This window comes from Streptomyces sp. NPDC048142 (assembly GCF_043202835.1).
Classification (GTDB): domain Bacteria; phylum Actinomycetota; class Actinomycetes; order Streptomycetales; family Streptomycetaceae; genus Streptomyces.
In genome coordinates this window covers 1-57,671 of record NZ_JBIDBC010000011.1, presented here as the reverse complement: position 1 = coordinate 57,671, position 57,671 = coordinate 1, and the positions used below count along the sequence as shown (strand labels likewise).

The 57,671-nt window shown below is 70.2% G+C and carries 36 protein-coding genes (1 of these 36 running past the window's edge); 17 read left to right on the top strand and 19 right to left on the bottom strand.

What is annotated here, in order from left to right:
- On the top strand, positions 1–487 hold the 3' portion of the coding sequence (locus tag ACGF2Y_RS16570) for a transglycosylase domain-containing protein (RefSeq protein ID WP_392947403.1). The gene continues 1,745 nt to the left of window position 1, outside the view; the window shows 487 of its 2,232 coding nt (coding positions 1,746–2,232); its start codon lies off the left edge, out of view; the stop codon is at positions 485–487.
- Between the two features lie 140 nt (positions 488–627).
- Here ACGF2Y_RS16570 and ACGF2Y_RS16565 read toward each other — a convergent pair whose 3' ends face one another.
- The 4 genes from ACGF2Y_RS16565 to ACGF2Y_RS16550 all read right to left on the bottom strand — a co-directional run bounded on the left by ACGF2Y_RS16565 (position 628) and on the right by ACGF2Y_RS16550 (position 6,737).
- Positions 628–2,091, bottom strand: a complete 1,464-nt coding sequence (locus ACGF2Y_RS16565; RefSeq protein WP_392947400.1) for a catalase — start codon at positions 2,089–2,091, stop codon at positions 628–630.
- A 161-nt stretch (positions 2,092–2,252) separates the two neighbouring features.
- On the bottom strand, positions 2,253–4,160 hold the full coding sequence (locus ACGF2Y_RS16560; RefSeq protein ID WP_392947397.1) for a SpoIIE family protein phosphatase: 1,908 nt from the start codon (positions 4,158–4,160) through the stop codon (positions 2,253–2,255).
- A gap of 384 nt (positions 4,161–4,544) precedes the next feature.
- Positions 4,545–5,231 (bottom strand): DUF402 domain-containing protein, encoded by a 687-nt coding sequence (locus ACGF2Y_RS16555; RefSeq protein WP_392947758.1) that lies wholly within the window; start codon positions 5,229–5,231, stop codon positions 4,545–4,547.
- Between the two features lie 90 nt (positions 5,232–5,321).
- The gene (locus ACGF2Y_RS16550) at positions 5,322–6,737 is read right to left on the bottom strand and encodes a class II fumarate hydratase (RefSeq protein WP_392947394.1); all 1,416 of its coding nucleotides are present in this window, start codon (positions 6,735–6,737) and stop codon (positions 5,322–5,324) included.
- A gap of 106 nt (positions 6,738–6,843) precedes the next feature.
- On the opposite strand from ACGF2Y_RS16550, the gene ACGF2Y_RS16545 reads away from it, so the two are divergent.
- A complete protein-coding gene (locus tag ACGF2Y_RS16545; protein ID WP_392947392.1) occupies positions 6,844–8,397 on the top strand; it encodes a ricin-type beta-trefoil lectin domain protein in 1,554 nt (517 codons plus the stop codon).
- 146 nt (positions 8,398–8,543) lie between these two features.
- Here the strand turns inward: ACGF2Y_RS16545 and ACGF2Y_RS16540 are convergent, their stop codons facing one another.
- The 7 genes from ACGF2Y_RS16540 to ACGF2Y_RS16510 all read right to left on the bottom strand — a co-directional run bounded on the left by ACGF2Y_RS16540 (position 8,544) and on the right by ACGF2Y_RS16510 (position 24,886).
- Positions 8,544–11,249 (bottom strand): amino acid adenylation domain-containing protein, encoded by a 2,706-nt coding sequence (locus tag ACGF2Y_RS16540; protein ID WP_392947389.1) that lies wholly within the window; start codon positions 11,247–11,249, stop codon positions 8,544–8,546.
- Between the two features lie 45 nt (positions 11,250–11,294).
- On the bottom strand, positions 11,295–12,143 hold the full coding sequence (locus ACGF2Y_RS16535) for a mycofactocin-coupled SDR family oxidoreductase (protein WP_392947386.1): 849 nt from the start codon (positions 12,141–12,143) through the stop codon (positions 11,295–11,297).
- Between the two features lie 53 nt (positions 12,144–12,196).
- Complete coding sequence (locus ACGF2Y_RS16530; protein ID WP_392947383.1) at positions 12,197–12,934, bottom strand: thioesterase II family protein; 738 nt, start codon at positions 12,932–12,934, stop codon at positions 12,197–12,199.
- Between the two features lie 64 nt (positions 12,935–12,998).
- Positions 12,999–14,300, bottom strand: a complete 1,302-nt coding sequence (locus ACGF2Y_RS16525) for a M18 family aminopeptidase (protein WP_392947380.1) — start codon at positions 14,298–14,300, stop codon at positions 12,999–13,001.
- On the bottom strand, positions 14,297–20,263 hold the full coding sequence (locus ACGF2Y_RS16520) for a MupA/Atu3671 family FMN-dependent luciferase-like monooxygenase (RefSeq protein ID WP_392947377.1): 5,967 nt from the start codon (positions 20,261–20,263) through the stop codon (positions 14,297–14,299). Before ACGF2Y_RS16520 ends, ACGF2Y_RS16525 begins: the two co-directional genes overlap by 4 nt.
- The gene (locus tag ACGF2Y_RS16515; RefSeq protein ID WP_392947375.1) at positions 20,260–23,658 is read right to left on the bottom strand and encodes a type I polyketide synthase; all 3,399 of its coding nucleotides are present in this window, start codon (positions 23,656–23,658) and stop codon (positions 20,260–20,262) included. Before ACGF2Y_RS16515 ends, ACGF2Y_RS16520 begins: the two co-directional genes overlap by 4 nt.
- Entirely contained in the window at positions 23,603–24,886 is a 1,284-nt protein-coding gene (locus ACGF2Y_RS16510) for an MFS transporter (RefSeq protein ID WP_392947755.1), read from the bottom strand. The genes ACGF2Y_RS16515 and ACGF2Y_RS16510 overlap by 56 nt, the downstream gene beginning before the upstream one ends.
- 220 nt (positions 24,887–25,106) lie before the next feature.
- On the opposite strand from ACGF2Y_RS16510, the gene ACGF2Y_RS16505 reads away from it, so the two are divergent.
- Complete coding sequence (locus ACGF2Y_RS16505) at positions 25,107–26,108, top strand: LuxR C-terminal-related transcriptional regulator (RefSeq protein ID WP_392947372.1); 1,002 nt, start codon at positions 25,107–25,109, stop codon at positions 26,106–26,108.
- Positions 26,109–26,305: 197 nt separating this feature from the next.
- Here ACGF2Y_RS16505 and ACGF2Y_RS16500 read toward each other — a convergent pair whose 3' ends face one another.
- A complete protein-coding gene (locus tag ACGF2Y_RS16500) occupies positions 26,306–27,976 on the bottom strand; it encodes a fumarate hydratase (protein ID WP_392947370.1) in 1,671 nt (556 codons plus the stop codon).
- 195 nt (positions 27,977–28,171) lie between these two features.
- Here ACGF2Y_RS16500 and ACGF2Y_RS16495 point away from each other — a divergent pair, with 195 nt between their 5' ends.
- A complete protein-coding gene (locus ACGF2Y_RS16495) occupies positions 28,172–28,867 on the top strand; it encodes a DUF1707 domain-containing protein (RefSeq protein ID WP_392947367.1) in 696 nt (231 codons plus the stop codon).
- A 184-nt stretch (positions 28,868–29,051) separates the two neighbouring features.
- Positions 29,052–29,423 (top strand): WhiB family transcriptional regulator, encoded by a 372-nt coding sequence (locus ACGF2Y_RS16490; protein WP_096627193.1) that lies wholly within the window; start codon positions 29,052–29,054, stop codon positions 29,421–29,423.
- A gap of 153 nt (positions 29,424–29,576) precedes the next feature.
- Here the strand turns inward: ACGF2Y_RS16490 and glpX are convergent, their stop codons facing one another.
- On the bottom strand, positions 29,577–30,608 hold the full coding sequence (gene glpX / locus ACGF2Y_RS16485) for a class II fructose-bisphosphatase (protein WP_392947364.1): 1,032 nt from the start codon (positions 30,606–30,608) through the stop codon (positions 29,577–29,579).
- A gap of 158 nt (positions 30,609–30,766) precedes the next feature.
- On the opposite strand from glpX, the gene ACGF2Y_RS16480 reads away from it, so the two are divergent.
- Positions 30,767–31,315 carry a DUF4245 domain-containing protein gene (locus ACGF2Y_RS16480; RefSeq protein WP_392947362.1) on the top strand — a complete coding sequence of 183 codons (549 nt, stop codon included), beginning with the start codon at positions 30,767–30,769 and terminating at the stop codon, positions 31,313–31,315.
- Positions 31,316–31,450: 135 nt separating this feature from the next.
- On the opposite strand, the gene ACGF2Y_RS16475 is transcribed toward ACGF2Y_RS16480, so the two are convergent.
- From ACGF2Y_RS16475 to ACGF2Y_RS16460, 4 genes are all read right to left on the bottom strand, one after another.
- Positions 31,451–32,041: a malonic semialdehyde reductase gene (locus ACGF2Y_RS16475; protein ID WP_392947360.1), complete on the bottom strand. Its 591-nt coding sequence runs from the start codon at positions 32,039–32,041 to the stop codon at positions 31,451–31,453.
- A 335-nt stretch (positions 32,042–32,376) separates the two neighbouring features.
- Positions 32,377–32,622, bottom strand: a complete 246-nt coding sequence (locus ACGF2Y_RS16470) for an exodeoxyribonuclease VII small subunit (RefSeq protein ID WP_392947357.1) — start codon at positions 32,620–32,622, stop codon at positions 32,377–32,379.
- A 183-nt stretch (positions 32,623–32,805) separates the two neighbouring features.
- Entirely contained in the window at positions 32,806–34,017 is a 1,212-nt protein-coding gene (gene xseA, locus ACGF2Y_RS16465) for an exodeoxyribonuclease VII large subunit (RefSeq protein WP_392947354.1), read from the bottom strand.
- A gap of 258 nt (positions 34,018–34,275) precedes the next feature.
- On the bottom strand, positions 34,276–35,748 hold the full coding sequence (locus tag ACGF2Y_RS16460; protein WP_392947352.1) for an APC family permease: 1,473 nt from the start codon (positions 35,746–35,748) through the stop codon (positions 34,276–34,278).
- A gap of 93 nt (positions 35,749–35,841) precedes the next feature.
- Between ACGF2Y_RS16460 and ACGF2Y_RS16455 the strand changes: the two genes are divergently transcribed.
- Positions 35,842–36,882: a 4-hydroxy-3-methylbut-2-enyl diphosphate reductase gene (locus ACGF2Y_RS16455; protein WP_392947349.1), complete on the top strand. Its 1,041-nt coding sequence runs from the start codon at positions 35,842–35,844 to the stop codon at positions 36,880–36,882.
- Positions 36,883–36,920: 38 nt separating this feature from the next.
- Positions 36,921–37,673, top strand: coding sequence for a polyphosphate--glucose phosphotransferase (gene ppgK, locus ACGF2Y_RS16450; protein ID WP_392947348.1), 753 nt, complete (start codon positions 36,921–36,923; stop codon positions 37,671–37,673).
- A 104-nt stretch (positions 37,674–37,777) separates the two neighbouring features.
- On the opposite strand, the gene ACGF2Y_RS16445 is transcribed toward ppgK, so the two are convergent.
- Positions 37,778–38,338, bottom strand: a complete 561-nt coding sequence (locus ACGF2Y_RS16445) for a DUF6542 domain-containing protein (RefSeq protein WP_392947753.1) — start codon at positions 38,336–38,338, stop codon at positions 37,778–37,780.
- A 448-nt stretch (positions 38,339–38,786) separates the two neighbouring features.
- Between ACGF2Y_RS16445 and ychF the strand changes: the two genes are divergently transcribed.
- Together ychF and ACGF2Y_RS16435 are read left to right on the top strand one after the other, a co-directional pair.
- Positions 38,787–39,875, top strand: coding sequence for a redox-regulated ATPase YchF (gene ychF, locus ACGF2Y_RS16440; RefSeq protein ID WP_392947345.1), 1,089 nt, complete (start codon positions 38,787–38,789; stop codon positions 39,873–39,875).
- 311 nt (positions 39,876–40,186) lie between these two features.
- Complete coding sequence (locus ACGF2Y_RS16435) at positions 40,187–42,343, top strand: AIPR family protein (protein WP_392947343.1); 2,157 nt, start codon at positions 40,187–40,189, stop codon at positions 42,341–42,343.
- Between the two features lie 256 nt (positions 42,344–42,599).
- On the opposite strand, the gene ACGF2Y_RS16430 is transcribed toward ACGF2Y_RS16435, so the two are convergent.
- Entirely contained in the window at positions 42,600–43,439 is an 840-nt protein-coding gene (locus tag ACGF2Y_RS16430; RefSeq protein ID WP_392947341.1) for a hypothetical protein, read from the bottom strand.
- Positions 43,440–43,575: 136 nt separating this feature from the next.
- On the opposite strand from ACGF2Y_RS16430, the gene ACGF2Y_RS16425 reads away from it, so the two are divergent.
- From ACGF2Y_RS16425 to ACGF2Y_RS16395, 7 genes are all read left to right on the top strand, one after another.
- Positions 43,576–45,660 carry an N-6 DNA methylase gene (locus tag ACGF2Y_RS16425; protein ID WP_392947338.1) on the top strand — a complete coding sequence of 695 codons (2,085 nt, stop codon included), beginning with the start codon at positions 43,576–43,578 and terminating at the stop codon, positions 45,658–45,660.
- Between the two features lie 121 nt (positions 45,661–45,781).
- Positions 45,782–47,776: an N-6 DNA methylase gene (locus tag ACGF2Y_RS16420; protein ID WP_392947335.1), complete on the top strand. Its 1,995-nt coding sequence runs from the start codon at positions 45,782–45,784 to the stop codon at positions 47,774–47,776.
- Complete coding sequence (locus ACGF2Y_RS16415; RefSeq protein ID WP_392947332.1) at positions 47,773–49,089, top strand: restriction endonuclease subunit S; 1,317 nt, start codon at positions 47,773–47,775, stop codon at positions 49,087–49,089. Before ACGF2Y_RS16420 ends, ACGF2Y_RS16415 begins: the two co-directional genes overlap by 4 nt.
- Positions 49,086–52,298, top strand: coding sequence for a type I restriction endonuclease subunit R (locus ACGF2Y_RS16410; protein ID WP_392947329.1), 3,213 nt, complete (start codon positions 49,086–49,088; stop codon positions 52,296–52,298). Before ACGF2Y_RS16415 ends, ACGF2Y_RS16410 begins: the two co-directional genes overlap by 4 nt.
- A 116-nt stretch (positions 52,299–52,414) precedes the next feature.
- Entirely contained in the window at positions 52,415–54,022 is a 1,608-nt protein-coding gene (locus tag ACGF2Y_RS16405; protein ID WP_392947327.1) for a protein kinase, read from the top strand.
- 17 nt (positions 54,023–54,039) lie between these two features.
- Positions 54,040–56,184: a 3'-5' exonuclease gene (locus ACGF2Y_RS16400; protein WP_392947323.1), complete on the top strand. Its 2,145-nt coding sequence runs from the start codon at positions 54,040–54,042 to the stop codon at positions 56,182–56,184.
- Positions 56,185–56,585: 401 nt separating this feature from the next.
- A complete protein-coding gene (locus ACGF2Y_RS16395; RefSeq protein ID WP_392947320.1) occupies positions 56,586–57,647 on the top strand; it encodes a tyrosine-type recombinase/integrase in 1,062 nt (353 codons plus the stop codon).
- Positions 57,648–57,671 lie beyond the last annotated feature (24 nt).

Genomic DNA, 57,671 nt, shown 5'->3' with positions numbered 1-57,671 from the left:
GGACAACAAGTCGGCCTGGTTCGCCGGGTACACCCCGGAGCTGACCACGGTCGTGGCCCTCTTCGGCGAGGGCGACGGCGGCCGCAAGCAGGTCTCCCTGACCGGTACGGCCAACTCCGGCCGCGCCAGCGGCGGCGGCTTCCCGGCCAGGATCTGGGCCGACTACACCCTCGGCGCCCTCGGCGGCGGGTCCAGCAAGACGTTCGACCTGGAGGATGTGGAGCGCGGCGAGGTCCCCGCCCCGCCGACGCCTTCCGGGACGCCGTCCGAGGACCCGACCCCGTCCGAGGACCCGACCCCGTCGGATCCGCCCTCCGAGGAGCCGAGCGAGACGCCCAGCGCCCCCCCGTCCACGACGCCGCCCCCGCCCAGCAGCAGCCCGCCCGCCCCCAAGCCCCCCACGAGCCCGGCGGAGCCGCCGCTGCCCGGGGAGGACGACGGCCAGCCGGGCGAGCGGCCCGGCACCAACGGGCTGCTCGGACAGTGAGGGCCTGAGCGCACGAGGGCCTGGGCGCCTGAGAGTCTGAGCGCCTGAGTTCACGCGGGTCTGAGCGCCTGAGCGTTTGGGCGCATGAATGAGGGGCGGACCGCACGGTCCGCCCCTCACTCATGTCCGCACCGGCGGGGTCAGCCGCCGTTGACCTTCTTCGCGACCCGGTCGCCGAGGTCCTTGTCGACATTGCGCCAGTACTGCAACGCCCGCTCCAGCACCGGAGGGCTCACGCCGTCCAGCAGATGGCCGGAGATGTTGCCGACGAGCCGCTCGCGCGCCGCGTCGTCCAGGACCTGGCGCACCATGGTGCCCGCCTGACCCCAGTCGTCGTCCTCGCGGTGCGGCTTGTACGCCTCGTGGACCATCTCGCCCGCCGTGGCCCAGCCCGCCGGATCGCCGAACCGTGAGGTGTCGGCCGCCGGCCCGCCGTAGGAGTTCGGGGCGTAGACCGCGCCCGTCCGCGACGGCTCGTAGCGCATCGGACCGTCCTTGGCGTACGAGTTCACACCGTGCCGCGGCCGGTTCGGCGGGAGCTGCGCGTAGTTCGGGCCGATCCGGTAGCGGTGCGTGTCCGGGTACGAGAACAGCCGGCCGAGCAGCATCTTGTCCGGCGAGGGACCGATACCGGGCACCAGGTTCGACGGCTCGAACGACGCCTGCTCGATGTGGACGAAGAAGTCCTCCGGATTCTGGTTCAGCGTCATCCGGCCGACCTCGATCTCCGGGTAGTCGCCGTGCGGCCACACCTTCGTGAGGTCGAACGGGTTGAACCGGTAGTCCGGCGCGTCCTCGAACGGCATGACCTGGACGTACAGCGTCCAGCTCGGGTGATCACCGCGCTCGATCGACTCGAACAGGTCGCGGCGGTGGACGTCGCCGTCGGTCCCGGCCATGGAGTCGGCGTCGGACTGCGTGTAGAAGTCGATGCCCTGGTCCGTCTTGAAGCGGTACTTCACCCAGAACCGCTCGCCGCCCGCGTTCACCCACATATAGGTGTGCGAGCTGTAGCCGTTCATGTGGCGGTACGTCTTCGGGATGCCCCGGTCACCCATCAGCCACGTCACCATGTGCGCGGACTCGGGGGAGAGGGTCCAGAAGTCCCACTGCATGTCGTGATCGCGCAGCCCGCTCTCCGGGCGTCGCTTCTGCGAGCGGATGAAGTCCTGGAACTTCATCGGGTCCCGTACGAAGAAGACCGGCGTGTTGTTGCCGACCATGTCGTAGTTGCCCTGCTCGGTATAGAACTTCAGTGCGAAGCCGCGCGGGTCGCGCCAGGTGTCGGGCGAGCCCTGCTCGCCGGCCACCGTCGAGAAGCGGGCCAGCATGTCGGTCCGGTTGCCCGGCTGGAACAGGTCCGCCTTGGTGAACTGGCTGACGTCGTTGGTCACGACGAAGGTCCCGTACGCTCCCGATCCCTTGGCGTGCACCACCCGTTCGGGGACCCGTTCCCGGTTGAACTGGGCCATCTTCTCGATCAGGTAGTGGTCCTGGAGCAGGATCGGGCCGTCCGGTCCGACGGTGAGCGAGTGTTCGTCGCTCTCCACCGGGATCCCGGCGTTGTTCGTGGTGTACGGAAGCTGCGGGGTTTTCTCGGTCACGAGCGTCCTCCCGTCGGGTCATGAGGAGTGCGTTCAGGTCGCTTCGCTACGAATGCAGTCAACTCCGACGTATCGGGGTCGGCAACATTTCGCCACGGTCCGTCACCGTGGGGCTCTCCCTCTGCCACCTCTGCCGCCCCTGCTCCCCGGGGCCGGCGCTCCTATTGCCCCGGGGTCGCCATTTCGAACCAGACGACCTTGCCCGTCGAAAGACGCGTCGCCCCCCACCGCCGGGCCAGCCGGTTGACCAGGAACAGCCCGCGCCCGCCCTCGTCCGTGTCCCGCGCCCGGCGCTGCCGGGGCAGCTGCGGGGAGTCGTCGCCGACCTCGCAGCGCAGGATGTCGGTCCGCAGCAGCCGCAGCGTCACCGGCCGCTCCGCATAGCGCACGGCATTGGTGACGACCTCGCTGACCAGCAGCTCCACCTCGTCGGCCAGGTCGTCCAGACCCCAGCGGCTCAGTGCCCGCCGGGCCAGCCGGCGGGCCCGGCCCGGAGCCGCGTCCTCCGGTTCCAGGTACCAGTACGCCACATCGCTCGGCGCGATCCCGTCGAAGCGGGCGGCGAGCAGCGCGATGTCGTCGTCCCGGTCACCCGGGCCGAGCATGTCCAGCACGTCGTCGCACAGGGCCTCCAGCGGCGGTGCGTGGTCCGGGCCGGTGAGCTGCGCGGTCGCCGCGAGGCGCTCCCGCAGCTGCTCGATGCCCGTCCACACGTCCCGCAGCCGCGACTCCACCAGACCGTCGGTGTAGAGGAGCAGCGTGGCTCCGGCCGGGGCGTCCAGCTCGACGGCCTCGAAGTCGACGCCGCCCACCCCGATCGGGGCGCCCGGCGGCACCACCAGCACCTCGGCCCGCCCGCCCAGATGCAGCAGCACGGGCGGCGGGTGCCCGGCGTTGGCGATGGTGATCCGGTGCGCGACCGGGTCGTACACCGCGTACAGGCAGGTCGCCATGCGGTCGCTGCCCAGACGCTGCGCCTGCTCGTCCAGGTGGTGCAGCACCTCCTGCGGCGGCAGGTCGAGCTGCGCCAGGGTCTGCGCCGTCGTCCGGAGCTGGCCCATGATCGCCGCGGAGGTCATGGAGTGGCCCATCACATCGCCGACGGCCAGCGCGACCCGGCTGCCGGGCAGCGGGATCGCGTCGTACCAGTCGCCGCCGACCCGGGCCGTCTCGGCCGCCGGGAGGTAGCGCGAGGCGAGCCGGACGCCGGTGGGCTGGGGGAGTGAGTCGGGCAGCATCGTGCGCTGCAGCTCGTCGGCGATGTAGGCCTCGCGCCCGTACAGCACGGCCTTGTCGATGCCGAGCGCGGTGTGCGTCGCCAGCTGCGCCGCGACCAGCAGGTCACTGGCCTCGAACGGGACGCGCTCGGTGCCGCGCACGAAGACCGCCGCCCCGATGACCCGGCGCCGGCCGCGCAGCGGGGCGAGGATCGCCCGGTGTCCGGTGGGGACGGACCGGCCGGGGCCGAGCAGCTCCGGCAGGGCCGCCCGCGCCGCCGCGGAGTCGCCGAAGACCGGCCGGACCCCGCGCAGCACCTCGGCCAGCGCGCCGCCCGCCCGCACCTCGCACAGCTCGGCGGCGGGCATCAGGTCGGCCTGCGGGTCCAGGACCAGCGGACGCAGCCGCTCCGTCTCGGAACCGGCCGCCGCCTCGCCGCCCTCCTCGTCGCTGACGCGCAGCCGGTCGCTGCGCCGCAGCCGCAGCACGAACGGGCTCACCGGACGCTCGTCGCCCACCGGCAGCGGGTCGCGCAGATAGACCAGGATCGCGTCGGAGAACGTCGGCACGCTGGCCCGGCACAGGCCGAGGACGATCTCGTCCAGGTCTATGCCCCGGGCGATCCGCCGGGTCGCCGCGCCGACGAAGCGCAGCCGGTCGCCCTCGCGTCGGGTGGCCGCCTGCGCGTCGGCGACTGCGGCCGCTCCTGGACCCGGGTTCGGCGCGGCGGCCGGAGCCGGTACGGCGGCAGCGGCGGTGGCGGCCGCGGCGTCCTGCTGCCGGGGCCGGGTGCGCTCCTGCCGGGCCGCCAGTGGCTGCCGGCCTTCGTGGGAGGTGGGATGCTCCGTCACGCGTGGGATTCCGTCCGTCCGGGCCGGTTGGATGAGGCAGTCGCCTCGTGGGGCGCTACTGTGCCCCGGCAAGCGCGGGAAGAACAACGGCTGTCACCGGATGCCCCCGATGAAGGGGCCGAAACCGAGCGCCGCGGAGATGGCCGACAGTCGATCCCCCCGGCGGCGGACGCGGCGGGAGGGCAGCGGACAGCGTGCACGTCTCCACCCCCTCGTAGTGGCTCCCGCGACCGAGCGGAACGTCCGGGTCCGTGGCCCGTCACTCCGCACGACCGGTGTGATGACTTGTGGTCAGTTCCGGTGTGCTGCCCGCTGGTTGCGGCGATCCGCCCTCCACGCGGCCGGACCTGCCGACCGGACCGCCCGAAGGGTCTCCCCAGGGTCTCACGACGGCATACGGGCAGGGGTGCGGTCCCAGTCATCCGGCAGCGGCGGCACCTGCCACCGCGGATCGGGCCGCCAGTGCTCCCAGCCGTCCCGGAACGGCGACCCCCACCCCGTGATCACCTCGACCGCCGCGAGGCCCGCCTCCCGGACCCGCCGCGCGGTCCCCCGGTCCATCAGACCGACGTACTGCGCCTGGGCGAACTCGTCCTCGTCGAGCCACTTCCAGCTCCGGTCGGGGTTCACGGAGATGTCGAGAAAGTGATCCTCGGAATCCACCCCTCCGGACCACCGGGTCCGGGGCTCCTCCAGATTCACGTACCAGTTGCGGAACATCCAGCCGCGGTCCCAGAACAGCCACACCGACCACGGGTCCCCGGGCCGGGCCAGCTTCAGCACGCCGGAGCCGAACCAGGTCGAGCGGGCCGTGGTGCGCGGCGCGGTGTAGCGGGTGGCCAGCGGCTCGGCGTGCACCTGGGTGCCGTCGGCCAGCACCGGCCGCACGCATTCGGTGCCGGGCGCCATCCAGACGGCGAGCAGCTCGTCGGTGTCCTGGACGACGGTCACCGGACGGCAGATGTGCACGGGCGGGACACCGGCCGTCCGGTGGGCCCGGCCGTTGTCGCGGTAGCGCCAGAGGATCCGGTCTCCCGGCGCCCAGCGCGCGTACTCTCCCGTACCCGTCATGCCTGTCATGGAGAGATCTTACGGAGCGCTCCCACCGGCCCGCTGCGACTCAGGTCACCCAGAGGGTGTCACCGGGTCCCCGCCCGGTGCTCACGGCCGCGTCATCCGCAGTACGTCCAGCGCCTCGTCGAGCTGCTCCGTCGTCAGGTCACCGCGCTCCACATAGCCCGAGGCCAGGACCGTCTCACGGATCGTCGTCCCGTCCTTGAGGGACTTCTTGGCGACCTTCGCCGCCTCCTCGTAGCCGATGTACTTGTTGAGCGGGGTCACCACGGACGGCGAGGACTCGGCGTAGGCGCGGGCCCGCTCCACATCGGCGGTGATGCCGTCGACCGTACGGTCAGCGAGCAGCCGGGAGGCGCCCGCGAGCAGCCGCACGGACTCCAGCAGGTTCTTCGCGATGACCGGGAGCATCACGTTCAGCTCGAAGTTGCCCGCCGCGCCGGCCGTGGCGACCGTCGCGTCGTTGCCGGTGACCTGTGCCGCGACCATCAGGACCGCTTCGGGGATCACCGGGTTGACCTTGCCCGGCATGATCGACGAGCCGGGCTGGAGGTCGGGCAGCGCGATCTCGGCGAGACCGGTGCGCGGGCCCGACGCCATCCACCGCAGATCGTTGCAGATCTTCGTCAGCGAGACGGCGATGGTCCGCAGCTGGCCCGAGGTCTCCACCAGACCGTCCCGTGCGCCCTGCGCCTCGAAGTGGTCGCGGGCCTCGGTGAGCGGCAGCCCGGTGGCGTCCGCGACCTCCGCGATCACGGCCGCGGAGAAGCCGGGCGGGGTGTTGATGCCGGTGCCCACCGCCGTACCGCCGAGCGGCAGTTCGGCGAGCCGGGGCAGCGATGCGCGCAGCCGCTCCACGCCGTAGCGGATCTGGGCCGCGTAGCCGCCGAACTCCTGTCCGAGGGTGACCGGAGTGGCGTCCATCAGATGCGTACGGCCGGACTTCACGACCTCCGCGAATTCGGCTGATTTCCGACCCAGGGATTCCGCCAGGTGGTCAAGGGCGGGGATCAGGTCGGCGGTGACGGCGGCGGTGGCCGCGATGTGGATGGAGGACGGGAAGACGTCGTTGGACGACTGGGAGGCGTTCACGTGGTCGTTGGGGTGGACCTCGCGGCCGAGGCGCTCGGTGGCGAGGGTGGCGATCACCTCGTTGGCGTTCATGTTCGACGAGGTGCCCGAGCCCGTCTGGAACACGTCGACCGGGAAGTGCTCGTCCCAGCGGCCCGCCGCGACCTCGGCCGCGGCCTCCTGGATCGCGGCGGCGATGTCCGGATCCAGCACCTCCAGTTCGGCGTTGACCTTGGCGGCCGCCCCCTTGATCCGGGCCAGTGCCTCGATGTGCGCCCGCTCAAGCCGCTGCCCCGAGATGGGGAAGTTCTCCACCGCCCGCTGGGTCTGGGCGCGCCACTTGGCGCCCGCGGGGACCCTCACCTCACCCATCGAGTCGTGCTCGGTCCGGAACCCGTTGGTGCCTGACGTGTCGTCCGACGTGTCGTCCATGGTGTTTAAACCTCCTGAGAAAGATGAGCACTTCTCTTGTTCTATGTATTCCCAAGTCGCCTACCGGCCAGTAAATACCGGGGGTAACCACATACCGGGAGGCGCAATGAGGCGCACCAGCACCAGACTTCGAGGGCTCCGAAGCCTTCGCCGGCTCCGCTGTACGGTCGCTGCCACCGTCGCTCTCGCGGCAGCCGTCGGCGGCATGGCCGCCGCCGGACCCGCGGGCGCGACGGAGTCGGGTACCAGCTCTATCGCATCCACCCCTCTTCCGCCCGCACTGGAGGCCGTCCGGGCCGCCGAGGCCACCCAGCTGTACGGGAGCCCCGCCGAGCGGCCGCTCGGCGACCGCAAGACCGGGCTGATCTCGCTCGGCGACAGCGAGATCTCCGGCGAGGGCGTCGGCACCTACGACCCCGGCACCAACGGGCCGGACAACTGGTGCCACCGCTCTCCGGACGCCGCCATCCACCGCACGGGCATCGCGGCGGACGTCACGTACAACGTCGCGTGCTCCGGCGCCTCCACCGGCAACATCAAGATCGGCGGAAACAAGCAGTACGCCGACGAGCTCGTGCAGAGCGACAGCCTCGCGATCAAGGCCCGCAACACCCGGATCAAGATGATCGTCCTGGTCGCCGGGGCCAACGACGACCTCCAGTTCGGCCCCGTCATGACCGACTGCGTGGTGCGCTACATCAGCCTCCAGGGCCCCTGCGAGCCGAAGTACGCGGACGGCTGGCAGGCCCGCGTCGACGCGCTGGTCCCCAAGGTCGAGCAGACCGTCCGCGATCTGCGCACCGTGATGACGGACGCCGGATACGCGAACGGCGACTACCGGCTCGTCGTGATGAGCTACCCGAGCCCGATCGGCCCGGACTTCCGCGACAACCCGAAGTTCCCCGGCAAGCTGATCTGCGGCGGACTCGGCTACGACTCCGACACCGTCTGGGGCCGCAACACCGCGGTGCCCGCCTTCCAGACCGGCGTGCGCAAGGCGGCCGCCGCCACCGGGGCCACCTACCTCGACAGCTCGCGGCTCTTCCACGGCCACGAGGTCTGCACCGAGAGCGCCTGGGCCCGCGGCCTCTACATCGACCTGAGCAAGCCCGGCCTGCCCGACGAGAACTCCGTCCGGCAGTCCTTCCACCCCAACGCGGCCGGCCACCGGGCCTTCGCCTCCTGCCTCACCCAGCTGTACGCGTCCGGGCTGCGCGAGGCGAGCTGCGCCGACCCGGCGAGCACGGGGAACCCGGTCCTGACGGGCACGGCCTGGGACGACCTGTTCACCCCGCTGAAGAACGAGGCGACCGGCACCTGTGTGGACGTGCCCGCCTCGGTCACCCGTAACGGCACCGGGATCGGCGGCTGGGACTGCCACGGCGGGCGCAACCAGAGCTGGTGGTACGACGCCGGTACGGGAACCGCCCGCACCGCGCTCAGCCACGACCGCTGCCTGGACGTGCCGGGCGCGGAGTACGACGCCGGAGCCATTCTCATCGTGTGGGACTGCTCGGGCGCGGCCAACCAGAAGTTCGTCCGGCAGGCGGGCACGATCCGCCCGGCCGCCGCGACCGGCCTGTGCCTGACGCTGGCGGGAGCCAAGGACCCGCTCAGGCTCCAGACGTGCGACGGCAGCGCGGAGCAGCGCTTCGTGTAGTCACGGCGTGCGCGAAGGCGTGTGCGTAAGCCGTACGTGAAGGCGTGCGCGAGGGCGTACGTGACAGGCGTACGTGTAAGGCGTGCGCGAGGGCGTACGTGTAAGGCGTGCGTGGGGGCGGCCGCTGTGGTGCGGTCGCCCCCACGTCATGTCTCCCGGGCCAGTGCCTCGGACAGGGCTCCCAGCGTCGGCGTCAGATACAGCTGACGCAGCGGCACGCCGGGCAGCCCGCGCTCCCGGGCGAGTGTGCCGATCCGGATCGCGTACAGCGAATTGCCGCCCAGGTCCCAGAAGTCGTCGTCCGGGCCGACCGCCTCGACGCCGAGCACTTCCCGCCAGATGGCGGCGAGGACGGCGGCGGGGGCGGTCTCGGGCGCGGCTCCGTGTGCGGCTTCGTGCGCGGCCGGCCCAGGGGGCCGGCGGGTTCCGGGCGCGGGCAGCCGGGCCGGGTCCAGCTTGCCGTTCGCGGTGAGGGGGAGGGCCGGCAGGACGGTCACCGTCGCGGGCACCATGTGCGGGGGAAGCAGCCGGGCGGCCCGCTCCCGTACGGGGCCGGGGTCCTCGCCCGCCCCCGGGGCCGGGACCACGTACGCGTCGATCCGCACGGCCGCCGCGTCCCCGCCCCCGCCGCCGGTCACGGTGACCGCCGCCGCCGACACCGCCGGGTCCTCAAGGAGCACGTGCCGGATCTCGCCCGGCTCGATCCGGAAGCCCCGCACCTTCACCTGGTCGTCGATCCGGCCCAGGTGCTCCAGGGTCCCGTCGGGCAGCAGCCGCCCCAGATCGCCGCTGCGGTAGAGCCGTCCCGCACCGTACGGGTCCGGGACGAAGCGTTCGGCGGTCAGGGCGGGCCGGTTCAGATAGCCGAGCGCCACGCCGGCCCCGCCCACATGGATCTCCCCGGGCGCACCCGGCGGCGCCGGCCGCCCGTGCGCGTCCAGGACCCGGACCGACCAGCCGGGCAGCGGCCGCCCCACCGACCGGGATCCGGCGAGCGCCTCACGACGGGTCACCGTGGCCGCCGTGACATGGACGGTGGTCTCGGTGATCCCGTACAGGTTGACCAGCCGGCAGCGGTCCTCCGGGTGCCGGTCGAACCAGTCCAGCAGCGGACGGGCGTCCAGCGGTTCGCCGCCCAGCACCACCAGCCGGAGGGCAGGTGCGCCGTGCGCGGCCCGGTCGGCCGCCGCGAGCTGGGTGAACGCCGACGGGGTCTGGCTCAGCACGCTCACCCGCTCCCGTACCAGCAGGGCGTGGAAGTCCTCCGGCGAGCGCGTCGTCCAGTGGTCCACGACCACCAGCCGCCCGCCCGTCAGCAGCGCGCCCCAGATCTCCCACACCGAGAAGTCGAACGCCGCCGAGTGGAAGCACGTCCAGGTGTCGTCGGGGGAGAGGCCGAAGTCGTCGCGGACGGCGTCGACCAGGGCCGTGACATTGGCGTGCGGCACGAGGACCCCCTTGGGGCGGCCGGTCGAGCCCGAGGTGTGGATGACGTACGCGGGGGCATCGGCCGGCTGCCGCTCCACGGCGGGGCGGGGCGGGTGGCCGGTGAGGACGGCCGGGTCCGTGACGGTCAGCCGGACCCCCGCGTCCCGCGCGGTGCGCTCCCGCCGGTCCGCCGGATGCTCCGGATCCAGCGGTACGTAGACCGCGTCCGCCTTGAGGGCGGCGAGCATCGCCGCCACCAGGTCGGCCGAGCGGGGCAGACAGAGGCCGACGAGGTCACCGGGGCGGATGCCGTGGGCGTGGAGCCCGTCGGCCAGCACCTCCGCGCGGTCGTGGAGTTCGGCGTACGAGAGGGTGGTGGACCCGGCGGTGAGCGCGGGGGCGTCGGGACGGGCGGCGGCCCAGGCGGCGAAGGCCTCGTCGATGCGGAGGAGGGCCGGGGCCTTGCGCGGTGGCCCGAAGGCCAGTTGCTCCGCCGATTCCGCCGGGCTCAGCGGGTCCAGGGCCGAAAGCGGGGTGCCGGGCGGGCGGTCGAGCAACTGCTTCCGTATCCGTTCCACTTGATGGGCCGGTACGGGGATGGCGTCCGGGCCGGTCGGCAGCGTGGCCGGCCCGTCCCCGTCGCCCGCCACCAGCCCCAGCGCGGGCGGGGCGTCGCTCCCGGCCGGGACGGCCGGCTCGGTGGCGAGCAGGTCCGCGACGGTACGGCCGGGCGACAGGTCCGCCGCGAACACCGCGTACCCGTCGAGCGCCCCCAGCGCGTACGGAGGCCGGTTCCGGGCCGCTACGGGGACGGCGACGCGCACCGAGGCCGCGCCCTCGTACCGCCCGACGGTGAGCGCGAGCGCCGAGGCGAGGCACCGGGTCTCCTTGTCCAGGCGAAGGCCCGGGGGAGGGCTCGGGGGAAGATCCGGGGGAGGGCTCGGGCGCGCCTTCGGGGGAAGCGGTCCGGCGAGCGGCGTCACCGTGTCCGGGGGCAACTCGCCCAGCAGCACCCGGGCGACGATCCGCAACGAGCGGGCGTCCAGGGCGGATCCGTCGGCGGTCAGGACCAGGTCGGGGCCGGGTCCGGGGTCTGGGTCGGGCTCGTGGCCGGGTCCAGGGTCAGGTCCGGAGCCGGGGTCAAGGCCGGGGCCGGGGCCGGGGTTCCCTCCCGTCGCGTCCGCGTACCGCAGCAGCACCGCGCGCAGCCGGTGGCCGGGGGCGACCGGGCGGCGGGCTTCGGCCTCGCGCCGCCGGACGGCGGCGTCGGATCCGGCCGGGGCGGTCACGGTCTCCGTCCACAGCCGGGGGCGGCGCTCCCCGGGCCACCACAGCTCCGCCGCCGTCGTGAGGGCGGCGGCGAGCGCGGTGTCGGTGGTGGCCGTCGGCAGCCGGACCGTCAGGGTGTGATGGGCAGGCGGCACGTGCACAACTCCTCGTTCACGGAAGGGAAACGGCTGCTACGGCTGTCAGCGGGCGGTGAACCCGCCGTCCACGGTGACCACACTGCCGGTCACCTGCCGGGACTCGTCCGAGGCCAGCCAGAGCACCGCGTCCGCCACATCGCCCGGCTCCACCAGCGCGTTCATCGGCTGGTCCCGGACGAAGGCCGTCTCGTGCCCGGCGACCGGCACCTCCAGCGTGCGGGCGATCTCCGCCAGCATCCGGCCCTCCATCGCCTCGTCGTCCCGCACCGAGCCCGGACACACCGCGTTGACCCGGACCTTGCGGGGCGCGTAGTCCAGGGCCACCGCCCTGGTCAGGCCGATCAGCCCGTGCTTGGCCGCGACGTACCCCGCGAAGTGCCGGTAGCCCACAAGTCCCGCCGTCGAGGCGATGTTGACGATCGAGCCGGACCCCTGAGCGACCATCCGGCCGCCCACCGCACGGATCGCCCGCCAGGCGCCGCCCAGGTCCACATCGATCATCAACTGCCACTCGGCCTCGGTGATCTCGTGCGCCGGGCGGCCCGAAGGAGCCGCGATCCCCGCGTTGTTGACCAGCACGTCGATCCGCCCGAAGCGCTCCTCGGCCGCCTCCGCCACCGACTCCAGCGCCGCCAGGTCCCGGACGTCGGCCTGCCGGGTCAGCACGGCGGACCCCGCCTCGCGGCAGAGGAGCCCGGTGTGCGCGAGCTGCGAGGCCGAACCGAGCGGATACGGCACCCCGGGCAGCTCGCCCGCCACGTCCAGCAGCACCAGGTCCGCACCCTCACGGGCGAAGGCCAGCGCACAGGCCCGGCCGAGACCGCGCGCCGCCCCGGTGATCAGCGCCGTCCGCCCCGTGAGCCGGCCCACGCCACCCGCGAGTCGGTCCACGCCACCCGCGAGCCGGGCCCCGCCGACGGCCGCCGGACCCGCCCCGCCGCCCGTCACCGGCCCCTCGCCGCGCGCACCTCGGCGGCCACCAGCTCCAGCAGTGCCTCCGGCCGCTCGGTGAGGTACATATGCCCGCCGGCCGGCTCCGCCACCGTCAGCCTGCCCGTCGTCGCCCGGCCCCACTCGGCCGCCTCCGCCGCCCCGACCAGGGTGTCCTCCCGCCCCCGGACGGATATGACGGGCACGCCCAGGGGCCGGTCCGTGGACGGGACGTACGTCTCGTGGAGCCGGACGTCCGCCCGGAGCGTCGGCAGCAGCAGCTCCCGCATCTCCGGGTTCGCCAGGGCGGGGTGGTCGTACCCGGCGAACGCCCGGACCCGGGCGGCGAACTCCTCGTCCGGCAGCCCGTCCGCCCGGTCCGTGCGCGGCGTCCAGGGGCCGGGCGCACCGCTGACGACGAGCGCGTCCAGCCGGACCGCCCCGCCCGACCGCTCGATCCGGTGCGCCAGTTCGTACGCGAGCACCGCTCCCATGCTGTGCCCGAACAGCATGACCGGGCCGCCGCCGCCCCCGCTCCCTCCGCCGAGAGCCGCCGTCACCTGCGCGTACGCGTCGTCGACGGCCGGGGCCGCCGAGGTGTGGGCGGGCTCGGGGAACCGCTTCTCGCGGCCCGGCAGGGACACCGGGAGGATCCGCAGACCCTCCGGCGCCGCCTTCTGCCAGGGCGTGAAGAAGGAGGGGCCCGCCCCGGCGAAGGGCAGGCAGATGAGGACGGTGTCTTCGTCGGCCACGGTCGTTCCTGTTCTCTTCTTTTCTTCCGGATGCCCTGCCCGTCGGTGAGACCGGGCGGGTCGGTCAGTCCCCGACCATGATCGTGGTGAGGATGGCGGCGAGATAGCCCGGGTCGCGTACCCCGCACAGCTCGCGCGCCGAGTGCATCGACAGGCCCGGCACCCCGACGTCCACCGTGGTGACGCCGAGGCGGGCCGCCGTGAGCGGGCCGATCGACGTACCGCAGGGCATCGCGTTGTTGGAGACGAACGGCTGCCAGGGGGCCCCGGCCCGCTCGGCGGCCGCCGTGAACACCGCGATGCCGGTGGAGTCGGTGGCGTACCGCTGGTTGACGTTCACCTTGACCGTCGGGCCGCCGTTGGGGAGCGGGCGGTGGTCGGGGTCGTGCCGCTCCGCGTAGTTGGGGTGCACCGCGTGCGCCATGTCGGCGGAGACGCAGAACGCGCCCGCCAGCGCCCGCGACCAGTCCTCGTCGCTGCCGCCCCGTGCCGACACCGACCGCGACAGGACCCGCTCCAGCAACGGGCTCTGCGCACCCGTCTCGGAACCGCTGCCGACCTCCTCGTGGTCGAAAGCGGCCAGCACCGGTACGAAGAAGGGCTGCGTGGCCCCCGTCGCCGCGTCCACCAGCGCGGTCACCCCGGCATGCACCGAGACCTGGTTGTCCAGCCGGGGCGCCACCACGAACTCCCGGTCCACGCCCAGGTATCCGGGCGGCTGGATGTCGTGCAGCATCAGGTCCCAGCCCAGCACGTCCGCCGGGTCCTCCCCGGCGGCCGCCGCGACCCGGCGCAGCAGCTCGCCCTCCCGCGGGTCGCCGAGCGCCCAGATCGGCGCGATGTGCCGCTGCCGGTCCAGCGCCACGCCCTCGTTCACCGAACGGTCCAGGTGAATGGCCAACTGGGGGACCCGCAAAAGGGGTTCGTCGATCTGGAAGAGCCGGCTGCGCGGGTCGCCGCCGGAGCCGCGCAGCGCGAGCCGGCCGGAGATGCCCAGGTCCCGGTCGAGCCAGGTGTTCAGCGGGACCCCGCCGTAGATCTCGACCCCGATCTGCCGCCAGCCCGAAGTCCCGCTGTCCGGCGCGGGTTTGATCCGCAGGTTCGGGGAGTCGGTGTGGGTGCCGACGATCCGGAACGGGGTGTGGGCGGGCGCGCCCTCGGGGACGTACCAGGCGATCAGCGCACCGGCCCGGCTGACGAAGCAGCCGCCGGTCGCCCCCGTCCAGTCGTCCGTGCCGCGCAGTTCGCGGAACCCGGCCTTCTCCAGACGCTGGGCCGCACTGGCCACCACGTGGTAGGGGGAGGGGCTGGCGGCGATGAAGGAGAGCAGGTCGTCGGTGTGGCTGCGGTGGGGGGCCGGAGTCATACGGCGTCCGCCTTTCCGGTGTTCGGCAGTGACTGGGAGGGTGACGGTCCGCCGGGCTGGTCGGGCCCGGCGCTGGCGTCCCCGGCAGGGCCTCCGGAGCCTTGGCCCGAAAGTCCCTGCGAGGGGCGTCCCCCGAGGAGTTCCCGCACCGGCCGGTCGGGCCGGGCGCAGAACTCCGCGAGCAGGTCGGTGTACGACGAGAGAAGGTCGTGGGCGGTCGTGTGGTCCCACAGGTCGGTGGAGAATTCCAGGAACGTTCGATAACCCTTCGCGGGGTCCCGGCGCGGCGCAAGCCCGAAGCACAACTCGCTGCGGGAAAGAGGCGGTGCCAGATCGGCCACCTCGACCCGGAGCCCGGGGATCTCGATGTCCGTGTCGACGGAGTTCTGGAACGCCAGCACGTGCGGCACCCGGTCGGGGACGCTGACAGCGCCCGCGTCCCGCATCGCCCGCATGATGCGCGCGGTGGGCAGCACATGCGCCATGGCGCCGAGCGCACCCGCGCCCGTACGGACCGCGAGCTCCGCGCAGGTCTCGTCAAGATTGGCTGGATCCAGTCGTACGCGGACCATCACCGCGGTGGACGTCATCGCCACGAGCGACTCCGAAGCGGTGCCCTCACGGTTGGCGTACGGCACGCTCAACAAGGTGTCCGGCTCCCCCGAAAGCCGGGTCAGGAACACCCCGAGAGCCGCCGCCACCACCGCGAACGGGGTGGTGTGCCGGTCGGCCGCCAGCTTCTCCGCCGCCGCCCGCACCGCGCCCGTGGCGACCCCGCGCACCGTGTCCCCGTGCCCGCTCAGCTTCTGCGGACGCGGCCGGTCCGTCGGTACGGGGACGGCGGACGGCACCCCGTCGAGGTAGTGGGCGCAGAACGCGGCCCGCTCCGCCTCGGCGTCGGGATCGTGGTGCTCCCGCTGCCACCGGGCGTACCCGGGCGCCTGCATCGCCGGATCGGGCAGGCCGTGCGGGACGCCCGCGGCGGCCGCCGTGTACAGCGCCGCGATCTCCGCGAGCAGGACCGAAAGCGACCAGCCGTCGGCGCAGACGTGGTGCACGACGAACATCAGCTCCCAGCGGTCCTCCTCGACCCGCAGCAGCCGCACCCGGGGCCGCAGGGACCGCCCCAGCTCGAAGGGGGTCGCCGCGTCCGCCCGGCACAGGGCGTCCGCCCGGGGGCGCCGCTCACCGGCCGGCAGCCCGGTCAGATCCTCCACCGGCAACGCCACCGGCTCCGCCGCCAGCACCTCCTGCCACCACGGCCCGTCCGGCGCGCCCTCCTGAACGAACCGGGTCCGCAGCGCGTCGTGCCGGGCGATCACCTCGGACACGGCGGAGCGCAGGGCCGACGGATCCAGCGCCCCGGTGAACGTGATCCGCGTCGGCACGTTCCACACGGCGGGGTCGGGCACGACGTGATGCCCGGCGATCATCCGGGCCTGCTGGTCGCTGACGGGGGCGCGGTCGACGACGACGAAGGCCGCGACATCCGTCGCCGGGTCCACGGGTGCTTCCGCCGCCGGGCCGCCCGCCAGCTGCTCGGTCATGGCCCGCAGGGTGGCGTCGGCGAAGAAGTCCGCCAGCGGGTAGTCGACGCCGAGCGTGTCCCGGACCCGGTTCACGAGGCGGATCGCGGCGATCGAATTGCCGCCCAGGTCGAAGAAGTTGCGGTCGGCGGGGAAGCCGCGCAGGCCGAGGACGGACTCCCAGACCTCGCGGAGTCGTGCGGCGGTGTCCACTGCGGGTCCCCCGGCGGTGGACACCGCGGGTCCTCCGGCGGGTCCCCCGGCGGCGCCTCCGTCGGGAGCGGGCATCGCCGCGTCCTGGGCGGCCGTCACGGTGTCCGGCGCGGCCGTGCTCTCCGCGCCCGGATCCGTCTTCGTGTCGGCCTGCTCGTCCAGTTGCGCGGGATGGTCCTCGGCCGTCATCGCGTCGACCTGCTCGTCCAGCTCCGCGAGATACCCCGCGGCCGTCGCCGCGTCGAACAGGTCCGCGTCGTAGCGCAGCCGCAGCCGCAGGCTCCCGTCCTGACCGTGGGTGGCCATCAGCGCCAGCTCCAGCGGCGCCGACTCCGTCCCGGCCGCCACCTCCTGCGCGCGCAGTCCTGGCAGGTCGATTCCGGCCAGCGCCGCGCGGTCCAGATCGACCGAAACCGTCACCAGCGGGCGCGGATTCCCCGGGTCCGGGTGGACGGCGGCCAGCAGCGCGTCCAGGTCCACCCCACGGTGCTCGTCCGCCGCGAACAGCGCCCGGCCGGTCGCCCGTACGGCCTCCGCCGGCGACGTCGCGTCCGTGGCGGACAGCGGCAACGGCAGCAGCGCCACATGGAAGCCGACCGTGTCCGCCGCCTCCGGCCGCCGCCGCCCGAACGTCGTGCCCAGCAGGAACGCGTCCTGCCCCGACCGCCGCCGCAGCACCAGCTGCCAGGCCGTGCACAGGGTGGCGAACAGGGTCACGCCCTGCTGCCCGCTCCACTCCCGCAGCCCCTCCGCCCGCCTCCGGCCCACGGTCCGGGCCACCGCCCCGCCGCGCCCCGCCACCCGGCGGCCACGCGGCCGGTCCGTCGGCAGGGCCAGCACCGGCGGCCGGTCGCCCAGCCGCTCGCGCCACCAGTCCAGGTCACCCGCGTCGCACGCGGGCTCGGGAGCCCCGACGGTCGTCCCGGCGGGACGCTCGAAGACCGGCGGGCGTCCGGCGCGGGCCGCCGTGTACAGCTCCCGGAGGTCCCCGGCGAGCAGGGCGGCCGAGTGCGCGTCCGTGATGATGTGGTGCATACCGAGGACCAGGACGTGATCGTCCTCGGCCAGCCGGAGCAGCCGGGGCGTGAACAGCGGTCCCCCGGCCAGGTCGTAGGCCCGGCCGCTCTCCTCGGAGAGCAGCGCCCCGATCGCCTGTTCGGTGTCCTGCCCTCCGGCGTCGGTGACCGTCAACGGGATCCGGAGCCCTTCCCGGACGGACTGCACCACCTCGGTCCCGTGATCGCCGCCCGTCCGGGTCCGGAACACCGTCCGGAGCCCCGCGTGCCGCTCGACCAGCCCGTCGACCGCCGCCCGCAGCGCCGTCACGTCCAGCGGCCCGCGCAGCCGTACGGCCTGCGTCTCGTTGTACGCCGCCGGGTTCCCGATCAACTGCGCGGCCAGCCATAGCCGCCGCTGCGCCGGGGTGGCGGGCGCGACGACGTCCTGATGCGGGGCGTCCCGATCCCGGGTGTCCTGCCCCCGGGCGTCCTGATGCGAGGCGTCCCGCTCCCCGGTGTCCTGGCCCCGGGCCTCCCGCTCCTGCGTCCGGCGGCGCAGCAGGTCCAGGCGCTCCAGCCCCGACCGCAGCCGCTCCCGGTCCATCCCGAAGTCCACCAGCGCGGCGATCTCGTCCACGCCCGCGCCGTGCAGCGCGTCGACGAACGGGGCGACGCTTTCCGGCGTACCGATCAGGGCCCGCTGGTCGCAGTAGCGGTCGTAGGCCCGGCGGAACAGATAGTCCAGGTCCTCGTCGCTCGCCGCCGCCACGTCCTCGCGCCGCTGCCCCGCCGCGGTGGCCGCCGAGCGCATCAGCAGCGAGGACCGCAGATACCGCACCATCGGCTCCCGCGCCTCGGCCCGCGCGGTGGCGTGGTCGTCGCCGAGATACGTGTGCACCAGCACCGTCACCCGCCCGGCCGCCGGGTCGAGCCCGCACGCCGCACGCGTACGCCGGTAGTACGCGACGTTCGCGGCCAGCTCCTCCACCGTCTGGCCCATCAGGTTGGTGACGACACCCAGCCCGCGCCGGGCCGCCTCCTCGTACGACGCGCGCTGTCCGGAGGTGGCCAGGAAGAACGGCGGCTCCTCCTGCACCGGGCGCGGCCGGATCCGGATCTCCGCCTCCGCGCCCTCGCCCGTGCGCCGCCGCACCGCCTCCCCGCGCCACAGCCGGCGCACCTCGTCCAGGTGGTCGAAGGCGATCCGCCGCCGGTCCGCGAACCGGTCCGGGTGCAGGGCGAAGTCCCGGGCGTGCCAGCCGGTGGCGCAGCCGATGCCGACCCGGCCGCCGGAGAGGTTGTCGACCACCGACCACTCCTCGGCGACCCGCACCGGATCGTGCAGCGGCAGGACGACCGAGCCCGCGTTGATCCGGACGCGCCGGGTCTCCCGGGCCATGGCGGAGGCGAGTACGGAGGGGTTCGGGAAGATCCCGCCGAAGGAGTCGAAGTGCCGCTCGGGCAGCCAGACGGAGGAGAAGCCGTGCTCGTCGGCGAAGCGCGCGGCCTCGAAGACGGTGTCGTACGCCTGCGGAGTGCCGGTTCCCGTGCCGGTGCCGGTCCCGGTCCCCGCGTCAGTCCCCGTGTTGGTTCCGGTGCCGGGCTCGGTGGTCTCCGGGTAGTCACCGAAGAAGTAGAGGCCAAAGTCGGGTGCGGGGCGCGGGACTTCGGCCCGTCGCACAGCGGACGGGCGGGCGGAGCGGGGGAAGAACCCGCCGTCGCGCAGCTCGCGCAACGAGCCCTCCACCGCCTCCGCGACCCGGTTCACGTCCTCCTCCGTGTGGGCGGTGGAGAGGTAGAAGCTGCGCCACTCCCATACGTACACACCGCGCAGTTGGAGGTGGTGGTAGAGCAACTCCAGGTCGGCGCGGTGCCTGAACCGGAACATCGACCCGAAGTGGGCCAGCTCCAGGGGGAATTCCTCGTCGCGGAAGAAGGTGTTGAGCCGGTCGGCGAGTGCCTGGGTGCGGGCGTTCAGTCCGCTCTGGAGCCCGGGGCCCCGCTCGGTGAGGTGGGTGAGCACCGCGCGGGCCGCCGCCATCGACAGCGGGTGCTGCATGTACGTGCCGCCGATGAACGTGGTCTCGCGCGAGGGCCCGCCGGGCTCCCCGTACCGCCAGAACCCGCCGTCCACCCCGTCGAGCAGATCCGCCCGCCCCGCCACCGCGCCGATCGGGAAGCCGGCCCCGAGCGCCTTGCCGTACGTGGCGAGGTCCGGCGCCACCCCGAAGTGCTCCTGCGCGCCGCGCGGGTGGGGGCGGAGTCCGGTCAGCATCTCGTCGAAGAGCAGCACGATGCCGCGGCGCGCGGTGAGTTCGCGCAGCGAGCGTACGAACTCCACTGGCCGCAGGCCCGGGTTGCGGCACTGCACGGGCTCGACGAGCACGGCGGCGATCGTGTCCCCGAGGGCGCCGATCGTCTCCAGCGCCTCATCGCTCCCGTACTCCAGCACGATCAGCTCCGCCACCGCGCTGGCCGGGATGCCCCGCGCCACGGGCACGGCATGCTGACCGGGACCGCCGGGGCGGCCGAGGACGGAGTCGATGTGCCCGTGGTACGAGCCCCGGAACATGACCACCTTGTCGCGCCCGGTCGCGGCGCGCGCCAGCCGGATGGCCGCGGAGTTCGCCTCCGTACCGGACGAGGCGAAGGCGACCCGCTCCATGCCGGTCAGCGAGGCGAGCAGGGCGGCGGCCTCCCCGGTGTCGGGGGACCGGGGGCCGAAGCGCAGCCCGTCGGAGAGATGGCGGCGCACGGCCTCGGTGACGGGCTCCGCCTCATGGCCGAGGAGCAGGGCGCCGAAGCCCATGGTGATGTCGGTGTACGCGTTGCCGTCCACGTCGGTGAGGCGGGAGCCGTGCGCGGAGCGGGCCGCGACCGGGTAGAGCATCTCCTTGGTGGCGTTCCGGAACCCCACGACGGCCCGGCTGTCGGCGAGCACCGAACGGTGCTGCTGGGCCAGCTCCTTGGAGGTACGGGTCCGCTCGGTGAAGCGCCGGACCAGGGAGGCGGTGTGGGCCCGCTGGGCCTCGTCGGCCCCCGGCCCGGCCATCCCGCCCGCCGCGTCGACGACGAGACGGGGGCCGTGCGCGGTCGTCCCGGCGGCGGGGCCCGAGCCTTCCGCCGGGCTGTGACCGCGGGCCGCCGCGAGCTGGTCGGTGAGCCTGCGGGACAGCTCCGCCGCTCGGGCCACGGCGTCGGCGGACGCACGCGTGGTCGCGCTCATCGGGTCTGCGCCCCGGTACGGGCGGTCAGCAGCGCGACGGCATCGGAGAGCTGGGTGAGCATCGCGGCCTGGATCTCGGCCAGTTGCCGTATCTGTTCGGACAGGGCGGCGACCTCGGCCCGGGTGGCGGCCTCGGACAGGGCGGCGACCTCGGCCCGGGTGGCGTACGCGGCCTCGTCGTCGGCGGAGGCGGGCGTGGGGGCGGCGGTCGCGGGCTCGTCGACGACGGACTCGGGCGCGGGCGGGGGCTCGGGTGCGTGGGCGGGCGCCGGCTCCACGGATATCGCGGGAGCCCTCCGCCCGGCTATCAGCGCGGCCGTCAGCCGGGGCGTGCCCGCGTCCTCCAGGATCTCCCGCATGCTGATCGCCGCGCCGAACTCGGCCTCCAACTGCCGCACCATCCCGATGAGCTGGAGCGAGTCCGCGCCGAGGCCGACGAAGGTGCGGTCGGCCGCGACCTCGTCGGGCCGGTACCCGAGATGGCGCGCGGTCAGCTCCAGCACCCTGTCCAGTACGGCCTGTTCGGTCATGCGGTCCTCCGTGGAGCGTGGGGATGGGTGAGCGGCCCTGCCGTGCGGGGCGGGCAACTCCGTGAGCGGTGTGAGCGGGGTGGCCGGCACCGGGGGTGTGTACGCGGCCGGACCCTTCCAGTGGGAGCGGCGCTGGAAGGGGTACGTGGGCAGCCGGACGCGCCGGCCGCCGCAGCCGTCGAGCAGCGCGGCCCAGTCCACCCCGGCCCCGGCGCAGTGCAGCGCGGCCACCGCACGCTCCCACTGCCGCGTGGGTACGCAGACCGCGTCCGGCAGCGACCGGCGGACCATCCCCGTCAGCACGGCCGACGGCCCCAGCTCCAGCAGCAGCGGGGATCCGGCCTGCGGGGATCCGTTCGGCGGCGAACCGTCCTGAGCCGAACCGGCCTGCGGCGAACCGTTCTGAGGGGCCCCGGCCAGCCGGTCCAGGACGGCGGCGAAGTCGGCCGTGCGGCGGGCCTGCGCGACCAGGTACGCGGCGTCCGGCCGCCACCCCGCGGGCCGGACCGTACCGTCGATGCCGTCGACGAACTCCGTGTGCAGCGGCTGCGGTTCGGCCTTGTCGGCCAGCACCCGGAACTCCTCCAGCGCCGGTTCGAGCAGCGCCGTGTGGAACGCCCGGTCCACCGCCAGCACCTCGTACGCCTCCCCCCGCGCCGCCAGCAGGACCCGTGCCGCCTCCACCGCCTCCGGAGGCCCGCCCAGCACATGGTGGGCCGCACCGTTGACCACGGCGAGCTCCAGCCCGGGTACGGCGGCCAGCAGCTCCCGCACCCGGGGCCGGGGCACGAACGCGGAGACCATCGCGCCCGGGTCCGCCCGCTCCTGCATCAGCCGCCCGCGCCCGCACACCAGCCGCATCGCGTCCTCGGTGTCCAGCGCTCCGGCCACGCACAGCGCCGCGTACGCGCCGACGCTGTGCCCGGCGACGCGGGCCGGGGTGATCCCGAGCCGCTCCCACAGCCGGGCCTGGGCGACCTGGAGGGCGAACAGGGCGGGCTGCGCGAAGTCGGTGTCCCAGCGCGCGGGGCCCTGCCCGGCGACGATCCGGTCCAGGAAGTCGTCCCGGCCCGTCTCCTGCGCGTACACCCCGGCGCAGGTCTCCAGCACCTCGGCCACCACCGGGAAGCGCGCGGCGAGTTCCGCGCCCATGCCCGGATGCCCGCCGCCCTGGCCGCTGAACAGGAACACCGGCCGCCTCGCGGCACCGACGACCCCGGTCGTGTACGCCTCGCCCGCCGGCGCCCCGGACAGGAACGCGTCGAGTCCGGCCACCGGGTCCGCGGCCGTGACGACCAGCCGGTGCGGCAGGAGCCGCCGCCCGAGCGCGGTGGTGGTCAGCAGATCGGCGCGGGAGGGGACGGAGCAGGCCCCGCCCGCCGGATGGTCCCGCTCGCCCGCCAGGTGGTCCCGCAGGGAGACGGCGTACGCCCGCAGCGCGTCCCCGTCCGCGGCCGAGAGCGGCAGCAACGTGGGCGCGGAGGTCTTCGCGGGTGCGGGGAGCACGGTCTCCGGCGCCTGTTCGAGGATCACATGAGCGTTCGTACCGCCCATGCCGATGGCGTGCACACCGGCTCGCCGCACTCCCGCCAGCGGCCAGGCCCGCTCCCGTACCGGCAGCAGGAACGGGCTGTCGTCCAGCGCCAGTGCCGGGTTGGGCCGCGAGTGGTTCACCAGAGGCGGGACCACCCCGTGGCGCAGCACCTCGACGGCCTTGATCAGCCCCGCGAGCCCCGCCGCGCTGTCCAGGTGGCCGATGGCCGGCTTCGTCGAGCCGAGCGCGCAGAACCCGGTCCGGGCGGTGTGCGCGCGGAACGCCTCGGTCAGGGCGGCGAACTCGATCGGGTCGCCCTTCAGCGTGCCCGTGCCGTGCGCCTCCACATAGCCGATCGACGCCGCGTCCACCTCCGCCGCACGCAGCGCCCCGAGCACCGCGTCCCGCTGCCCGGCGACCCCGGGGGCGGCGAACCCCCCTTTGCCCGAGCCGTCGTTGGTGACCGCTGAGCCCAGGATCACCGCGTGCACGGTGTCGCCGTCGGCCAGCGCCCGTCGCAGCGGCTTGAGGAGGACGGCGGCGGCCCCGTTCCCCCCGACCGTGCCGTCCGCGGCCGCGTCGAACGCCCGGACCGTGCCGGTGGGGGAGAGCGTGGAACCCTTCACCGGGACCTGACCGGTGACCTGCGGCAGATGCAGGGCGGCGGAGCCCACCAGCATCAGGTCCGCGTCGCCGGCGCGCAGCGCCTGGCAGGCCAGGTGCACCGAGACCAGAGCGCTGGAACAGGCCGTGGAGACGGTCAGCGCCGGACCCGTCAGGCCGAGCCGGAACGCGGCCCGGGTGGCGGTGAAGTCGCCGTAGTTGCCGACCTGCACCTGCTTGGCGGTCATCCAGTCGCCCGAGCCGGCCTCCGCCGCCAGGTTCGCCGCCAGATAGCTGTGCAGCGAGTACAGACGATAGCCGGAACTGCCGTACACCCCGATCCGTACGGAGCCGCCGTCGCCGCCCGCGTAACCGCCCCCGCCGTCCGCGTGACGGTCCTCGCCGCCCGCGTAACCCCCGTCCTCCAGGGCGTGGAAGCAGCACTCCAGGAACAGCCGCTGCTGCGGATCGGTGAGTTCCGCCTCCCGCCCGCTCATCCCGAAGAATCCGGCGTCGAAGCCGTCCACGTCCGCCAGGAGAGCGCTCGCCCCGCCGAACCCCGGCTGCTCGTACGCCGCCGCCGGGACCCCGGCCGCGGCGAACTCGGCGCGGGTGAACCGGCGTACACGGCTCACGCCCGTCCGGATGTCGCGCCAGTACGCCTCGGGGGTGTCAGCCCCGGGAAACCTCAGCGCCGTCCCGATCACCGCGATCCGGTCGTCCCTCAACGGCTTCTTCCTTTCGCAGCCCCGTACGCCCCGTACGCCCCGCCCGCCCCCGTCCTGCCACCCTCAGCAGGAACACCACGGCGACGACGATGGCGGCGCCGTGGGACCAGCCCACCACGGCCAGCGGGGAGAACCGGTCGAGGGCCGCCGCCACAAGGATCATGCCGACGCCGAAACCGAGGTTCTCGAAAGTGGCCGAAAGACCGAAGGCGTGACCGCGCAAGGTGGCCGGAAGTGTCTGGAGATGCGAGGTGTACGCGACCTCGGTGAGGCCGTCCGCGGCCCCCGCGATCAGCGCGATCACCGCCGTCACGGCCAGCGGGAAACCGGCGAACGCCGCGATGAACGCCGCCGACATCACCACCGTGCCGTAGCCGAATCCGAGCGCCCCCACCGAGCGTCCGGTGCGCTGCGCGTACCGCTGGATCACCTGCTGGGCCCCGATGTTGCCGAGCGCCCACACACACCAGAACGCACTGACGAACACCGCGGGATTCGATGCGTCCAGCGAGGTGGAATAGATCGGCAGCGCCGCGTTGTGGGACGAGGAACCGAACGCGTCGACCCCGCGCAGGGCCACCATCAGGCCCAGGCCGGGTGCGGCGGCGAGCGCGAGGAAGGCCACGGGCCTCCACCGCCTCCCGCTCTTCCCTCCGTTCGCGGCCGGGGAGGCGTCCTGCCGCGCGGAGCCGTCCTTCGCGCCCTCGGAGCCCTTGGGGGCCGGGCTGCCCGCCCCCTTGCCGCCCGCGATCGGCAGCAGGGCCACCGTCACCGCGCAGACCACGAACGTCGTCATGTCGAGCAGGAACGCGGCGGTGTACCCGACGAAGGACACCACCACACCCGCCGAGGCGAACCCCGCCACCATGGCGAGCGAACGGCCGGTGATCGAGAGGGAGTTCGCCCAGGACCTGCGGTCCTCCCCGACCATCTCCGGGATCGAGCTGCGCAACGCCACCATGAACAGCGTCCCGCATGCCCCGATCACCACCGATACGGCCATCAGCGCCCCGGTCAGCAGACCGTCCGGCGCCAGGACGAGCACCAGCATCACGGCGCCCTGGCCGACATTCGCCCACAGCATGATGCTTTTCGCGCTGAAACGGGCGAGCAGACCGCCCACGACCAGACCGGCGACGAATCCGGAGGCGAGCCGCACCGCCATGAACAGCCCCATGGCCAGCGCCCGGCCCGTCGTCTCGTAGACGAAGAGATTGAGCGCCACCATATTCAGGAATGTGCCGTAGGAAGACACCGCGTATCCGGCGACGAGGAATCGGAAACGGCGCTCGGAGACCGCGGTGTCCCGAGCCTTCCGGGCACCGCCGTCCGCCTCGCCCGCCTTCGGCCCGTCCGCGTCGTCGATTCCAGATGTCACCGGGACATACTCGTCGAGCACGGGTGCCGGGCGGGGTGCTCCCGATTGCACAAAGGTAATCTGCATCCTTGTGAAGGACGATCAATCCCCCTCACCGGTATGTGATTGCCGTGAATCACCCTCGGACCGGTCGATACCGGAACAACCCTGCGAGGCGGCGCTCGCGGCCTATCGCCGTGCGCTGACGGAGGGCAGCCTCCCGGCCGGCACGGCGCCCCGCTGCCTGCGGTCCCTGCACCTGATGGTGGCCGACCGGAAATCGCCCGGCCACCTCATCCCCGTACCGCCGGAGACCGCCTCGTTCGCCGCCCTCGCCCCGATCGAGGCGGCGATCGTCGAGCAGCGCCGCACCCTGCGCTCCGCCCGCTCCACCCTCGCCGCCTTCGAGGGCCTCTACGCCGAGATGCACCGGCAGGAACGTCCCGCCCTCACCCGGCTCTCCGGCGAGGCCGTCATCAGCAAGGCGCTGGACGCCGGGGTCAGGGGCTGCCGCGCCGAGGTCCGCACCGCCCACCCCGGCGGCGGACGCCCGGCCCACGTCCTGGAGGAGTCGCTCCCGCGCGATCTGGGCAACCTGCGCCGCGGGATCCGGCAGCGCACCCTCTACCAGCACACCGTCCGCTCGGACCGCACCACGCTCGCCTACATCGAGCAGGTGACCGCCGAGGGCGCCGAGATCAGGACCCTGGCCGAGGTCGTGGACCGGTTCATCGTCTTCGACCGGGACCTCGCCTTCATCCCGTTCTCCGACGAACCGCACAACGCCCTGCGCGTCCAGCACCCGTCCCTGGTCCGTTTCCTGGTCCGGCACTTCGACGAGGCGTGGTCCCGCGCGGTCCCGGTCCGCCCCGAACGCGCGCCGCTGCGCACCCCCGTCGTCACCTCCGACCTCCAGCGCGCCATCCTCCAGGCCGTCGTCAACGGCGAGACGGACGCCGCCATCGCCCGCCGCATCGGCATGAGCCGCCGCAGCGTCGCCGAGCACATGCGCAAGGTCTCCGAGCAGCTGGGCAGCAACAGCCGGGCGCAGCTGGGGTATCTGGTCGCGACATCGGGCCTGCTGGACGGCTGAGCACCTGCCTGGACGGCTGAGCACCGGCTTGGACAGCTGAGAACCGGCCTGGAACGGCCGGGACGCGGCCTGGACGGCTGGGAACGCGGGCTGGACGGCTGGGAACGCGGGCGAGGAGCGCTGAGACGTACGAGGAGGGCCTGTCCGCGCGGGGACAGGCCCTCCTCGTACGTCTACGGGCGTCTACGGGCGCGGGGTCAGCCGAGACCCGGCCCCCGCACCGGAATGCTGGTGAACGTCGGAGCCGGGGCGGGCTCGGTGAAGAAGTCGTTGCCCTTGTCGTCGACGACGATGAACGCGGGGAAGTCCTCGACCTCGATGCGCCAGACCGCCTCCATGCCGAGCTCCTCGTACTCGACGACCTCGACCTTCTTGATGCAGTCCTGCGCGAGCCGGGCCGCCGGGCCGCCGATCGAGCCGAGGTAGAAGCCGCCGTGCGCGTCGCAGGCGTCGGTGACCTGCTTGCTGCGGTTGCCCTTGGCGAGCATCACCTTCGAGCCGCCCGCCGCCTGGAACTGCTCCACATAGGAGTCCATCCGGCCGGCCGTCGTCGGGCCGAAGGAGCCGGAGGCGTACCCCTCGGGCGTCTTCGCCGGACCCGCGTAGTACACCGGGTGGTCCTTCAGGTACTGCGGCATCTCCTCGCCCGCGTCAAGGCGTTCCTTGATCTTGGCGTGGGCGATGTCACGGGCCACGACCAGCGGGCCGGTCAGCGACAGGCGGGTCTTGACCGGGTACTTGGTCAGCTCGGCCAGCACCTCGTCCATCGGCCGGTTCAGGTCGATCTCCACGACGTCCCCGCCGGCCTCGTCGAGGTGCTCGTCGGTGGTGTCGGGGAGGAAGCGCGCCGGGTCCTTCTCCAGCTGCTCCAGGAAGACACCCTCGGCGGTGATCTTCGCGGTGGCCTGGCGGTCCGCCGAGCAGGACACGGCGATGGCGACGGGCAGCGAGGCCCCGTGCCGGGGCAGGCGCACCACACGTACGTCGTGGCAGAAGTACTTGCCGCCGAACTGCGCGCCGATCCCGATCTTCTGCGTCAGCTCGAAGACCTTCTCCTCCAGCTCCTTGTCCCGGAAGCCGTGCCCGGTGGGGGAGCCCTCGGCGGGCAGCTCGTCCAGGTAGTGCGCGGAGGCGTACTTGGCGGTCTTCAGCGCGAACTCCGCCGACGTGCCGCCGACCACGATCGCCAGGTGGTACGGCGGGCAGGCCGCGGTCCCCAGCGAACGGATCTTCTCCTCCAGGAACTTCATCATGGAGGCCTCGTTCAGGACGGCCTTCGTCTCCTGGTACAGGAACGACTTGTTGGCCGAGCCGCCGCCCTTCGCCATGAAGAGGAACTTGTACGCGCCGCCGTCGGTGGCGTACAGCTCGATCTGGGCCGGGAGGTTGGAGCCGGTGTTCTTCTCGTCCCACATGGTCAGCGGGGCCATCTGCGAATAGCGCAGGTTGAGTTCGGTGTACGCGTCGTAGATCCCGTGCGACAGGGCCTCCTCGTCACCGCCCTCGGTCAGCACGTTCTGCCCGCGCTTGCCCATGACGATCGCCGTACCGGTGTCCTGGCACATCGGCAGGACGCCCGCGGCGGCGATGTTCGCGTTCTTCAGGAGGTCCAGCGCCACGAACTTGTCGTTGGAGGACGCCTCCGGGTCGTCGACGATCCGCCGCAGCTGCGCCAGGTGGGCCGGGCGCAGGTAGTGCGAGATGTCGTGCATCGCCTCGGCGGCCAGCGCGCGCAGCGCCGCCGGGTCGACCTTGAGGAACGTACGGCCGTCGGCCTCGAAGGTGGAGACACCCTCGGCGGTCACCAGACGGTACGGCGTGGTGTCCTCCCCCAGGGGGAGCAGATCGGAGTACGCAAACTCTGCCATGACGGCCATTCCTCACTCGGCGACAGCGGCTGGCCTCCCTCGGGCAGCGCATCCACCAGGGTAGAGCGCCGCCTTCCGGAGGATCCTGTGAGGTTAGGCTCACCTGGATGTTCCGCCGGGGGGCGGGGCTCGCGGGCCGGGGCACGCCGGTTGGAGGGGTAGTCGCGATCTATCGCGTTTGGGTACGCTGGTTCGGTGGACCTAGAGAAGCAGCCCCAGCAGCGTGTCGCGCCGGCCGTCCCGCCGCCCGCCGAAGTCCTGGACGCCGACGGCATCCGCGCCTCCGACGCCGACCGTGACCGGATCGCGGACATCCTGCGGGAGGCGATGGCCGAGGGCCGTCTGACGGCGGACGAGCACGCGGAGCGGATCGACCTGGTCTACCGGGCCAAGACCGTCGGCGAACTCCAGCCGCTGGTCCGGGACCTGCCCGCGTCCGCCCGCTCCACTGCCCCGCGCCAGGACCCGCAGCCGTACGCCTACGGCCCCGAAGCCCCGGACGGCCCTGCGGACAATCTCGTCGCGGTCTTCAGCAGCGCCACCCGCAAGGGGCGTTGGCGGGTCGGCGGCCGGACGAACGCCTTCGCGCTCTTCGGCAGCGTGGAGATCGATCTGACCGAAGCGCTTTTCGGCCAACGCTTCACCGTCATCAATGCGACGTCCATCTTCGGCAGCGTCGACATCCGGGTGCCGGAGAACATTTCCCTGCGCGGCAACGGTACGGGCGTCTTCGGCACCTTCGAGGTGCGGACGCTCGAATCGGCGGACCCGGAAGCGCCGGTCGTCGTGGTGAACGGCTATTCCGTGTTCGGGACCGTGGAAGCCAGGCCGAAGCGGGGCAAGTTCATCGCGGACCTTCAGCAGCGGCTGCGCAAACATCTCGGTCACTGAAACAGCCACGGAATACGGCAGGGCGGACGGCCTCCGGCAACCGGTAATCGGCCAGAATGCCGCGGGGGCGCATTACGGCGTGTCGCGCGCCGGTGCCACGCAGTGCATAGGCGTACGTACAGCGGGTAGGGAGTGCTGCATCGTCTCTCGCTCGCGAAGCCGTAGCCGTCGTCAGGAGTAGACCGTGCTGCAACCGCCGCATCAGCCTCTGCAGGTCGCCGCCGTTCCGGCCCAGCGGACCCCCGCTCGGGAGGACGATGCGGGCCCCTGGCATTCCGAGGCGGCCTGCCGCCGTGACGAGGCGGGCCTGTTCTTCGCCCCGTCGAAGGAACCGACCGCCGCCCGGCTGGCCCGCGAGGAGGCCGCCAAGCGGGTCTGCGCCCGGTGTCCGGTGATGGTGGAGTGCCGGGAGCACGCACTGATGCAGCCCGAGCCGTACGGGGTGTGGGGCGGGCTCACCGCAGCCGAGCGCCGGGTGGCGCTGGCGCGGCGACGACGGCGGGACATCGAGCTCACGGCCGCGACGACGGCCGAGCACATAGCAGCGGCGGGCTGACCGCACACGCACACACGCATGGGGAGCACGCACATGCGCGCATGCGGGGAGCATACGCACATGGGCATGGGCATGGGCATGAGGAAGGGGCGCGGGGAGCGATGATCCGCTCCCCGAGCCCCCGTCTCTTCTTCCTTCGTTTCTGGCTGCCGGCTACTTCGCGCGGTCGAAGTCGATGGCGCTGTAGGCGCGCAGCTTCGACAGCCGGTGGGTCGAGGAGATCGTCCGGATCGTGCCGGACTTCGAACGCATCACGATCGACTCGGTGGTCGCCTCCTCCGCGCGGTACCGCACACCGCGCATCAGCTCACCGTCGGTGATCCCCGTCGCCACGAAGAACACGTTGTCGCCGCTGACCAGGTCGTCGGTCGACAGCACCCGGTCCAGATCGTGGCCCGCGTCCAGCGCCCGCTGCCGCTCCGCCTCGTCCTTGGGCCAGAGCTTGCCCTGGATGACGCCGCCGAGGCACTTTATGGCGCACGCCGAGATGATGCCCTCGGGCGTCCCGCCGATGCCCATCAGCATGTCGATGCCGGTGCCCTCGCGGGCCGCCATGATCGAGCCCGCGACGTCGCCGTCGGAGATGAACTTGATCCGCGCGCCGGTCTCCCGGATCTCCCTGACGATGCCCTCGTGCCGGGGGCGGTCGAGGATGACGACGGTGACGTCCTCGGGCATGGAGTTCTTCGCCCGTGCCACGCGCCGGATGTTCACCGACACGGGCGCGTTGATGTCGACGAAGTCCGCCGCCTCGGGGCCCGTGACCAGCTTGTCCATGTAGAAGACCGCGGACGGGTCGAACATCGCACCGCGGTCGGCCGCCGCCAGCACGGCGATGGCGTTCGGCATGCCCTTGGCGTTGAGCGTGGTGCCGTCGATCGGGTCGACCGCGATGTCGACCTCGGCGCCGGTGCCGTCGCCGACCCGTTCGCCGTTGAACAGCATGGGGGCTTCGTCCTTCTCGCCCTCGCCGATGACGACGACGCCGTTCATCGAGACGGTCGAGACGAGGGTCCGCATGGCCTTCACGGCGGCGCCGTCGGCGCCGATCTTGTCGCCGCGGCCCACCCAGCGCCCGGCTGCCATGGCGGCGGCCTCGGTGACCCGGACCAACTCCAGGGCCAGGTTGCGGTCGGGGGCCTCCGGGGAGACCTCCAGTTGGGACGGCAGATGATGCTCGGACATCGGAGCGCACCTTTCTGTACGGCGACGACCGGATATGAGGGTGCTGTGACTCTATCGGTAGGTCGATAAAATGAGCAGGGCGGGTCACGCATGAGCACCCCTGGTGTCCCGGCCGTGACCGGCACCCTGCGGCCGGGCGTGGCGGGCCGCGTGCCACCATGGATCCCGTGGCAAGCAAGCGAGGCAAGCAGACAGTCCGGGACATGATCCTGTCGACCTTGGTGATCGCCGCCTGCGCGGGCGTCATCTACCTCTTCATCCCGAAGGACGAGCACGCCGATCCGCTCAAGGCGGTCGACTTCACCGTGGAACTGGCGACGGTGCGGACCGCCGCCCCCTACCCGGTGGCCGCTCCGGAGGGCCTGCCGGAGAAGTGGAAGGCGACCTCCGTCAGCTACGACGACGCCGCGGGCGACGCCTGGCACCTGGGCTTCCTCGATCCGGACCGCAGGTACGTCGCGGTCGAGCAGTCCACCGCCGCCGTGGGTACGTACGTCTCCGAGGTCAGCCGGAAGGCGAAGGACACCGGGCGGACCGAGACGGTGGCGGGCCGGGAGTGGCAGTACTGGGAGGGCGCGAAGTACAACGCGCTCGTCCTGCCGGGGGAGGGCCACACCACGGTGGTGACCGGCTCGGCGTCGAAGGAGAGCCTGGTCGAGATGGCCGCCGCGCTGAAGTCGACGCCGCCCGCGCCGCCGGCTTCCTGACGCGCGGCGCGCGACCGGCGGACCCGCTTACGCGAAGGGGCCCGGAACCCAAGCACGTGCTTGGGTTCCGGGCCCCTTCGCGTAAGCGGGAGCCGGCCGGAAGCCGCCTGCCCCGGCTCGGCTGCCCGCCTCGGCTCAGACGGTCGTGACGACCTCGTCGAAGGAGAGGCGCGGGCTGCGCGGGAACCAGGCGTCCTCGCCCGGCTTGCCGATGTTGACGACCATCAGCGGGGTGTGGTCGCCGTCCAGGAACTCCTTCTCGATGCCAGCGGCGTCGTAGCCGGTCATCGGGCCGGCGGCCAGGCCGGCGGCGCGGACGCCGATGATGAAGTAGGCGGCCTGAAGCGCGGCGTTGAGGCCGGCGGCCGACTCGCGGGCCGGGCGCTCCGAGAAGAACACGTCCTTGGCCTGCGGGAAGTGCGGGAACAGCGCCGGGAGCTCCTCGTGGAACTCGTTGTCGGCGGCCAGGATCGCGACCAGCGGGGCCGTGGCGGTCTTCGGGCGGTTGCCCTCGGCCATGTGCTGCACGAGGCGCTCGCGACCCTCGGCGGAGCGGACCAGGACGACGCGCAGCGGCGACTGGTTGAAGGCGGTCGGGCCGAACTTGACCAGGTCGTAGATCGCCTGGACCTGCTCGTCGGTCACCGGCTCGTCGGTGAAGGTGTTGGCGGTGCGGGCCTCGCGGAAGAGGAGGTCCTGGGCGGCGGGGTCGAGAACGAGGGACATCTGGTACAAACCTTCCGGGCGAACACGGTGGGACAGGTCCCGAACGTACGCCAGAAATAGGTTAACTTTCAACTAAAGCTGTTCGTGAGTGACCCTTTGCACAGCGCATCGGGTTCGTGCGGGGGTCCCGGCCGGTACGGGAAGGAACCTGCGGGCGCCGCTCGGTGACGGGCCCAGGGCCTCCGGGCGCCGCGCGGCGACAGGCCAAAGGCCCTCCGGGCGCCGCGCGGTGTGACGGGCCCAGGGCCTCCGGGCGCCAACGCCAACGGGCCCCCGCGGGTGCTGGCCGACTCGGCTCGGCTCTGGTGTCAGGCCCTGGCGTCCAGCCCTGGCCTTCAGCCCTCGTCGCCGTCCTGCGGGCGGGCCAGGGCCGCGTCCAGCCGGGCGCGGGCGCCCTCCAGCCAGTGCCGGCAGATCTTCGCCAGCTCCTCGCCCCGCTCCCACAGAGCCAGCGACTCCTCCAGCGTCGTGCCGCCCGCCTCCAGCCGGCGCACGACCTCGATCAGCTCGTCCCGCGCCTGCTCGTACCCGAGCGTGCTCGTGGCGGCAGCCACCGCCGCCGTCCCGTCGTCGTCCGTCATGCGATCCACCCTAGGTGTGTTGTTCGGGCTTGTTGTTCAGGTCATGCCGGGCTCGCGGGCCCCGGCACGCGCTCACGAAACCCTCGGCTTCGCCCGAGCGGGGGAGGCCCCACCAGCGCTGACTCGGTCCTCCGCCTCGCAGCTGCACGCACCGGACCCCGCTGCCGGCCCCGCGCCCCGGCCTCACCCGTCCACCCGCACCGTGAACTCGCCCTCCGACACCCGCGCCCGCAGCGGCTCGCCGGGAGCCCCGGCCTCGTCGGGGGAGCGCACCACATGGCCGTCGGGCCGCTGGAGCACCGCGTACCCCCGCTCCAGGGTCGCGGCGGGCGACAGCGAGACGACCCGGGCGCGTGTGTGCGACAGCTCCGAATCGGCCCGGTCCAGCAGATGGCCCAGCACCCGCCGGCTGCGCCCGAGCAGCGCGTCCACCTCGGCCTCGCGCTCGTCCACCAGCCGCTGGGGCCGCTCCATCGCGGGGCGGCCCAGCGCGTGCGCGAGCCCCCGCTCCTCACGGTCCAGCAGCCCCCGTACGGTCCGCAGCGCCCGGTCCCGCAACTGCTGCACCCGCTCCAGCTCCTCGCCGACGTCGGGGACGACCTTCTTGGCCGCGTCGGTGGGCGTGGAGGCACGCAGATCGGCGACCAGGTCCAGCAGCGGCGAGTCGGGCTCGTGACCGATCGCGGAGACCACCGGCGTACGGCAGGCGGCCACGGTCCGGATCAGCTGCTCGTCGGAGAACGGCAGCAGATCCTCGACGCTGCCGCCGCCCCGGGCCACCACGATCACGTCGACCTCGTCGAGCGCGTCCAGCTCCTCGACCGCCTGCACCACCTGGGCGACCGCGTTCACCCCCTGCACGGCGGTGTTGCGGACCTCGAAGCGCACGGCGGGCCAGCGACGGCGGGCGTTCTCCAGGACATCGCGCTCGGCGGCGGAGGCGCGCCCGCAGACCAGCCCGATGAGCTGCGGGAGAAAGGGCAGCGGCTTCTTGCGGTCCAGGGCGAAGAGCCCCTCGGCGGCGAGCGACTTCTTGAGCTGCTCCAGCCGTACGAGCAGCTCGCCGATCCCGACCGGCCGTATGTCCGTAGCCCGCAGCGACAGCTGCCCCCGGGGCGCGTACCACTCGGGCTTGGCCAGCACGACGACGCGCGCGCCCTCCGTCACCACATCGGCGATCCGGTCGAATACCTGCCGGAAACAGGTCACGCTCACCGAGACGTCGTGGGACGGGTCACGCAGCGTCAGGAAGACGACGCCGGCCCCCGGCCGCCGTGACAGCTGGGTGATCTGCCCCTCGACCCAGATGGCGCCGAGCCGGTCGATCCACCCGCCGATGAGCCGGGACACCTCACCGACGGGCAGTGGCGCTTCCGCGGACGTGTTGAGAGCCATACGGGCGAGCGTATCGGCAGCCACCGACAGACCCCCGCCCCCGCGCGCCGCCCGGACGACCCGGGACGACTCGGGGTGGCCCAGGACCGCCCGGGGGCACGCCCCCGGCTCACCGCGCGCGACCGTACGCCCCCCGGCTTACTGCGCGCGACCGTACGGACCCCGGAACTCACGCCTCCACGCCACCCCGTACGGACCCCGGAAACACCCCTCCACGCCACCCCGTACGGACCCGCCACCCCGTACGGACCCGGAAACTCACCCCTGCACACCGCCCCGGCGGCCCGTCCCCTGGACCACCAGCACCACGAGCCCCACCCCGAGCCAGCAGAGGCCCACCACCTGGGAGGACGTCGTCGCCTCCACGATGACCGCGACCAGCGCTCCCGCGCCGACCACCGGGACGAGGATGTGCCGCCACCACACCGGAGGCCCCGCCATCCGGCGTACGGCGAACCAGCCGACCACCGACGCGTGCAGCAGGATGAACGCCGTCAGGGCCCCGATGTCCACCACGGAGACCAGATGGTCGAGGCCGTCGTCGCGCCGGGCCGCCCACACGGCGGCCACCAGCGTCACGGCCGCCGCGCACAGGATCGCCACCCTCGGCACCCCCGACTTCGGGTCGACCTTCGAGAGGAACGGCGGCAGACGCCGTTCCCGGGCCATCGCGAAGACGAGCCGCCCGGCGGCGGCCTGCCCCGCCAGCGCGGCGAAGGCGGCGCCGATCGCCTTGCTGACCGCAACCAGATCGTGCAGCCAGGTTCCCACCGAGGCGTCCACCGCGTCGTAGAACGCCGACCCCTGCGCCGCAGGGTCGGCCGCCAGCTCCGCCGAGCTCACCGGCTCCAGCAGCGCCGCCAGGTACGACTGCGCGACGAACAGGACACCGGCCAGTACCAGGCAGAACAGCACCGCCCGCGCCACTTTCTGCGAGCCGCCCGTCACCTCCTCGGCGAACGAAGCGATGGCGTCGAATCCCAGATAGGAGAGCACGGCGATCGACACGGCCCCCAGCACCGCCGACATGGAGAATCCGGTGTCCCCCGTCAGCGGCGTCAGCCAGCCGCGCTGCGCCCCGTCCCGTACGAGGACGACCACGGCCGAGACGACGAAGACCAGCAGCACCGCGATCTCCATGGCCAGCACCGCGAAGCCGACCCGGGCGGCCGCCCGTACGCCCCACAGGTTGAGCAGAGTGGTCACGAGCACCGCGATCGCGGTCCATACCCACCGGGAGACCTCCGGGACCAGCGCGTTCATCGCGATCCCGGAGAAGAGGTAGGCGACGGCCGGGATCAGGAGGTAGTCGAGCATCGCCATCCACCCGGCGATGAACCCCGGCCCTTCCCCGAGCCCCTTGCGCGCATACGTGAAGACCGAACCGGCGAAGGGGGCGACCCGCACCATCTGGGCGTAACTGAAGGCGGTGAACGCCATCACCACGGTGGCCACGACGTAGACGAGCGCGACCGCGCCGCCGGACTTGGCGTCGAGGGTGCCGAACACGCCGACGGGTGCCATCGGAGCGATGAAGAGCAGCCCGTAGACCACCAGATCCCGGAACCCCAGCGTCCGCCGCAGCCTGCCCTGCTCCGCGCTACTGCCCGAACCCTTGCCCGAAGGATTGCCCGGACCGATCTCGGAACCATCGCCCGGACCGCTCCCCGAACCACTGCCCGAAGCCTTGCCCGAACCACTGCCCGGACCGCTCTCCGACACCGACACCATCACCCCTCCACCACCGTCCGTGACTCATCGCACGCGCACCGCGACCAGTCTCCCGACCCGGCCGTCCTCGCGCCTGTTCGGCACGGCCTTACGATGGGACGCATGACTGCTACGCCCAGCCCGTCACCCGCCGCCGCCCCGAGCGGAGGCGCTTCGCGCCGCAGTAACACCCGCCGTGTCCTGCTCGCCGCACCCCGTGGCTACTGCGCGGGCGTGGACCGTGCCGTGATCGCCGTCGAGAAGGCCCTGGAGCAGTACGGGGCCCCGATCTACGTCCGCCACGAGATCGTGCACAACAAGTACGTCGTGCAGACCCTGGAGAAGAAGGGTGCGATCTTCGTGGACGTCACCGCGGAGGTGCCCGAGGGCTCCATCGTGATGTTCTCCGCGCACGGAGTCGCGCCCACCGTCCACGCGGAGGCCGCCGAGCGCAGGCTCGCCACGATCGACGCGACCTGCCCGCTGGTCACCAAGGTCCACAAGGAAGCCGTCCGGTACGCCAAGGAGGACTACGACATCCTCCTGATCGGCCATGAGGGGCACGAGGAGGTCATCGGCACCTCCGGCGAGGCCCCCGACCACATCACCCTGGTCGACGGCCCCGAGGACGTCGCGAACGTCGAGGTCCGCGACGAGTCGAAGGTCGTCTGGCTCTCCCAGACCACCCTGTCCGTCGACGAGACGATGGAAACGGTCGACGCCATCAAGGCGAAGTTCCCCAACCTTCTCTCGCCGCCCAGCGACGACATCTGCTATGCCACGCAGAACCGTCAGATCGCGGTGAAGAAGCTCGCCGAGGACGCCGAGCTGGTCATCGTGGTCGGCTCCAAGAACTCCTCGAACTCCATTCGCATGGTCGAGGTCGCCCTGGACGCCGGAGCCCCCGCCGCCCATCTGGTCGACTTCGCGAGCGAGATCGACGAGGCCTGGCTGGAGGGCGTGACCACGGTCGGCCTGACCTCGGGCGCCTCCGTCCCCGACGTCCTGGTCGACGGCGTCCTGGAATGGCTCGGAGAGCGGGGTTACGCGGACGTGGAGACGGTGAAGACGGCCGACGAGTCGATCACCTTCTCCCTGCCCAAGGAACTGCGCCGCGACCTGCGCGCCGAGGCCGCCGCACTTTCCGCCGAGTAGCCGCGCAAGGGGCCCCGCCTGCCCGTACCGTGGGTCCCATGGAGATCTTCGGCGTGGACATCGGCGGGTCCGGGATCAAGGGTGCTCCCGTGGACCTGGACCGCGGAGACCTGGCGCAGGAGCGCCACAAAGTGCTGACACCGCATCCGGCCACGCCCAAGGGCGTGGCCGATTGCGTGGCCGAGGTCGTCGGCCACTTCGACTGGTCGGGCCCGATCGGCGTCACGTTTCCGGGAGTCGTCACGGACGGGGTCACCCGTACCGCCGCCAATGTCGACAAAGGCTGGATCGACGTGGACGCCCGCACCCTGCTGGGCGAACGGATCGGTCAGCCCGTCACCATCCTGAACGACGCGGACGCGGCCGGGGTCGCCGAGATGACCTTCGGCGCGGGCAGGGGGCGCGCGGGCACGGTCATCGTGCTGACGTTCGGCACGGGCATCGGCAGCGCGGTCTTCACCGATGGCCGGCTCGTCCCCAACACCGAGCTGGGCCACCTGGAGCTGCACGGCCACGACGCGGAGAAGCACGCCTCCACGAAGGCCAAGGAGGACGAGGACCTCAGCTGGCAGCACTGGGCGCACCGGGTCCAGAAGTACCTGCTGCACGTGGAGATGCTGTTCTCGCCCGAGCTGTTCATCATCGGCGGCGGCGTGAGCCGCAAGGCGGAGAAGTTCCTGCCGCTGATCGAGAAGGTCCGGGCCGAGATGGTCCCGGCCCAGCTCCAGAACAACGCGGGCATCGTGGGAGCGGCGATGGCGGCGGCGGGTACGGGACATGGCAAGGGCTGAGCGGGCAGGCACGGGGCAAGGCGAGGTAGGGCAAGGGCTGAGCGGGGCAGACAGGCTCAGTGCCAAGGCCAGGGCCAAGGGCTGAGCGGGGCAAACAGGCGGGCTCAGGGGCGCTGAGGGCGGCGGGCGGCCGAGCCTGCCCCGCCCGCCCCGGCCCGTACGGACTTCCCGGCTGCGGCTGCGGCGGAGGCCCGGGGCGCCCGTCCGGGGGCGGCGTCACGCCCCTGGGCCAGGACGTACCGCCGCCGGGCCCGCATCTGCCGCACCTTGCGTACGGAGGCGATGAGTCCCGCGACCAGCGTCCCGCCGTACAGCCAGCCGGCGTGCACGGCGAGGGCGGTGACCAGCCCCATGATCTGCCCGCCGAAACCTTCGGACCCCCCGGAGATCGGGAACACCCCGACGGCGAAGGCGATGGGCACGCTGATCGGCGCGGTGACCAGGTCGGCGGGACGGACCCAGAGGGCGGTCAGAGCGCTGACGGGCAGGAAGAGCAACCCGTAGACCAGCTCCGAACTGTCGAACAGCAGCCGGTCGACACAGGCGAGCACGAACATGGTGAGGGCGGCGAACAGCCCGGCCCCGATCCCGGTGAGCCGGGGGTTGGGGAACCGTCGCAGCGCGAGGACCACGGGCGGCACACTGCGCACCCGTACCCGGTACACGGCGGAACTCTCACCAGGGGAACCACCCGGCGCGGGCGGGGCGGGCGCGGCCTGCGGGGGCTGCCTGCGCTGCGGGGGACGTGTCCTGTGCTGCTCCACCTGCACAACGTAGGTCGCGGGGGGCGGGGAATCAGGCGTTGGACACGCGCTTTGGCCGACCTTGGGGTTGCGTTCGATGTCACACGGCCGAAAGCCGCACTGTTCGGACCGGCGGGAGGGGCCCGGGGCGGCCGGCGGAAGGTGCCTGGGGTGCCGCGCGGTTCGGACTGCCGGGAGGGGCCCGGGTGCCGCACGGTCCGGACCGGCGGGAGGGGCCCGTAAACCGCACTGTCCAGGCCCACCAGGCAGGCCCGTAAACTGGAGAATCGGTCCACTCCGGGACCCGGCCGAACAGCCGAGCCGGACCCGGACGCCCCTGACCCCCTCCTCACTCCAGGAAGTCGCCAAAGTGTCGCTCACGATCGGAATCGTCGGTCTGCCGAATGTCGGCAAGTCGACCCTGTTCAACGCCCTGACCAAGAACGACGTGCTGGCGGCCAACTACCCGTTCGCCACGATCGAGCCGAACGTCGGCGTGGTCGGCGTCCCGGACCCGCGCCTGAACAAGCTCGCGGAGATCTTCGGCTCCCAGCGGCTCCTCCCGGCAACAGTGGACTTCGTCGACATCGCCGGTATCGTCCGGGGCGCCTCGGAGGGCGAGGGCCTGGGCAACAAGTTCCTCGCGAACATCCGCGAGTCCGACGCGATCTGCCAGGTCATCCGCGCCTTCAAGGACGAGAACGTCGTCCATGTCGACGGCAAGGTCTCGCCGAAGGACGACATCGAGACGATCAACACCGAGCTGATCCTCGCCGACCTCCAGTCCGTCGAGAAGGCCGTCCCGCGCCTGACGAAGGAGTCCCGCCTCCAGAAGGAGAAGGTCGCGGTCCTCGCCGCGGTCGAGGAGGCCCAGAAGATCCTGGAGTCCGGCCAGACCCTGTTCGCCGCGGGCATCACGGCGGCCACCGAGAGGGGCCGGCTCCTCCACGAGCTGCACCTGCTCACGGTCAAGCCGTTCCTGTACGTCTTCAACGTCGACGAGGACGAGCTGGTCGACGAGGACTTCAAGAACGAGCAGCGCGCCCTGGTCGCCCCCGCCGAGGCGATCTTCCTGAACGCCAAGATCGAGTCCGAGCTGATCGAGCTCGACGACGACGAAGCCCTCGAACTGCTCCAGTCCATGGGCCAGGAAGAGCCCGGCCTCGCCACCCTCGGCCGCGTCGGCTTCGAGACCCTGGGCCTTCAGACCTACCTCACGGCAGGCCCGAAGGAAGCCCGTGCCTGGACCATCAAGAAGGGCGCCACGGCTCCGGAGGCGGCCGGTGTGATCCACACCGACTTCCAGAAGGGCTTCATCAAGGCGGAGATCGTCTCGTTCGGCGACCTGGTGGAGACCGGCTCGGTCGCCGAGGCCCGCGCCAAGGGCAAGGCCCGCATGGAGGGCAAGGACTACGTCATGCAGGACGGGGACGTGGTGGAGTTCCGGTTCAACAACTGAACTCCCCCACGTCGCTGATGTGGTGGAGTTCAGCCAAAAAGTACAAGTGAGTGATGAGGCTGGGATGACCTCGTTCCGGCCTCATCACTCATGCCCGCCATCTTTGATGGTGCACGAAGGGCCCAAGCCGTCCTCCTGGGGTCTGCGTCACTGCAGCGGCGGGGCGCCTGCCGGGAGCGTCGACTACGAGCGGCTGGTGCGCCTCGCCATCAGCACGAGCTGTGACGCGGACTCATCCCGCCAGTCCCGCCGGCCCACGCTTCTCGTAGCATATGAGAAGTTCAAACGCGCGGTCGTGACTGGGGGCAGGGATGAGCAAGAGCGGGCAGGCAATGCCGCTGGAAGTCCGGCATGTTCGTGATGCGTTGAAGCGTGAGTTCGATCCGCTGATCTCGCTCGCTGACTACGAGAAACGTCAGCCATTGGAACGTGAGAATGCCTTCAACTCACGTGCGTTGTCCGCCAGGGCGGCTCGCATGCTCACGGACTGCACGTCCGAGGAAGCAGCCGAGTCGGTGATCGACGGCCGGGACGACTTCGGTATCGACGCCGTCGCCTTCTCCGCCTCCGCTCCTGAACTGTGGCTGATCCAGGCCAAATGGAGCGACAAAGGCAAGGCCGGCTTCGACACGAGTGCCGCACACAAGCTGGTGCACGGCCTGAAGAAGCTCGACAACAGGGACTTCGATCAGTTCAACGAAAGGTTCCGCCGTCTCGCTGACCGTGTGCGGTCAGTGCTTGACGTGCCTACCTGCAAGGTGGTCCTCGTCATCGCTGTCATGGGCGAAGGACACCTGTCTACGGAGACCGAGGCCATACTCGTCGAAGCGGCTGAGGAGTTCGGCGGCTACACGCGCTCCATCGAGCACCGAGTGTTGAACCAGACGGACTTCCACCGTGCCGTCCGCGAGGACCTCACCCCCGAGCCGATCACCCTCACCGCCACCATGACGCAGGGCTGGCATTCCCGGGAAACCCCATTTCAGGCATATTCGGGGCTGGTGGCGGCCGACGAACTCGCTCAGTGGTACGCCGACAATGGGGAGCGGTTGTATGACCGAAACGTCCGCAGATCGCTGGGCCTGACCGGAGTTAACCAGACGCTCGTCGAGAGTCTGATTCGGGATCCGCAGGGCTTCTGGTACCGCCATAACGGCATCACGGTTCAGTGCGACAGGATCGAGCCGCACTTCTTCGCGAAGCAGAAACCCAGTGAGCCGGTGAAGCTGGTCCTCGAAAACGCAAGCGTCGTCAACGGTGCGCAGACCGTCAGTTCTGCCCACCGGGCGTTCCAGCAGAACGAAGAAGCGGTGGGAGAGGCGTACGTCACCGTCCGGATCATCTCAGTTTCCGGTGCCCCGGAGGGGTTCGCGGGCGAGATCACCGAGGCGACCAACACGCAGAACCACATGGAGCGGTCGGACTTCATCGCGATCAAGCCAGTACAGAGTCTGATCCGTGAGGACTTCCGACTCTCTCTTGATAAGGACTACGTATTCAAGCGCGGTGAGATCGAGCCGTCGCCGGCGTTCGGATGCTCGGTCCGCGAGGCCGCCACCGCCCTCGCCTGCGCTCACCCGGACCCGGCCCTGGCGGTCCGGGTGAAGGGCTCAGCCGACGCGCTCTGGGAGGACGGTCCTGGAGGCATCTACACCCGGCTGTTCGGGCGACGGCCGAGCGCTTATCAGATCTGGCGTAGCGTCCTACTTATGCGGCGGGTGCGGGAGTCCTTGCACGAGGTCCGCTCCACGCTCACCGGACGGGCGGGTTCGATCGCTGACAGTGGTGCTCTGCTGGTGGCGCACATGGTCGCCCAGCAGGTCGGCTCAGAGGGGATCGACGAACCAGACTCAGGTTGGGAGTCCTCCCTGGAGGACGTACCGGCGCGGGTCGGCGCAACGCTTGCCCAGCTTATTCCGCTGGTGAACCACCTTTTTGGCGGCGGAAGTTACATCACCAGCACATTCGCCAGCGAGGAACGCTCCCGAAAACTGGTCGCCGCCGTCCTTAAAGCCCTCTCTGACGGTACGGATGCCGGAGACCTCGCTGCGTACCAGCAGCGGGACGACTCGAAGCCGCCTAGGCGCCCCAATACCGTGACCCTGCTTATTGACCATGACCGTATTCCAGCCGGTACCAGGCTGATGTACCACCCCAGCGCGACGGAGGAGCAGGCCATCGGGGACTGGCTGAACGCTGACCCGCGCCGGGCCTACGCGACCTGGGTCAACGACCGGCGCAAGCCGTTGCTCTGGGAGGCTGACGGGAGCCGTTACTCGCCAAGCGGCCTGGTCACCCATATCTGGCAGCAGGCCGAGTGGCGCGAGGCGTGGAGCGCGGTTCAGGGGCCAAAACAGTGGGGTGTGCTGGGCGAGGATGGAACGCTTGTTGACCTTGCAGAGCAGCTCTGGCAGCAGCTCCTGACGGAGTCCTTGCCTGAGGAGGAGCATTTCGAGTCGCTCCAGTAAGTGCAGCTTGCGGTAACGCCCGACACAGTGACGCGATCGGCGAACTAGCTCCGCCTCGGCCTCCTCTCGCTTCCACATCCGGTGGGCGAGGCGCTAGCGAGGAGCGCGCGGCGCTCTGCGCGCGCATCGGTGACTTCGATACGCAAAGTGCACGGCCTCAACGTGAATCGGAAGTCGAAGTCCCGTCCGACGACGCGTGAGCTGATCCGGGCGGCCGAACCCCCCTGTCCCTGATGCCGAACTTCTCCAGGATGTTTCAGGCCCCTTCTGCGAACCGAGGCCGAGCCGTGTGCCGCGAGATGCGCGGCATCGTCTCGCCTGGTGAACGACGGAGCAGCTTCATGTCGCGGCCCTCGACCCAGGCGTTCCAGGACTTGATGTAGTAGAGCAGGTGCTCCCGCGAGTCGTCGCGCCTGCGGTGGGTCTTGCCGGCCGCCAGGTTCAGCAGCGTATTGCGCAGAGTCAGCCGCGGGTCACCGATTCGCAGCCCCGCACCGGTGACCAGGGCCTCGTGCCAGGGGAGCTGATCGAGCTCGGGACGGGCGTCGGTGGTCGCGTACCAGCCGACCGCGGCGGCCGTCACGGTGATGCGGAAAGCCTTGTTCATCGGGATCGCCGCCCGGACAGCGTCCCGCATACCGGGGTGCTGGTCGAGGACGGTGAGCAGCAGATCGTTACTGACGGCGGCGCTCTGCCCGCTCCACGCGGAGTCCGGGGCGGTCAGATAGAGATGCAGTCCGCGCAGGGCTGCCGCCAGGTGGGTACTGTGCTCCTCGCCCGCGAGGGCCAGCGCGTCGCGCCCGCTGCGCTTGCGGCCGGTGTCCATCACGGTGAACGCGGACTGCGCCACCCCGCGTGTCACCACGCACTGCACGGGGACGCCCGCCTTCGCCACCGCCTCCAACCGGTGCTGGCCATCGATCAGTGCGCCGTGGTCGTCGAAGGCGATGCCCTGGTGGGTGAGCTGCCACTCGCCGCGCTCGATCTGGTGGGTGAGCTGCTGGACGAACGCTTTGCTCAGCGGGCGGTTCTTGGTGTTGAGAAGCAGCCAGTCGCGGGCCAGCTCGGGCGTGATCACTTCTACGTTGCTCTGCATGACGTCCCCTCCATTGCTATCACCGGCAGCACTCGTCGATAGCAACGATGACAGCATCGCCTGAAAGCATTGTCAAACAACATTCTGCCATGCTGTACTGTTCGTGCGTGTTCGATGAAGACGAAGGGGGCTACTGATGGCCGCACTGACCACGGTAAGTACCTCCGACATCGCCCGTATCGCGGACGTCGGCCGCGCGACTGTGACTAACTGGCGGCGCCGCCACTCCGATTTCCCCGCTCCCACGGGCGGTACGGAATCACGCCCCACGTTCACGCTGGAGGATGTGGAGGGGTGGCTGGCCGAGCATGGCCGCCTCCCGCAGTTCACCGAGCAGCAGCAGTTGTGGCGTGAGCTGCTGCGAGAGGCCGAGGGGTCGGGGCTGACTGAAGCGATGGCCCGGGCCGCGCTCTTCCTCGCCTTCCTGGAACGTGAAAGTCACACCTCACGGGAGACGCGTTACGTTCACTACGCCGAAGGGCCGGACCTGGACGACGAGGGTCTCGGTGACGGCATGCTCGACGAGATCGGCAGAGCACTTCAGGACATGCCTGAGCCGCTCGCCCTACTGCGTTCCGCGTCGCTGATGCGTGAGCTTGCGGCTGCCGCGACACGGCAGACGCCGGACGAGGTCCTGTCGGACCTGCTCGACCGCTACGCGAGCGAGTCGCGAAGGCGCGGGCCGGGGACCCCGGCGGCGGTGGCCCACTTCATGGCGACACTGGCCAAGGCCGCGTCGTCGGACGACGCGCTGAGCGCCGTACTCGACCCGGCATGCGGGACGGGGGACCTGCTGGAGGCGGCCCGGATCCAGGGGGCCACGCAGCTTGATGGCCAGGACCGGGAGCTGCATTTGGCCCAGCTGGCCGCGTCCCGGCTCTCCCTCCGGCTGGACGGGAAGGGGCCCTGCTCTGTCGACGCCGAGGACGCTCTCGCCCGATCCCGGCATACGGGTGGGGAGTTCGACGCGGTCCTGTGCAATCCCCCGTACAACGAACGTAACTGGGGCGCGGACGAGTTGGCGTACGACTCCCGCTGGGTGTACGGCCTGCCGTCCCGGTCCGAGTCCGAACTCGCCTGGGTGCAGCACTGCCTGTCGCGGGTGCGGCCGGGTGGTGTGGTGGTCATGCTGTTGCCGCCGTCCGTCGCCTCCCGGAGTTCGGGACGGCGGATCCGGGCGGCGCTCGTACGGCATGGCGCGCTGTGCGCTGTGCTGGCGCTGCCTGCCGGAGCCGCTCCGCCGGCGCACATCGGGCTTCATCTGTGGGTGCTGCGAAGGCCGAGAGGGGGCAACGGCGCAGAGGGCAGCCATGTGTTGTTCATGAACTGCAAGTCGTTGCCGGGCATGAACAGCCGTGGCGGGCGCCCCTCCGTCACCTACCGAGAGCTGCTTACAGAGCCTGAGAAGTGCCCTGCCATGCCAGGCGTGTACCGTGCCGTTCCGATCACGGATCTGCTCGACGACACAGTCGACCTCACACCCGCGCCACGACTCGCGGGGGAGCGCGACCTGCCGCCGGTAGCCGACCTCCGCCGTACCCTGAGCGGCCGTCGAGACAGCCTCGGCTCCGTGTTGTCGCAGGCATCGGCACTCGTCCCGAGCGACGATTGGGGAGTCTCCCGGACGGGCGGGCCATGGACGATAGCCCCGCTCGCCGATCTGATTCGTACGGGGGCGCTGACTCTGCTTAGGCCCAAGGCGACGGGCGCCAACGGGGATTTGGGTGGCGACGATCCGGTCCTTACGGCTGCGGATGTGAGCGAGGGGCGCTCCCCGTCCGGGCGCGGTCCGGCAGGAGACGAGGACACGGTGCGGATCAGGGCCGGAGACGTGATCATCCCCGGGACCCTGCTATCCGCGGACAGGACTGCTGCGCGGGTTGCGGACGATACCGACGCGGGGGCGCTGCTCGGCAGGAACCTGCACCTGCTGCGCCCGGACGAGGCGCGGCTCGACCCGTGGTTCCTGGCCGGCTTCCTCGCCGACCCGGCCAATGTGCAGCGGGCGAGCCAGGGGACGTCGATCGTTCGGGTGGACCCGCGCAGGCTCCAAGTTCCCTTGCTGCCGCTTGAGGAGCAGCAGACGTACGGGGCGGCGTTCCGGCGGCTGCACACCTTTACGACGGCTCTGCGCCGGGCTGCGCTCCACGGTGAGGAGACGGCCGGGAAGTTGCGGGCCGCGCTCACAGCAGGCGCTTTGCGGCCACCGCCACCGGCCTGAACCCATGCGGGCCTCCCCGGACACACGACACACTGACCGCGTACGTATCGCACTGAAGTAATCGCCGCCCCGGCGGCCCGGAAGGACAACGGTGGAGCAGGACCACAGCAGGCACTCGGAGATGATCAACTTCATCTGGAAAGTCGCCGACTTGCTGCGCGGCGACTTCCGGGCGCATGACTACGGGAAGATCATTCTTCCGTTCACGGTGCTGCGGCGTCTGGACTGTGTGCTGGAGCCGACGAAGGTCGAAGTGCTCGCGGAAGTTGCGGAGATGGAAGAGCGAGGTCGACCGCTGGCCTACCGGGAGATGAAGCTCCGTGAGGTCGCGAGGCACGGGTTCTACAACACCAGCGAACTCACCTTCAAGCTGATCGCTAAGGATCATTCACAGGCGCAGACGCTGCTGAAGTCGTACTACGGCGCCTTCTCCGAAAACGCCCGGAAGATCCTCGACCGCTACAACTTCGAGAAGCACATCGCCGATCTGCAGGAGAAGGGGCTGCTCTACCAGGTGGTCGGCGAATTCGCCAAGATCGATCTGCGGCTACCGAAGGGGCCGGACGACAAGGACGGCATCGACAACCATCAGATGGGCTACATCTTCGAGGAGCTCATCCGGAAGTTTTCCGAAGACAACCCCGCAGGTGAGCACTTTACACCGCGCGAGGTGGTAAGGCTGATGGTGAACCTGCTGCTGGCCCCGGACGAAGGGGAGGGCAAGACCAGGACGGTCCTCGACCCAGCCTGCGGGACGGGCGGCATCCTCAGCGAGACCGAGGAGCACATCAAGCGCAAGGCTCCGCAAACGACTGTCGGGCTGTACGGGCAGGAGCTGAACCCCGAGTCGCACGCGATCTGCCAGTCCGACCTGCTGATCAAGGGGCAGGAACCGGACAACATCAAGTACGGGAACTCCTTCACCCAGGATGGCCACAAGGAGCAGAAGTTCGACTATCTGGTCGCGAACCCGCCCTTCGGAGTGGAGTGGAAGAAGGTCAAGCAGGATGTGGAGCGGTTCGCCAGAAACGGGGATCGTTTCCACGCGGGACTGCCGAGGATCAGTGACGGTTCCTTCCTCTTCCTCCAGCACATGATCTCGAAGATGAAGTCGGCGCGTCCTGACGGGAAGGGCGGCTTCGAGGGCGGAAGCCGTATCGCGATCGTCTTCAACGGGTCGCCGCTGTTCAGCGGTGGGGCGGGCTCCGGTGAGTCCGACATCCGGCGGTGGATCCTGGAGGAAGAGGACCTGCTGGAGGCCATCGTGGCTCTGCCGGACCAGCTCTTCTACAACACGGGAATCTCCACCTACTTCTGGATCCTGTCGAACCGGAAGCACCAGGGCCTCAAGGACAAGGTCATCTTGCTGGATGCGCGAGGCCAGTGGACGAAGATGCGGAAATCGCTGGGCGACAAGCGAAAAGTCATCTCCGATTCCCAGATCGCAGCGGTGACGGACATGTACATGGAGGCGGTGGCTGCGGCGGCTGATCCTGAACAGTCGCCGCCGGAGAACGTGAAGATTCTCGAAACGAAGGAGTTCGGTTACCAGCGCATCACCGTGGAAAGGCCGTTGAAGTTGCGCTTCGAGGTCACGGAAGAGACGCTGACCGCTCTCCGGGCTTCGGCTGCGATCGACAAGGCGGTTGATGCGGGTGCGTTCACGGATGCGCTGAAGTTGCTGGTGGGCGAGCGTTGGGCGACAAAGGCGGAGGCGTGGGACGCGATTCGTCAGGCGATGGTGCCGGCGGGCTTGATGATGCCGACGGGCAAGCCCTTCCAGAAGGCGCTACGGGATGTGGTGGGGGTGCGCGATCCCGAGGGCGAGGAGCAGTACCTCAAAAAGGGCGACCCGCAACCGGAACCGGACCCCGACCTTCGTGACAACGAGAACGTGCCGCTGGAGGAGGACATCGACGCGTATATGAAGCGCGAGGTTTTGCCGCACGTGCCGGACGCGTGGGTGGACCACACGAAGACGAAGATCGGTTACGAGATTCCGTTCACGCGGAAGTTCTATGTCTATGAGCCTCCGAGGCCGTTGGAGACGATCGACGCGGAGTTGACATCGCTGGAGACCGAGATTCAGCGGTTGCTCGGGGAGGTGACGAAGTGACCGAGGTACTTGGAACTGCGCTGCCGGAGGGCTGGACCGCTTCCCGCCTGAAGCGCGTCACGTCCCTGCTGAACCGGGGGTCCGCTCCGGACTACGTTGACCACGGCCCTGTGCGCGCCATCAGTCAGGCGGCTAATCAGCCTGGGGGACTGGACTGGGCGCGTACCCGGTTTCACGATGCGACTGGGGATCCCCGCAGACTTAAGGGCTACTTGTTGCTGGAGGATATCCTCATCAATTCAACCGGGACCGGAACCCTCGGGCGAATCGGCTACTTCCAAGGGGGGCCGGATGGGATCCCCTGCATGGCGGACACTCATGTGACCGTGGCGCGGGCGATTCCATCTGAAGTGGACTCCCGGTTCCTTTACTATTGGCTCACTTCGATTCCTTTTCAGGAATATATCTATGCGGCATTGGTAGTGGGGGCGACGAACCAGATCGAGTTGAATCGAGACCGGCTCGGTGATGCGCCCGTGCCGATTCCACCTGCTGAAGAACAGCGAAAAATCTCCAGCTTCCTTGACGCGGAGATTGATCGCATAGACGATGTGATCATTGAGCGGACCCGCCAACTTGCACTCCTCAGCGAGCGTGAGCTTGCCTCGGTTGTCCATGCGGTTCGCGGGGCTAGTCAGCCGGGAGAGCGAAAGGAGAGTGGTCTCGCCTGGATGGGGTCGGTTCCCGAGGTTTGGGCAGTTGCCGCAGTTTCGCACCACTACGAGGTGCTCCTGGGGAAAATGCTGAACCAGGAGAGAGTGGAGGGGGACCATCTGCGGCCCTACCTACGGAATACGAACGTTCAGTGGGGCAGCATTGAAACCCATGACTTGCTGCAGATGAATTTTCCTCCTGGCGAAAGATCTCGCTATGAGGTGCGCGTTGGGGATCTTCTGATCTGTGAGGGGGGAGAGCCAGGACGTTCCGCTATTTGGCAGGGCGAGGTAGAAGAGATCTTCTACCAGAAGGCCTTGCATCGGGCGCGTCCGAGGAGCGAAAGTTCAGTTCGCTGGCTCTACTACTGCATGCGGGCGGCTACCGCACTCAATGTGTTTGCGGTGGAAGGAAACACCACCACTATTTCCCACCTCACCGGAGAACAGCTGCGCGTCCTTCGCTTCCCGTTCCCGCCTCGCGAGGTTCAAGATCGAATCACCTCCGAACTGGATGAAAAGGTTAGATTGCTGCGTGACCTTGCGAGCAGGGTGAGAGAGCAGCTAGTCCTGCTCGCCGAGCGTCGCCGTACGCTAATCACGGCCGCAGTGACCGGCCAAATCGACGTAACAACCGCACGGGGGGTGCGAGTTCCGTGATTCACAGCAATCCGTTCAGCAATAAAGGCCCGAAGGGACCCCAGCACAAGGTCCACCACGAAGAGGCGTTCCGCGTCGCGATCATCAACCAGCTCCTTGCCCACGGCTGGAAGATGGGCCTCAGCTCCGACTACCGCCGCGACCTCGCCCTCGACACCGCACTGGTCTTCGCCTTCATCGGCGCCACCCAGAACAAGGCATGGCTGAACTACGCCGGCTACTACGACAACGACCCCGACACCACCCAGCGCGCGTTCGCCGAGCACCTCGCCAAGTGGATCGACAAGCGGGGCACCCTCCAGACCCTCCGCCAAGGGGTCAAGGCGCACGGCATCCACTTCGACCTCGCCTACTTCAAGCCGTCACAGACGATCGACCCCGGCGCCCTCACCTTGTACAGCAAGAACCGGCTCACCGTAGTCCGTGATCTCGTCTACGCCACCCGCCGTGTGCCGGACGGCGCGACCAGCAACGACGAGGGCAACAAGCCCGACCTCACTCTCTTCGTCAACGGCATCCCCGTTGCCACCGCAGAGTTGAAGAACCCGCTCACCGGCACCGGTACAGCCGAGGCCATGCACCAGTACCGGACCACCCGGGACCACCGGGAACCGCTCTTCGCCAAGCGCGCCCTCGCGCACTTCGCGGTCGACCCGGACGCTGTCTTCCTCACCACCCAGTTGAAGGGTAGGGACACCGTCTTTCTGCCTTTCAATACCGGTTCCGACGGCCCCGGAAACCGTGGCGGTGCCGGAAATCCGGCGATCCCCGACGCGGCTCCCGCCGGCACGTACCGGACCTCGTACCTCTGGGAACAGATCTGGCACCCGGACACCTGGCTGGATCTTCTGGAGCGATACGTTCACCAGAGCACGGAGAAGAAGGATGACGGCAGCACCGGCAAGAAGCTGATCTTTCCGCGCTTCCACCAGTGGCACGCCGTGAGGGAGTTGACTGCGCACGCCGCGCGGCACGGGGCGGGGCACAACTACCTGGTCATGCACTCCGCGGGGTCCGGCAAGTCGAACACCATCGCCTGGCTCGCCCACCGGCTCTCCGACCTGCACGATGCACGACACGAGTCGGTTTTCGACAAGGTACTGGTGATCACGGACCGTACGGTCCTGGACGATCAGCTGCAGGAAACCATAGGTGACTTCCAGCAGACCAATGGCCTGGTCCTCGGCATTGGCGGCAAGGGCGGCTCGAAGTCGTCGCAGCTGGCGGATGCGCTCGCGCAGGAAACGGCGAAGATCCTCATCGTCACCCTCCAGACCTTCCCCGCGCTGCTCGCCTACCTGCGCAAGTCGCCCGTCGAGATACGCGGCAGTCGCTTTGCGATCGTCGTCGACGAAGCGCACTCATCCCAGTCGGGCGAAGCCGCCACCGACGTCAAGAAGGCCCTGCGCGATCTCGGCCTCGACGCCGACGACGAAGAGACCGGAGCCACGGAGGCCGAGGCGGAAGCGTCGGAGCCCACCACCGACGAGCGTCTCGCCGCGTCCGCCCGTGCCCGTGGCCAGAGCGCGAACCTCTCCTACTTCGCCTTCACCGCCACCCCCAAGCACAAGACGCTGAAGCTCTTCGGCACCAAGAACCCGCTCACCGGCCTTTATGAGCCCTTCCACACCTATTCGATGCGGCAGGCGATCGAAGAGAAGTTCATCCTTGACCCGCTGTGCCAGTACGTGAGGTACGAGACGTACTGGCAGATGGTCAACGAGGACCCGCACGAGGCGGACCGCGAGGTCGACAAGAAGAAGGCCAACGCACTGCTCGCCTTGACCGCGCACGGTCACACCGAGACCGCCGTGCAGCGGGCCAGGGTGATCGCGGAGCACTTCATGGCCCACACCCGCAGGCGGCTGGGAGGGCGGGCCAAGGCCATGGTGGTGTGCCGTTCGCGGTACGGCGCGCTCCAGCTGTACCGGCAGATCGTCAAGTACTTCGACGACAACGGCTATCCGAACCCCGGGGTGCTGGTCGCCTTCTCCGGCTCTCTCAAGGAGGGAGAGGAGGAGGTCACCGAGGCGAAGCTCAACGGCTTCTCGGAGGGCGAGCTACGCAAGAGGTTCGCGTACACCGCGGCCGACGACAAGAAGGGCACGTCAGCCAGGAGCCGGCGCGAGTACCGGATCCTGGTGGTCGCGGACAAGTACCAGACGGGCTTCGACCAGCCGCTGCTGACCACGATGTACGTCGACAAGAAGCTGAAGGGTGTCGCCGCTGTGCAGACGCTCTCCCGCCTTAACCGCACGCATCCTCTCAAGGACCAGCAGGATCTTTGCGTCCTGGACTTCGCAAATGACGCGCACGACATCCAGAGCGAGTTCCGGCCGTTCTTCGAAGAAGCCCAGACCATGCCCACCGACCCCAATCTGATCTATGACGCGCAGCATCAAGTCATGGATCCGCCGATCCTGCTCGTCGACGAGATGCAGTCGTTCGTTGCGGCGTACCTCAGGGCACAGGACGCGGCGGCCGGGGACGGCACCCGCTGGGAGAAGCTGCACGCGGAGCTCTACCGGCACACCGACCCCGCCCGCGACAGGTTCATCGTGCTCAGGGAAAGTGAAGTGCCGGCCGAGCACGAAAGCGCCGAGCAGTTCCGGGCCGACCTCGCCGACTATGTGCGCAAGTACAGCTTCCTTGCGCAGATCGTGCCGTACATCGACATCGATCTGGAGCGCCTGCACCTCTTCGGGCAGCATCTGCTGCGCAGGCTGCCCCCGCGCGAGGGAGGTGGGGTGGATATCGGAGAAACCCGGCTTGAGGCCGTGCGCCTGGAGAAGGTTGGGGAGGTCAACGTGAGCCTGACTGCCGAGGGCGCGGTCGAACTGAAGGGCTTCGGCAGTGGTGCCGGCGGGGCGGCTGAACCCGACAAATCGCCGCTGGCCAAGGTGATCGACCAATTCAACGAGCGGTTCGGTACGGACTTCACCGAGGACGACTTCATCGTGCCGCTGCGGGCGGTGATGGCCGACGAGAAGGTGCGGCGGTCCGCCTCGCAGGACGACGAGGACGGATTCAAACACGTCATCGACCCGGTGCTGGACGCCGAGATGATGAAGCATATCGACTCCGTTCGTGAGTTGGGGGACCACTACTTCCACGACGACCGCGATCACCGGGAGTCGATCAAGCGTGACCTGCGGCGGCACGCCTTCCGCATGCTGCGCCGCGAACTGGGGATGGACGACGCGGCCTGAACCCGCCGCGGGCAGCGCGGACCGTCCACGGCAACTCCCCGTAACCGTGGACGGTTTACGGCGACACGCGCCACACTGGGCACACATGATCACGGGGCACGGGGAGGACAGCGCAGGTGGCGCCAGAAGTACGAGTCATCGCCGAACGCTATGAGCTGCGGACCAGGATCAGCACCGGAGGTATGGGACAGGTCTGGCTTGGCTACGACCCGATTCTGAACCGGGACGTAGCGGTCAAACTCATCCGCCGGGACCTGACCACGCCGGGCCCGGACGCGGAAGAGCTGGCCGAGCGCTTCAAGCGGGAAGCCCGGGTTACAGCCAAGTTCGACCACCCAGGGGTGCCCGCCGTCCATGACGCGGTGCTCGACCGGGCGGCGGACGGCGTCTACATGGTGATGCAGCTGGTGCGTGGCGCCCTGCTCACCGACATCCTCGCCAGGCCCGGTGTGCTGCCGGTCCCCTGGGCGGTTTCCGTCGCCGCGCAGGTCTGCTCGGTGCTCTCGTACGCTCACGCTGTGCCCGTCGTTCACCGCGACTTGAAGCCGGACAACATCATGGTCGCCGGGGATGGCACCGTGAAGGTTCTCGACTTCGGAGTCGCCGCAGTACTCGGAACCGATGTCACCAAGCTGACGTCCACCGGGCACATCATCGGCACCCGCCGCTACATGTCGCCCGAGCAGATCCAAGCGGCCGCGGTCAGTCCGCGCAGTGATCTCTATGCGCTGGGCTGCATCCTTCATGAACTGCTCGCCGGGAAACCGCCGTTCACGGCCGAGGCAGAGTTCCAGTTGATGGAGGACCACATGTACCGGGCGCCGGCGCCGCTATGCGGGCTGCGCGCTGAGGTGGACCCGGCACTGGAGCGGCTGGTTCTGGATCTGCTGGCCAAGGTGCCCCATCAGCGGCCTGACTCAGCCCAGGATGTCTACGACCGTCTGGTGCCTTTTCTCCCCGCACCCGACTCCGAGCGGACCACCGAGCAGCGGGGGCAGGGTGTTACTGACCCCACGGGCCCTTACCGCCGTCCGCTCGCGCCCCGTCCCCGCCCGGCCGAGAAGGCCGTGTACACGCCGACCGCTGTGGACTCGCCACTGCGGTCGGCCGCCCCTGCTGTACCGGATGAGGAACTGCAGCAGGCCCGCGGGCACGCAGCGGCGCTCGTCGAGGAGGAGCGGTTCTCCCAGGCATCCGGAATGCTGGAGGACGTCCTGGCCCGCGCTGCTGCGGTGCGTAGCGCTTCCGAACCGCTTATGGTCGGCCTCCGTCTTGTCCACGCGCTCGCGCTCTTTTGTGACGATGACTACGGACGAGCACTGCCGGAGTACGAGGCACTCGTTGAAGTATTGGAAGCCGCAGGTCCCAACCGTGGCGAGGATGCCCTTTACTGCCGCAGGCAGGCCGCCTTCTGCCGGATGGAGCTTGGCGACAGCGAAGGTGCGCTGGCCGAGTTCGAGGCCGTACTGGGACAGATGAGGCAGGGGCTGCCGGACAGCGACATGGATGTCCTTGAGGTGCGCAGGCATGTCGGCCTGCTGCTTCAGGCGGTCGACCGGCTCCGGGAGGCGGTCGAGGTGTTGATGCCGCTGTACCGGGACCTAATGGCCGAGTACGGACCGGACGCCCCGGAGACCGCCCAGGTGCGGGATGCACTCGTGCGTATCCGGCTGCGGACCTCGCGCACAACCGGCTCCGGCAGGGCCGTCACACGCAGAAATTGACCGAAGGAGCTTCTCGCATGGCACAGCTGGCTCTCTCGGTCCGGTTTCTTGATGAATTCGGGAAGCTCGACTCCAAGGCGCGGTCCGGGGCCGTGAAGACGGCTCTGAAGTTCCAGCAGCTCACGCTCAAACAGCTCTGGTCGGACGCCGGACTCGATTTCAAGCAGCCCAAGGGGGCCAGGGACAAGCATATTTACACCTGCCGTATCGACAGGTTCTACCGGGGAGTCGTACTCGCGCCGGGCACCGGCGAGGACTTTCTGCTGCTGCGTGTGATGGCGCACGACGACGCTTACGCCTGGGCTTCCAAGCAGGTGCCGAGCGTAAACGCGGTGACCCATGGACTGGAGATCCGTGACGTCGTCACAGTGGAGCAGCTGGTGCCGGCATGGGAGGCGGAGGCGGCCACCGCCGCGGCGGAACCTCTCTTCGCTCGTCACCCGGACGGAGATCTTCGTGGTCTGGGTATCGAGGATGATGTGCTGCGCGCGGCACGTTCTCTGACCTCTAAGAAGCAGCTCGATGCATTCGCTCCGTTGATGCCGGAGGATCAGTGGCAGGTGCTGCAGTTCCTCGCCGAGGGACTGAGCGTGCAGACGGTATGGGGTGAGCTGGTCGCCTTCCGTGCCCGGAACGGCGCGCTTACGGTGGACCGTACAGACCTGTCCAGCGCGATGCGGAACACCCCATCGCGTATTGCCCTGGTGACTGGCCCGGGAGAACTGTCCGACATCCTCGACAAGCCGTTCGCCGCGTGGAGGATCTTCCTGCATCCGGCTCAGCGGTATATGGCGTACCGGCCCAGCTACTCGGGTCCTGCCCAAGTGACCGGTGGACCGGGCACGGGGAAAACTGTGGTGGCACTTCATCGGGTCAAGCACCTCCTGGAGCATCTACGGACCGGCGAGCGCATCCTGCTCACCACGTACACCGGGGCGCTCACATCGGCTCTTCGCGAGGGGCTGGCCCTGCTGATTGAGGACGAGGAGCTGCGTGGTCGGGTGGACGTGTCGACGGTCAACGCCCTGGCACGAGAAATTGTTGAACCACATGACACCGTCCGGCGTTCTTACCTCGACGGGGCGCAGGAGATTGCTCTCTGGGGAGAGATCGGCGACCAGCTGGGTTTGCCGTGGAACGGCCAGTTCCTGGCCCAGGAGTACAAGCATGTCATCTTGGCGCAGGGTCTGCGCTCGCTCGACGCCTACCGTGAGGCGTCCAGAAGCGGTCGGGGCTCCCGGCTCGCCTCCGCTCGACGGCACGAGGTCTGGCAGGCGGTGGAGGCGTTCCAGGTTGCGCTCGACAAGCGCTCCGCGCGTACGCATCTGGGTGTGTGCGATGAAGCGGCGTTGCGGGTCACCGCATCCGGCGTGCCGCCCTACCGGCATGTGGTTGTTGACGAGGCACAGGACCTGCACCCCGCCCAGTGGAGGCTACTGCGGGCCGTGGCGCCCCATCGCCCTGACGACTTGTTCATTGCTGGCGACCCGCATCAGCGCATCTACGACTCGAAGGTATCTCTGAGATCGTTGGGGGTCGCCGTGACCGGACGTTCCACCCGGCTGCACAAGAACTACCGCAGCACGCAGGAAATTCTCGCTTGGGCGGTGGCGTTGCTGGACGGTCGGCCTGTGGAGCAGTTGGAGAACGGGAGTGCGGACACGCTGGCAGGTTTCCGGTCCTCGCTCCGCGGCGCCCGCCCGACCGTGTGTGCCACGGATGATCCGGATGCGGAACTGGCCGAGCTGGTGGCGCGCATCCGAGAGTGGGCCGACAGCGGAGTTGAGTTCTCTGATATCGCGGTGGCTGCCCGGTTCAACAAGATCGTGTACCGCGTGGCGCAGCGGTTGCGGGACGAGGGAATCCCTGCGGTCCGGCTACGGCAAGATGGAAGCGCAGACGCTGAGGGCGTCAGGGTCGCAACCATGCATTCTCTCAAAGGGTTGGAGTTCAGGTGTGTGGCGGTCGTTGGGGTGCGTGAAGGGACGGTTCCGTACCCAGGAGCCATCACGCCAATGGAACTTGACCCCATCCAGCACCACACGGATCTGACAGCGGAGCGTTGTCTGCTCTTCGTAGCCTGTACGCGCGCACGCGACCGACTGCACGTGTCGTGGAGCGGTCCAGCAAGTCGCTTTCTCGCTGAAGTGGGAGCGGCATAGGAGTCTCCTCGTGTGCGCCGCACTGGCAATCCAGCTTGAGGCTAGGGCCCGGCGCCCAGCCGTCGGGGGAATCTTACGGTCACGAGAGCACGGTTGCTTCGTCCGCGCATCAAGCGTCACTTTCGCTGAAAGGGCGGTTTGGCGTCGTGCATCTTGTCTGGTTACGAAGTGATGGAAACGCTTTAGGTCGGAGGGCCAGGCTGATCGGGGTGTTGGGTGGCGAGCGTCTTTCAGAGGTGCAAGCGGGACGCCCGAGATCGGCACTACCCGTGTGAGCGTCCAAGGTGCGGTCACGCGTGGACCGTGCGGTATCGGGAGCCAGGCGGTAGAAGTGGGCGGCAGCGGGAGAAGCCGTTTCTGCGGAGATCGGCCTCGACGGTGCGGACTCCTTCTCCACTGGTGTGGAGAAGGACAAGAAGGCTCATGTCTTTGTGGCTCCTGCGCGCGGTGCCATGGCGTTGTCGGTCTGGGCTGAGGATTGGCTTGAGCGACGAGTCATCGGTGAAGCGACCCGTCGCAACTACGAGGGGTTCGTTCGTAACCATCTCGTGCCGCACCTGGGTATTAAGCCCCTGGCTGGGCTGGCGCGCCGGGATTTTGAGAAGTTCGTCAAGGACATCTACCGAGGCGGTGCAGGGCTGGCTGCATCGACAGTGAACGACCGCATGGTGATGGTGGCCGCCATCATGGAGGCGGCCGTCGTGGACAAGCGCATCACGGAGAACCCGGCCCGGGGCATCCAGGTCTCCCGCAGGGACGCGCTGGCGGTGGACGAGGACGAAGTTCCGACGTCAGCCGAGGTCGATCTGATCGCTGCGTACATCGCGCCGCGCTTCCGCCTCACCGTCTACCTTCAGTCCGGCACAGGCCAGCGTCCTAGCGAAGCCCTGGCCTTCTCCACCGAGTGCAGGCGGCCTGGCTACGTCAGGATTCGATGGCAGGTCAGTGCCAAGGCGCACCGTGAGGACTGCCCGAGACCCTTCGTGCCGCTCAAGCATCGGCTGGAGAAGGAGTGCCGAGACGTCCCAACCGCCATGTTCGTTGAGGAGGAGATCGACGCGCACCTCCTGAAGTGGAAGCCGGTGCCCGTCGTCTTCACTGGTCAGAAGGGGAAACGGATTCGGCTTGAGACCTTCTTTGCTCCACGTCAGCCTGGCGCTGGCGTGATGCCGTCCATCGCGTCCTACGGCTACCAGTTCAAAAAGGCATGCCTCTCGGCCGGCCTTGTCGATCTGGACGGCAATGCCAAGTACACGCCCCGGAGCCTGCGGCACTTCTTCGCCTCCACTGCTCTGGCTAACGGTGTGCCGATCCATGAGGTCTCGCGCTGGCTCGGGCACCGTTCGGTCAAGACAACGGTCGACATCTATGGGCATCTGCTGAGCTTGCTCTGCTTTGACGGACACCATTGGTGTGGTGGTCAGGCTGCGAGTACGGTCTCGTACTCGGCGGGGCTGAGGTAGCCGAGGCTGCTGTGCAGTCGATGC

What these genes read in the sequence shown, in the direction of transcription:
- ACGF2Y_RS16545 (WP_392947392.1), top strand. Translation starts at nt 6,844, where the DNA reads ATGAGGCGCACCAGCACCAGACTTCGAGGGCTCCGAAGCCTTCGCCGG.
- ACGF2Y_RS16525 (WP_392947380.1), bottom strand. Translation starts at nt 14,300, where the DNA reads ATGACTCCGGCCCCCCACCGCAGCCACACCGACGACCTGCTCTCCTTC.
- ppgK (WP_392947348.1), top strand. Translation starts at nt 36,921, where the DNA reads ATGGAGATCTTCGGCGTGGACATCGGCGGGTCCGGGATCAAGGGTGCT.
- glpX (WP_392947364.1), bottom strand. Translation starts at nt 30,608, where the DNA reads ATGTCCGAGCATCATCTGCCGTCCCAACTGGAGGTCTCCCCGGAGGCC.
- ACGF2Y_RS16455 (WP_392947349.1), top strand. Translation starts at nt 35,842, where the DNA reads ATGGGACGCATGACTGCTACGCCCAGCCCGTCACCCGCCGCCGCCCCG.
- ACGF2Y_RS16500 (WP_392947370.1), bottom strand. Translation starts at nt 27,976, where the DNA reads ATGGCAGAGTTTGCGTACTCCGATCTGCTCCCCCTGGGGGAGGACACC.
- ACGF2Y_RS16470 (WP_392947357.1), bottom strand. Translation starts at nt 32,622, where the DNA reads ATGACGGACGACGACGGGACGGCGGCGGTGGCTGCCGCCACGAGCACG.
- ACGF2Y_RS16550 (WP_392947394.1), bottom strand. Translation starts at nt 6,737, where the DNA reads ATGGACGACACGTCGGACGACACGTCAGGCACCAACGGGTTCCGGACC.
- ACGF2Y_RS16400 (WP_392947323.1), top strand. Translation starts at nt 54,040, where the DNA reads ATGGCACAGCTGGCTCTCTCGGTCCGGTTTCTTGATGAATTCGGGAAG.
- ACGF2Y_RS16435 (WP_392947343.1), top strand. Translation starts at nt 40,187, where the DNA reads ATGAGCAAGAGCGGGCAGGCAATGCCGCTGGAAGTCCGGCATGTTCGT.
- ACGF2Y_RS16520 (WP_392947377.1), bottom strand. Translation starts at nt 20,263, where the DNA reads ATGAGCGCGACCACGCGTGCGTCCGCCGACGCCGTGGCCCGAGCGGCG.
- ACGF2Y_RS16460 (WP_392947352.1), bottom strand. Translation starts at nt 35,748, where the DNA reads ATGGTGTCGGTGTCGGAGAGCGGTCCGGGCAGTGGTTCGGGCAAGGCT.
- xseA (WP_392947354.1), bottom strand. Translation starts at nt 34,017, where the DNA reads ATGGCTCTCAACACGTCCGCGGAAGCGCCACTGCCCGTCGGTGAGGTG.
- ACGF2Y_RS16425 (WP_392947338.1), top strand. Translation starts at nt 43,576, where the DNA reads ATGGCCGCACTGACCACGGTAAGTACCTCCGACATCGCCCGTATCGCG.
- ACGF2Y_RS16510 (WP_392947755.1), bottom strand. Translation starts at nt 24,886, where the DNA reads ATGGTGGCGCTCAATCTCTTCGTCTACGAGACGACGGGCCGGGCGCTG.
- ACGF2Y_RS16480 (WP_392947362.1), top strand. Translation starts at nt 30,767, where the DNA reads ATGGATCCCGTGGCAAGCAAGCGAGGCAAGCAGACAGTCCGGGACATG.
- ACGF2Y_RS16555 (WP_392947758.1), bottom strand. Translation starts at nt 5,231, where the DNA reads ATGACGGGTACGGGAGAGTACGCGCGCTGGGCGCCGGGAGACCGGATC.
- ACGF2Y_RS16430 (WP_392947341.1), bottom strand. Translation starts at nt 43,439, where the DNA reads ATGCAGAGCAACGTAGAAGTGATCACGCCCGAGCTGGCCCGCGACTGG.
- ACGF2Y_RS16420 (WP_392947335.1), top strand. Translation starts at nt 45,782, where the DNA reads ATGATCAACTTCATCTGGAAAGTCGCCGACTTGCTGCGCGGCGACTTC.
- ACGF2Y_RS16475 (WP_392947360.1), bottom strand. Translation starts at nt 32,041, where the DNA reads ATGTCCCTCGTTCTCGACCCCGCCGCCCAGGACCTCCTCTTCCGCGAG.